The organism is Rhodococcus sp. DT1 (assembly GCF_049844875.1).
In the GTDB taxonomy this organism is placed as follows: domain Bacteria; phylum Actinomycetota; class Actinomycetes; order Mycobacteriales; family Mycobacteriaceae; genus Rhodococcus.
Genome location: NZ_JBNCLW010000004.1, coordinates 1 through 55,970 on the forward strand (window position 1 = coordinate 1; position 55,970 = coordinate 55,970).

Consider the following 55,970-nt stretch of genomic DNA (forward strand, 5'->3'; position numbering starts at 1 on the left):
GATCGCACCAAATAATTGGCACTGACATTCATCGGCACACTGTTGAGTTCTCAAAGAACACGCACACACCATCACTCACGAATTTCACAACTCGCTCGTTCCGGGGCAACTGTTCCAGCCTAGATCCCGCACCACACAGACGCAAATCCGTGCAGCTTCCGAACCCAGGGGCAGTACGAAACCTTACCAGAAGATTTCGAACCAGATATTCAGGCGCTCTCGTCCAACCTCGTTTTCCCAGTCCCTGTAGGTCCGGGTCGGTGTCCGTGTCGCTCTGACCTGGATTAAGTTACGCGAGCACCCCCACAAACACCAAATCGCCAGGTCAACGCCGATTTGCAGGGAAGAACCCGCCGGTCGGTGTGCCGGCGGCGCGCCGCGGCCCCCTATAGAGAGGGCGATCTGTAGAGAAGGTGTCCATCTATAGGGAGACAGGTACAGCACCTCCCCCGGATTCCGGGAGACAGCAGCAAGATGCCGAGCTCCGGGGCGTGATCCTGCGTCGGGTCACGGATGCCCCTACTACTCGAGTAACGTTCTCGCTTGAGTTGAGCGAGGAAGGGTGCCGTGACGTCGTCGGGGAACATGGTGGGGCTGTTCGCCGGAATCGGCGGCCTCGAGCTTGGGCTCGGGGAGAACGGGTGGAATACCGAACTCCTGTGTGAGGTCGACCCCGGTGCACAAGCGGTGCTGCGTGCCCGCTTCCCTGACGTTCCCCTCCATCCGGATGTCACCCAACTGCGTTCCTTGCCGCAGGGGACCGAACTGGTTGCGGCGGGCTTTCCCTGCCAGGACCTGTCCCAGGCCGGCCGTACCGCCGGCATCACCGGAACGAAGTCGAGCCTCGTGGACGAGGTGTTCCGTCTCGTCCGGCGCAAGAACGGGCCGCGCTGGCTCGTCATCGAGAATGTTCCGTTCATGCTCCAACTCAGCCGCGGTGCTGCGATGCGCCACATCACGGATGCGCTCGAAGACCTCGGGTACACGTGGGCCTACCGGGTGGTGGACGCTCGCGCCTTCGGCCTCCCCCAGCGCCGGCAGCGAGTGCTCATGGTGGCCTCCCGCACCGACGATCCGCGCGCCGTCCTGTTCGGGCAGGATGCCGGCATGCCGGTCGACGGGAACCCCGACCTGTTCCCGTGCGGCTTCTACTGGACGGAAGGTGTGCGCGGTTTGGGTTGGGCGGTCAACGCCGTGCCCACCCTCAAGGGCGGTTCGACTCTCGGTATCGCAAGTCCACCGGCAGTGCGATTGCCGTCCGGCGAGATCGTGACCCCGGGGCTGACCGATGCCGAACGACTCCAAGGATTCGACCCCGACTGGACCGCACCTGCCACGCAGGCGGTGGGTGTCCGGACCGGGCACCGCTGGCGCCTCGTCGGCAACGCCGTCAGTGTCCGGATGGCGACCTGGGTGGGACATCGGGTGAACAATCAGATCGACTACACCGCCGATCACGAAACTCCCCTCGAACCCGGCGATCCGTGGCCCACCGCGGCATGGGGTTCTCACCGCAAAGCATTCCGCGTGCACGAATCGCAGTGGCCCGTCCACGACCCCTACGAGGACCTCGGCGGATTCCTCGACGATTCGCGTCTGCTGTCGGCTCGCGCGACCGCCGGCTTCCTCCGGCGGGCACGGTCGGGCAGCCTCCGCTTTCTCCCGGGATTTCTCGACGACGTGGAGAACCACCTCGACCGCATGGGCGGCTTCCCGCAGGCCGCCGCGTAGGAGGTCGCGATGCCTCCGTCCGACGAACTCCGGCCCGCACGACCGCAGACGGACGCGCGTACCAGCGCACGGATGAGCAGGCAACGCCGTCGGGACACCGCTCCGGAAGTGGCGTTGCGACGCGAACTGCATCGCCGCGGTCTGCGCTTCTATGTGGACCGGGCGCCATTGCCCGGCGTGCGACGCCGAGCCGACCTGGTGTTTCCTCGCCGACGTGTCGCGGTGTACGTCGACGGCTGCTTCTGGCATCGGTGCCCACTGCACGCGACCGATCCGAAGAACAACGCCGAGTGGTGGGCCGACAAACTCGCAGGCAACGTCAAGCGTGACCGCGACACGGATTCTCGCCTGGCCGCTGCGGGGTGGACGGTGATCCGGGTGTGGGAGCACGAAGACCCGATCACGGCCGCCACGCGAGTCGCGGAGGCGCTCACACCCCCGCCGGAATCACCCGCCGGTTCTCCTCTGGACGACTCCGGCACAGATTGAGCAGTAATTCGGATGCGCGCGCGGGCACGACCGCGCTTCACTGGAGTCATGGTCGAGCAGAAACCACGGACCCAGCGAGGCACCCAGCCACTGTTCAACGATTCGATGACCGGCAAGTCGGACCTCGTTCTCGTCATCGCCTTCGCTGCGCTCGTCGCGACGACGTGGTGGCTCCTGCTCTGAACTCGTGCGCCGACACCGTCCGAGTCAGGCCTTGGTGAGTTCCGCGTACCGCGCGATGTGGTGGTCCGCGGTGCCGAACTCGTACTCGATCGCCGTCAACCGCTTGAAGTAGTGCCCGACCGCGAGTTCCTCGGTCATGCCCATTCCCCCGTGCAGCTGGACGGCGTTCTGCCCGATGAAGCGCGCGGCACGGCTGATGGTCGCCTTCGTGGCCGAGACGGACCGCGCACGGACGAGATCGTCCGCCTCGAGGTGCATGACGGCCAGGTACACGGCCGATATCGCCTGCTCGAGTTCCATGTACATGTCGACCATGCGGTGTTGCAATGCCTGGAAGCTGCCGATCGGGTGACCGAACTGCCGGCGTTGTTTCGTGTACTCGACGGTGTCGGCGAGCACCTTTCGCATGAGGCCGACCGCTTCTGCCGCCACCGCGGTGGTGGCTTCGTCGATCCCCCGGGACACCGACGGCCACGCGCCGCCCTCGTCACCGAGCAGCGCGTCCCCGGGGACACGCAGACCGGAGAAGGTGAGATCCGAGGCGCGGCGATCGTCGATGGTTCGATACGAGTGCATCTCCACTCCGGCCCGAGGGTTCGCGGGATCGAACTCGACGAGGAAGAGAGAGACCCCGGCGGTGTCGCGGCGGTCACCGGATGTGCGGGCGGTCACGAGTAGATGTGTTGCCAGCGGCGCGCTGGTGACGACGATCTTGGCACCGTCGATCACCCACTCGCCGCCGTCCCTGCGCGCGGTGGTCGTCACGTCGTGGAAGTCGTAGCCGCTCGTCGGTTCCGTTGCCGCGAACGCGGTGACCGCCTCCCCCGACGCAATCGCTTCGAGTACTGCGTGTGCCCGGGGCCCGCCGGCGCGATGGAGCATCCCGCCCCCGAGCACAACCGTGTCGACATAGGGCTCGACGACAAGGGCGTGCCCCAGAGCTTCGGCCACGACCATCAATTCCACCGGGCCACCGTTCATTCCTCCGACGTCTTCCGGGAGAGTGGCGCCGAGGATGCCAAGTTCTTCGGCCAGGGCCCGCCACACGTCGGGCTGCCACCCCGCGCCGGTGGTCGCTGCCGTGCGGCTCCGGGCCAGGTCGTACCGGTGTGCAAGAAACCCGGTGACCGAATCGCGGAGAAGCTCTTGCTCTTTGCTCAAACCGAAGTCCATCAGAGCCCCAATGCTGCTTTGGCGAGGATATTTCGCTGAATCTCGTTGCTACCGGCATAGATCGAGCCCGCGCGGTCGTTGAAATAGCGCAGCGGCGCTACCGCTTGCCAGTCGTCGCCACTGACGTAACCGTCGGCGGGCGGTTCGTAGTCGGCGATCGGGCCGCCGGGCGCAGTGACGTGCGGTTGGTACACGCGCCCCCGTGGGCCGGCGGCCTCGAGAGCCAACTGCGTCAGCGTCTGGCTGAGTTCGGTGCCGAGCACCTTGAGCATGGATGAGGCCGGGCCCGGGTCCTTGCCCGCGGACAGCGCTGCGAGGGTGCGGTATTCGAGGATCTCCAGTACGTCGGTACGAATACGGGCATCCGCGAGTCTGGCAGCGAATGCAGGATCGTCGACGAGCGCGCGACCGGCGGGGCCGGGTTGCCCCGTTGCCGCGACAGCGATGCGCTCGGCGAGGACCTGGAGTGCGGGTGCAGCAGCTGCTCCACCTCGCTCGAACACCAGCAAGTACTTCGCGACGGACCAGCCGTGGTCGATCTCGCCCAGGACGTTCTCCTTGGGGACCCGCACGCGGTCGAAGTACACCTGGTTCTGGACCTCTTCGCCGGAGGTCATCACCAGGGGCCGGATCTCGATGCCCGGGGAGGTCATATCGATGAGCAGGAAGGTGATGCCCTGCTGCTTTCGTTCGGTTCTGGTGGTGCGCACGAGCGCGAACATCCAGTTCGCCTCCGTCGCGTGTGTGGTCCAGATCTTGCTTCCGGTCACGACGAGATCGTCACCGTCGTGCACAGCCGCCATGCTCAGGGAGGCGAGGTCGGAACCGGCTTCGGGTTCCGAGTACCCCTGGCAGAAGAAGACGTCACCGGTGAGAATTCCGGGCAGGAAGAAGTCCTTCTGTGCCTGCGTGCCGTACGCGACGATCGCATGCGCAACCATCCGGATACCCATCGGCGACAAGGACGGGGCACCGGCGAGGATCGATTCGCGACCGAAGATGTAGTGCTGCGTCTGCGTCCAGTCGCATCCTCCGTGCTCCACCGGCCAGGCCGGCGCCGCCCATCCCCGCTCGTGAAGGATGCGCTGCCACTCCATGCTCGCCTCGTGGTCGGAGTACACGCTGGTGGCCAGCCTGCCGGCACGTCTCAGGTCGGGAGTGAGCTTCTCGTCGAGAAAGGCACGAACCTCGTCCCGGAAGGCCGCGTCGGCGTCGGACCACGCAAGTTCCATGTCTTCTCCCCCGCAGAGCGCGACCGCCAGCCGTCGGCTGATCGTGCGAATCGTCGTTAACTTCTCGGTGCCGTCCCGGAATCTACTGTCGTTCACACAGCCTCGTCAATACACCCTTTGGGCCGGTACCGGCGTCGTTTTGCTCCCCCACCGAACCCGACGAGCTCCGGGCGGGCAGTGCGCCAGGGGTGAGATGCCGGATTCACTCGCGGGCCTGTCGGCGCCGCACCGCACGTGACCAGTGGTGACTGCGGTCACAACATCCGGTAGAACAGTCTTCTGACAATGGAATAATTGCACTCTCCGATTGGATGATCATGACTCTTGCAGAGTGCCTGCGCACGGAGGTAGTCCGTTGAAGTTCTGGACCGGGACCGCATTCATGAAGACGACCGAAATGCCGGCGGTGGCGACCATGCTCGACCAGGCAGGGTTCCACGGCGTGCTGGTCTCGGACCACCTGATCTATCCGAAAGAGATGAAGACCGTCTACCCGGGGCACGAGAGCGGAAAGATGTTCTGGCACCCGGAGACGGACTGGCCCGACGCGTGGGTGCTCATCGGAGCCATGGCAGCCGTCACCGAGAACCTGCACTTCGGCAACAACGTCTACATCGCGCCGTCGCGCCCCCTTCTCGAGGTCGTGAAACAGGTGGGCACCGCAGCGGCTATCTCACACGGCCGCGTGTCCATCGGCCTCTCCGCCGGTTGGATGCGCGAGGAATTCGAGTTGCTGGGCCAGGACTTCGACAACCGCGGGCCGCGCCTCAACGAGATGATCGAGGCGCTGCGCGCGCTGTGGAAGGGCGGGTGGGTGTCCTTCAAGGGCGAGTACTACGACATCCCCGAGATGACGATCGAGCCGCACCCGCCCGCACCCGTACCGATCCTGTGCGGTGGAGAATCGACAGCCGCACTCAAGCGAGCCGCCCGCTACTGCGACGGCTGGGTCGGCACGGCGTACACCATCGACGACGCCGAGAAGTGGATCGAGCGGATCAACGGTTACCGGCGCGAATTCGGACGTGAGAACGAACCGTTCGACATCATCCTCGGTCTGCGCGACCAGCCGTCCACCGAGCTGTACAAGCGGGCCGAGAAGATCGGGATCACGGGGGTGATGTGCTCGCCGTGGGCCAACTGGGAAGCCACCCATTCCGGCGACCACGATCACCTCCTCGGGACCGCGGAGCGCTACCGCGAGCCCATCGAGCGATTCGCGGAGGAGATCATCGCGAAGCTGGTGTGACACGGCCCGCAATGCGAGAACACCCCGCCGGCAATGCCGGCGGGGTGTTCTTCTGCGTGCGCCCGAAGGGATTCGAACCCCTAACCTTCTGATCCGTAGTCAGATGCTCTATCCGTTGAGCTACGGGCGCAAGGTATTCAATTGTCGTCAGTGACGGTACACCAACTGGCGGAGGCGAGAGGATTTGAACCTCCGGTCCCCGGTAAGGGGGACAACTCATTAGCAGTGAGTCCCATTCGGCCGCTCTGGCACGCCTCCTCGGGGATTCGAAGCTCTCGAACCGCCGGGACGAAAGATTACACATGCACCGCACCGAAACGCAAAACGGCTGGTCAACGCAGGTGAGCGTCGAACCAATCGTAGATGCGGCGTCGCGCGTCGACGATCGCCGCTTCCGCGTGATCGGTCTCGGGATCGAGGGAGTCGTGCACGACCGGCGGCTCATCCGGCCGGTGGGCGAGCCCTTCGTAACTGACCACAAGCGCCGGTGCATCCGACCGGCCCGCAGCCTCACGCAAGGCTGCGACCTCCGAGGGCGGAGTCTTCGGGTCGTCGTCGCCGTACAGGCCGAGCCACGGCGCCCGGAGCGACCCGACGATGTCGACGAGCGATCGCGCACCGTGCTGCGTGGCCTGGACGATGCCGGGCGAGGCCACGCTCACGACGGCACCGACGGCCCGCTCCGCGGCGACATAGAGCGCGGCGGTGCCCGCATCGTCGAACCCGAGCACCCCGATCATGTCGGGGCTGATCCCTTGCCCGGCGATCCACCGGAAGGTCGCGTCCACGTTCGCGTAGAACTCGTCCCCGAACTGCTCGGCGTTCTCCGCACCACGAGCATCCTGTGTCGGCTCGGGCGCGACGACGAGCCACCGATCGTCGGCGAGCGTCTCGATGAAGTCGCGGAGGGCCCGCGGGAGTCCGTGGGAGCGGTGCAACACCACGATGCTCCCGCGCGGCCCCGAATCCGGACGAACCACTGTCAGCGGTACGTCCCCCGTACCACCGATCCGTGGCGCAGCATCATTGCTGGTTTCCGGCATGGTGTCCACGATGACACGCCCACCGGGTACCCGCACGGAATCGTCGGGAGCATAATCGGCTGGTGACCCCTCGGACCCGACCCGACCTCGCCTCGATCCCGGCCTACGTTCCCGGACGGACGTTTCCCGGCGCTGTGAAGCTCGCCAGCAACGAGACGACCGCCGGCCCGTTGCCCTCCGTGCGCGAGGCCATTCTCGAAGCCGCCGCCGATGTGAACCGGTATCCGGACAACGGCGCCACGGCGTTGCTCGCAGCGCTGTCGGAGCGGCTGCAGGTCCCCGTCGAGAACATCGCGGTCGGCTGCGGATCGGTGAGCCTGTGCCAGGAACTCGTGCAGGTCACCTGCGAGCCCGGCGACGAGGTGATCTTCCCGTGGCGATCGTTCGAGGCGTACCCGGTGGTCGTGGCGGTCGCGGCCGCAACCGCGGTCCCCGTGGCGAACACCCCGGAGCACGGCCACGAGCTGAAAGCGATGCTCGCGGCCATCACCGACCGGACCCGCCTGATCTTCATCTGCAATCCCAACAATCCGACCGGCTCGCTCCTCGGGAAGAAGGAACTCGAGCAGTTCCTCGACGAAGTCCCGTCCGACGTCGTCGTCGCACTCGACGAGGCGTACTTCGAGTATGTGCGGCCCGCCTCGGACGACGACTTCGCAGACGGTCTCGACCTGGCGAAGAACCGCCACAACGTGGTTGTACTGCGGACGTTCTCCAAGGCGTACGGACTTGCGGGCCTTCGGGTCGGGTACGCGGTCGCCGGCCCCGAACTCACCGCGGCCATGAGCAAGGTGCACACCCCGTTCTCGGTCAACACGATCGCGCAGAAGGCTGCCATCGCGTCGCTCGAGGCCGCCGACGAACTGCTCGCGCGCACCGAACATGTCGTCGCCGAGCGTCACCGCGTGCGCGATGCGCTGCTCGACGCCGGCTACGACGTGCCCGAGAGCGGTGCGAACTTCCTCTGGCTGCCTCTCGGCGACCGGTCTGCGGCCTTCGCCGAGGCGGCGGCAGAGGCAGGCGTGATCCTGCGGAACTTCACCGGTGACGGCACGCGCGTGACGATCGGCGACCCGCACGAGAACGATCGGTTCCTCGCCTTCGCGACAGGACCGGGGCGGGCACTCGCAGGGCTCGCCTGACCTGTGACGAGACCCAACCGTTATCCCTAGGTATCGGTGACGTGACCCTGCGCTGACACACTCGGGCGGTTGATACGGACCCGACTCGGAGGCGCTGCATGGATGGAGGCATGGCACGCCGTGCCCTGTCCGCCTGCGCACTCGCGGCAGTCGTGTGTGCAGGTACCGGTGTCGCACCCGCTGCTGCGGAACCCCCGAACGTGGTGCCGGTGCGCCTGATCGCCTTCGGCGATCTCCACGGCAACCTTCTGCCGCCGCAGGGACCGCGCAGTGAGGTCGTCAGGTCCGACGGAACCTCCGTCGCCGCAGGTGGGGTGGCGCATCTCGCGGCCTACGTGCGTCAGCTACGGGCACAAGCAGACCATTCGATGCTGTACGCCGTAGGCGACACGTGGGGGTCGTCCCCGCTCGAATCGGCGATGTTCCACGACGAGCCCACCATCGAGTTGCTGAACGATCTCGACGTCACGGCCGCCGCACTGGGCAATCACGAACTCGACCAGGGATACGCTGAGCTGACCCGTCTGCGTGACGGAGGCTGTCACCCCGACGACGGGTGCCGTTACGGCGAGACGTTCGAGGGTGCCCGCTTCCCCTTGCTCGCCGCGAATCTCACGACCGACGACGGGACGCCTGCCGCGCTGCCGTTCAGCATCAGCTATGTCGACGGAATCCCGGTCGGCACCATCGGCGTGCTTCCCAGCAACACGCCGGACTTCATCCGGTCCGACTCCATCGCGGGCCTTCGATTCGGCGACGAGATCGAAGCGGTGGACCGAACTGCCGACCTACTCGATTCGCTGGGGGTCCGCGCCGTCGTGCTGCTCTACAAGGGCGATATCGGCGCCGGTGGGCAGAACGACCCCTGCAATCCCGTCGACGGGCCGGCGAACGTCGTCGCCACCGCTGTGTCCCCGAAAGTCGATCTGATCGTCACCTCGGATGGTGACAAGCACTTCAACTGCACATATCCCGATCCGCTCGGCCGGCCACGGACCGTCGTGCAGGGCGCCTCGCACGGGCGCATCATCTCCGTCGCAGACCTCATGATCGACCGCGAAACCCGCGACGTACTGCGGGATCACACGCTGGCTTTCACCCAGGTCATCACCCACGACATCGAACCCGACCCACAGACCCAGCAGTTCGTCGAACGCGCAAGCGAAATGTCCGACGCGGTCGCCGGTCGCCGCGTGGGTTCCGCCTCGGCGGACATCACCCGAGAAGCGGGTCCCAGCGGCGAATCCGCCCTCGGCAACCTCGTTGCCGATGCCCAGCTCGCAGCAGCCCGATCAGTGGGAGCGCAAGTGGCACTGACGAATCCAGGCGGCCTTCGCAACGACCTCATCTGCGGAGAAAACGGAGTCGTCACGTACGGGCAAACGTATGCAGCACAGCCTTTCGGCAATCGCCTCCAAGTGCTCGAACTCTCCGGCTCCCAACTCGACGAACTTCTCGAGCAACAATTCCAGAAGACGGCGAACGGCAACGCCCTCGAATGGATTCTCGCGCCGTCACACAACTTTCGATACACGCTCGACCGGATCGCTCCTCCGGGCGATCGAATCCGGGACCTCACGATCGACGGGGAGCCGGTCGATCCCGAACAGCACTACCGCGTGGTGGTCAACGACTTCCTCGCGGAAGGTGGTGACGGCTTCGACGTCTTCACCCACGCCCGGCACCGAACCGGCGCCGGAGAGGAACTCGACGCTCTCAACGCCTATTTCGCGGCCCACGATCCCGTCGTCCCGCCCACAACAGACCGCATCCACATGCACTGAGCCGCGAACCTACAGTTGGAGAGCGGCTTTCAGCGTCGGCCACGCGGTCTTGATGTCGTCCTGCCAGTATGCCCACGAGTGGGTACCCCACGGCCGGTATACGACCTGCGCCGGAATATCGAGCTGCCGCAGGCGACGGTCGAAGGTCACCGTGCACGCCAACGTGCCGACTTCGAGCGGCGTACCGCCGGTCAACACTTCCTCACCCGAACCGAAGTCGTAGGGGCCTACGAGACCGTTGCCCGTACTGAGGAAGATTTCCTTGCCACGCAACCGCTCGGCGAGCAGGTACGAATCGTGTTCCTCCCAGACCGGGTCACCGGGAGGGCCCCACATGTTGTCCGGGTTCCCGCCCTTGTAGGCGACGGTTCCGCGCACCGAGTCGCGGGACGACTCACGCGAGGTATCGAAACATCCGCTCAGCGCCGCAACGCCTCGATACAGATCGGGGTGTCGCGTGATCAGGCTCATCGCCCCGGTCGCCCCCATCGACAATCCGGCGACCGCGTTGACCCCGTTGCCGTGGAACCGTGCATCGATGAGCTGCGGCAGTTCCTGCGTCAGAAACGTCTCCCACTTGTTGACGCCGAGCACCGGGTCGGGCTTCCGCCAATCCGTGTAATAACTAGCCGTGCCGCCGATCGGGAGCACGACGTTGACGTTCTTGTCGGCGACGAACTCCTCGATGTCGGTGCGCTGAGTCCACGTGCTCTCCCTGAACTCGGACTCCTCGCCCGCGCTGACCCCGTCGAGCAGGTACAACGTCGGTCGAGGGCCGTCCCCGGCGGGATGGAGCACCTGCACGCGGACCACGCGCTGCATCGCGGGCGAGAACACTTCGACGTCCGTCCGCTGTTCGGTGATGACCGTCGCCGTGCGCTCGATCGCCGCGACAGGCGCCGGCTGGGCGTGCGAGAGCGACGGAATTCCTACTATCGACATCGCGACCACACCGAGCGCGGTGATGAACCTTTTCAGCATCGAGCTCCCCGTCCCCCGACGACATGGATCCTGATCCCAACTCGGCCGCGCATGCGCGGTCAAGCTCACTGGTAGCGGCCCTAGTCCCCTTCACCGAGATCGTGACCGGTCCCGGGCAGCGCGCAGCGCCGGCGGCGCCGGCTGGTGCATCCATGTTTCCCCGGATCGCGTGCGGGGAAACCCCTGGAACATGACCGTACTCGTCGTAGCCGGGAGCAACCGAGGAGTGACTCACCAGGTCGCGCAAGTGATCGCCGAGTCGCTCGGTACACGCGATATCGAGGTCACGTTGGGCGGGAGCAGCGATCTCGACCGCGTGGCGGAGTTCGAGGCGATCATCATCGGCAGCGAAGCCGAGAGCGGGAAATGGCCCGCTGCCACCGGAGATCTGTGCCGCCGTTACGCGGACGCCTTGATTCAGCAGCAGGTGTGGTTGTTCTCCGCGCCCGTGGAGGAGAACAGCGCCATCCGCGGCGAGGTGGAAGTGCCCGAACTCCTGGCGGCTCTCGCCGCGCGCGACCACAAGTATTTTCCGACTTCCGACACCGACGAAGTCATGACGTGGACGTCGCTCATCGCGGACGAACTCGAAGGAAACAGCTGACACGTCCCCGGGACGACAAGTCCTTCGCCGGGTCGGAGAAGGACAACACCCGGGTGCCGATCTGGTGGCCCGCACGCTCGGTGTCACCTTCGCCCCGAGGCCCGATACGCCGGTCGTCAAGGTGGAGAGGCCGCCGGAGAAGGTGCAGTACGCCCCCGCGCAGCAGGCCACCTCGGACACGGCTCGATGCGTTGCGATAGACCGGGGAAAGTCGACGCTCAGGCGCGACCACCTCACTGATCGCGATGGACGTGTCCACGACGATGCCGAATGGAGCCCGCCGACAGCGGTTACACAAGACCGAACGTCGCGCGCGCCAACGCAGTCACCACAGCGGCGGCAATGATCACCACCAGCATCGGAGCCCGAAACCAGGCCAGCACCCCGGCAGCCCCTACCCCAAGCACCCGAGCCCAGCCGGCAAACCCTTGGTCTTGCAACAGTGCGGTCGTCGCCATGACACCTGTCAGCAGAAGGATCGCCGAATCATCGATGAGTTGTTTGGCACGTGGTGATTCGGTCAAGCTGGCAGGCAGCGCGGGCCCCACCCAGCGCAGGACATACGTTCCCGCGGCGAGAAAAGCAGCTGCAGCGCAGATTACCCACAGATCACGCATCCTCGGCCTCGGCTCGCTCCGCGTCGACGGCGGGATCGATGGGTCGGGGGCGCATCAGAGGGAGGGCTAGAACAGCCAGCACCGGGGCGATGCCTTCGGGAAGGACGAGGGCGGCACCGACCGCGATCACCGCGGCTGCAAGACAGCCGTAGCGAGTACGAGGATCGCGTATCCCCGACATGATCAAGGCAAGTATCACAGCGGGGAACATGGCATCGAGACCGATGATTGCGACGTCGAACATGCGGCCGATGGCGGATCCGAGCAGGGCGCCTACGGGCCAAGTGATCAGAATACCGAGCCCGGACCAAGTGTAAGCAAGGCGACGCGCGGCAGGGGTCTGCTGGGCGGCGGCGAACGCTACGGTTTCGTCATTCACTAGATGAATTCGCGCGTACCGCTTCCAGCCGGTGCCGAGTACATCGGTCGCGGCGAGGCCGTAGGGCAGGTGACGAGAATTCACGGCCAGGGCTGCGGCAGCAGCGATCCATGAATTCGCGCCGCCGGCGAGCAGGCCTACGAACAACATTTCCGAGGAAGCAGCGAGAACGAAAAATCCGACCACGGGAGCAAACCAGGTCGGCAGGCCGGCGTTCACCGACATCGCGCCGTACGCCACGCCGACGACAAAGACGGCGCTGGCGACCACCGCTGCTTCGTACAGCAGGCGACGCCGAGAATCGGCGATCGACTCTGGCACTCAGACTCCTTTCGGGGGCGCCATCCGATATCCGCGACCGTGCGGTTGCTGCGCTCGCAGCGAACCATAAGAGTCCGCATCGCGCGAGGGCATACGCGGTCCTGCGGTCCGAGGGACGCTTTATCGCTGACAGCCATGGTGAGGTTCAACTCTCGGTAGTGAGCAATTTGCATCGTCGGCACCAGCGCCAAGAGTAGGAACCCGTGGGCAATGGGGCACCGGACGGATCGTTAGCGGCTTCGACGGAATCAGCATGAATCCATTCCCGGTCTCCGGTCACCTCGGCGAACTGGTCGACCATCGGCTGAACTTCCTGTAGCCATCCGCTCACACCAAGATGTTCGCCTTCCGCGGTTACAAAATCGGCGGCGCTGTTGATCTGATGCGCCAACTCACCGAAAAGGCCGCCGCCTACTACCGCGACAACGGCACCGGTGTCATCCTGATTTCGGCCCTCATAATCGTGTTTCCCGTCGCGGAAAGTACCGGACGTGTCGATCCGCCTCAGTGTCCGATGAGAGCGCCCACTCGGCAATCGGTATCGACGATTTTTGCAATCGCCTTCGCTGACGAGATCGAGACTGCGACCGTGCACCGCGTTTGGATGACGTTCGGCTACTAGCCGATTCGACGTTCCGTGGGTTCACGCGGTGATCGCAACACCACTGATCAGAAGGGTTGCGCATGGTTGCCTATTCTCACCGGATGGTTCCTGAGATCTTTCAAACGTTCTGGGCGGGGATGGCCGCAGGCGAGTTCATCACGGACGCCACGGCAGCGGCCGGCACGTTCACGAAGCAGGGCACCAGATGGCTCGCCAGTTGCGGCGGAGTCCGTCCCCGCCGAGGTCGTAACCTCAAGGGTCGGTGCTTGACATTCGCGGAGCGCGAAGAGATCGCTATAGGTATCGCTGCAGCCATCCCCGGTACGGGGTGGCTGCCGGCGGCGGCCGGCTTTCCCCGGCCGCAGGGTCCTGCGCCGGCTGATGGGAACAGGGCGGCTTCTGCGGCGCACGTGGGTAGGTCGCAGAGTCCTTCTGCGACCGGCTCCGGCGCGCAGCGTCCTGGGCCGCCAGGTCACTCACCTCCGCATCGCTCACCTGGTCCCACGTGCGCCGCAGGAGCTGCTTCGTATCGGTGCGGGAGTATCGCGGGGACGGCAAACAGAATTGGGCACGCAGTGCTCGTTTCCGCCCCTGTTCCTGGTGGGCGCAAGGCTCCCGGAACGGGCGTCGAATGGGTATTTCGTATGCCCGGAATTCGGCTTATTCGCGTTAGTTTGGATTGGGTATGGAGATCACCGCTGCGGGAAGTTTTCACCGGGCGCAGGAGCCATTCTTGGCGGCCGTAGAGAATCGCGGGAACGGTGTGGCCGGGGTCGCCGGCCGCCGTGAGTGGCCACAAAAGCCCAGGTCAAGGGGTTGTGGCGGTTCTGCGGCGTCGCCGTGGTGTTCCTGCGGCGCCGTAGTGGCGTCTCGGCGGCCGGTGCGACAGAAACGCCATTGTGCGGATGGTGGCCGGACACTCTCCGGCGGCTTGCCGCCGTACAGCCTCCGCAGCCGGGTCGCTGATTGGCGGTTGCGCGGATAGTGCGCCGCCACTGTGCGTACATCAGACGCACTGTTGCCGTAGAACTGCCGCTCTACGGCCACTGTGTCACCGCAGTGACGCCGCACTGTGACCGAATGGGCGATACCGCCACACAACCGCCACCGTGAAGCCTCTGTGTGGCTAATCTGCGGCGTCTGTCTGTCCGTTGTACGTCCTGGCGTACCTAGTGCGGCTGGTGCGCGGATGGTGTGTAGCCGCTCAACGGCGTATCCGCCGCTATGTAGCGGCCCCTCCTTCGCCGCTGAGCAGCCGCAGTGCAGCCGTTCAGTGGCGGCTGTGCGGCGATACTGCGCCACCGTGACGCCGGCGGGCGTGATGGCGGAAGTACGGAAAGAGAACCCGCACCCTGCGTCGATTCAGAGTGCGGGTTCGGTGGCCGGGGACGGGTGTGTCAGACGTGCGGCCAGTCGACCGCGTGGAACTCGGCGGTGATGCGTGCCGTTTCCTGTTCGACGTCGGCGCGGTCGTCACACCCGAGGGCCTCGAGTCCGGCCTCGACGGCGTCCTCGAAGGAGGAGTAGGCGCCGATCGGGTTCCCGTCGTGCGCCCACCACGCACGGATGTAGCAGCCGTTCGGCGAGGGACTGAACCCGATAGCGCGGCCGTGCCGGCGGATGGTGGGGCTGTTGGCTGGGTACCCGTGACGCATGCGGTGATGTTCTCACGGCGTCGGGCTCACACTCGCGCGGATCAGTGCGCCCAGAACTCCTCGAGGAACTGCCGGCGCTCGTCTTGGGTGAATAGCACCCACAGCGGGGAGAGGTTGCGCATGTCGTTGCCTGTCTCGTCGTCCCGGGCGACCACGGCTCGGAACTCCTCGATGTCGTTGCCATCGCACGATCTCACCATGGGGTGCCGCGAGGCAATCTCCGACGCCGACCGCGCGAAGGTCGACGCGATCATCTACGAGGTGATCCACGGCGAGATCCGCAAGACCAACAGCTTCGGTGAGCCGACGGGTGATGCGTTCACGCTCCGTGAGCTGATCGTCACCTCCTCCAAGGAGGAGCTGACCTGGAAGGTCACCGAGCGCGGCGAGATCTCTCGCTGGGGCAACGACAAGACGGTCCTGTACATCGCCTACGTGGCGCGGAAGGAGGCTGCCGGCGCCATCGACCGTGAGCTGAAGGGTGCCGTCGCTGAGGCGGTGGCCGAGGTCAAAGCCGTGGTCAAGGAGTCGGTGTCCGCCGATCTCGCGGAGCGCATCGTCGAGGCCGTGCGGTAGCCGGTTCTCCTCCCTGTCTACCGGTGATGACAGCGACTCCTGGGTGCATCACAGCACTCAGGGGTCGCTCCTGCTTTCGGTCGCCGCTATCCGCGAATCACGATCTCGATGGCGCTCGTGTCCACGCCATAGGTTTTAGCGAGCCCGGCCTTGGCCTGCGCGATCGTGAGAGCCGCAGACGCCGCGGGTAGCGTTGCCGCCACAGCGGTTTCGCGTTCCACCCGTTGAAAGTCCACTCCGTCGAGACTGATCCCGAGGGCGTCGAGGTTGGCGTAGCGGACCGGATTTCGATCGCCGGCCCACACGTCGGCCTGGTCGATGCGGGCGTACTCGCTGAACTCGATCCTCCACCGCCCGTCGGTGTCCGTGGCCGGACTGATTCGAGAGATGCGACCGATCATGAATGCGCTGCCGTGGGGCTCGTTGCCGTCGGCGTAGTCCTCCGCGTTGTGCGCATTCTGCGTGCACACCAACCATTCGCACTTCTTGGCACGAGTGGGGTCGAGCACCCACGCCTGGGAGCCCCCTTCTCTGAGGATCTTGTCCAGGCTCTTGGCGGTGAACACGACGACAGTGTCTTCGATCTTGGTCATACCGACACCGTACCAAGTATCTACGAAGTATCAGGCTTTTATATTCGATCGTCGCGTGTGCAGGGGTGGGTCAGCTCGAGGGCTGCCAGTGCATGTCTCGCAGCCGAATGCACCGCCGGGGACCGGCGGCGGGAGCTGACGCGACCACGAAAACCTCTCTGACACAGAAGGACCCACGCGCCCCATGCTGCAGATCACGCTCGACCTCCACGCTGCGACCGATCTGGTCGACAACTCCGCCGAGTGGTTCCGCATGAGCACGAAGCCACCGCTCGACTACCTGATCAGATCCGTCGACAACGCTCTGCACCGCTACGTCGACGAGGTCCTGCGCGAGACGCACGGCGTCGGCCGCGGCCACTAGCAGGCGCTGCGCACCGCGCAGGATGACCCGAATCTGACCTTGGAGCAGTTCTCCGCGGAAGCCACAGCCTTCTACACCCCCAAGCCAGATCGACGACCTGCTCGCCTCGCTGACCGCCAGCGGTTGGCTACGCCTGGATCCGATCGAGCCGGGCACGACCGCCATGCAGACCACCGATGCGGGCCACGCACTGCTCGAGCAGGTGGGCCGCATGCAGGCCCGCACCGCACAGATCGCGTCCGAGGGAGCTCTCTCCGAGAACTACGAGACTGTCCTGCGGACGTTGGCCACAATGCTCGACAACCTCGATGCGGCAACACCGCCATCGGAGCCGGAGTCGACCACGGCCTGACCGGGCCGGTCGAGACCCGTGGGCGCGGCCGGGCCTGTCCGGTGGGGTTGGCGTGCTGACCTGCACCCCGGTGCCCTACGCAAGCCGGACGGCCGGTCGAAGTCTGCTTACGCTCGCCGATGGTCTCGGAATCACGTGATCCACCAGCGCTCCGGTGACGACACTGAGCTGGGCGAAAACAGAAGAACCCGCACCTGCCGGTGAAGGCAGAGTGCGGGTTCTGTCAGCGGGGCGAGGCAGCAGCCGGATGGTCGGGCTCTTCGCTACGTGAGGGGTACGAAACGTAGCGTCCAGGGTCCCCTGGTGTTCTCGATCTGGAGGGTCACCGGGCCCGTGGAGGCGTACGTGGTGACACCCGACGTCTCATTGGCGTTGATGAACGAGGACCCCTTCGTCCCGTCGCGATTCACCGGCTTCACGATCAGATGACCCGACGTGTTCGTGTACTGGACCATGTAACCACCTCGTTCGAGGTTGGCCGTCTGGACCGACTCGCCGGATCCACTGATCTCCACCGGCGCCGTGGGGGCAGGCACAGCGGTACTGCTGGACGCCGTCGACACAGCCCGCGGAAAGGTCGGCGTACCTTCCTCGGCCTCGGTCGAGGCCTGGCACGCCGTCGCCGCCAGGCAGACACCCACTGCCAACACGGCAGTGGTCACAACTTTTCTCACTCAATCCTCCTTGTTGCTGCAGAGGCTACAGCTGGGCGAACGTCAGCTCGTCGGTGGTGGGTTCTGTGGCCGGCTCGAGCGGTCGTAGAGGCCCTGCCGGCGGACTTGCTTGCTCCAGTTCGGAAGCGGGGTGACTCCGCGCTCCCGCATCATGGCCTTCACCGGCTCGTGCTCGCCGTAGACGTACGCCTTGGCGAGCCGGTCGTTGAAGGTGTCGGCCACCTGGGGGTCATGCTCGTCGACGGGTACGACCAGCGTCCGGCCGTGGCCGGTGAGCAGGCTGTTCGCGGCGAACAATGCGGTGCGCTTGTTGCCGTCCTCGAACGGCTGCGCCTTGGCGAGCTCCACGAACAGGTCCAGGGCGTTCTCTGCGACATCCCTACTGCGGGTCGCAGAGTCGATCAGCTGCGGCAGCCCCTCCTCGGTCAGTGCGGGCGGTGTGTGCCGGCCGTAGCGGGTTCCGACGCCGATCTGCTGGTCGTCGGTGCGCAGCTTGCCGGGGTGCAGTGCGCCGCTGCGGGTGATCTGCGCGTTGATCGCGCGCACGTAAGCAGCGTCGATCGGCTGCTCGTGTCGGTCGATGATGAACTGCGCGACGTCCCGGAGGTCCTCGAGCAGCGCCAGGTCGGCGCGGGAAGTGACACCGTCCAGGCTTCCTGAGCGCAGGAAGTTCGAGGTCGCGAGGCGCCCGGTGGCGAGGCCGTCAAACACACGTCCCGCGGAGAACACGACGCCGGCCAAGTCGGCGACGGTGATCATGGTTGGCAGCGCTCCTTCTCTGTGTAGTGGGTGATCGGTGGTGCGGCGGCGCAGTCAGTGTGCCCAGCCAGGTCAGACGATCGCGTAGCCGAGCTGATGGGCGGCCGTGGCGATCTGGCGGTCGAGCGCGGGATGGGCGAGCGGCAGCGACAGCGCCGGACGAGCAGGGAACGCGTCGGCGGCGCGTTCGACCAGGGCGACGCACACGCTGCCGGCGTAGCGGCCCCGGTAGATGATGCCGCCGAGACCGCTGTGCGCGCGGTGGATGGTGCGGGCCCAGTGCTGGCTGGGGCCGTGCGCAGCCGAGTCCAGGGCATGATTGCCGCCGACGCGGGTGGCCCACGCGCCGCCGCCGATCCCGGACACATCCAGCAGCTGCAGCGGCCGGGTGATCCGCAGCCGGTCAGGTACGGGTCGCCGTACCGGCGGTCGATGACCCGCGCCGACTGGAATGCCTCGGCCAGGGCGCCGCGCGGGCTGGAGACCCCGTACCAGATGCCGTAGTCGGGATGCTCACCTCGCGGGAGCGGATGGTGGTCGAACCGCAGGACCGGCCCGAACGTGCGCATGCTGTTCCACGGCAGGACGTGACCGCCGGCGGTGCGCTGCACCCGCCACAGCAGTTCGGCTGGCTGCCAGGTGATCAGTTCCTTGGGCCGGATTCCGGCATCACGAACCGCTGCCACCGCCGGCGGCGGTGGCAGGGTCACTGCGCCCATCTACGCCGATTCCCAGGTGGCGGCGCGGATCACGTCGGCGGCCTGCTCGATCTCGGTCGCGGTGCCCGCGCAGCCGGTCAGCCACGCCACGATCGACACCGGGCGTCCGTCCACGACCAGAGCCGGCTGCGGCGTGGTGAGCAGCGCCTGCACCGTGAGCGGGTGCAGCTCCTTGCCGAGCAGCGGCAAGATCTTCTCCAGGTGCGGTACCGCGCCGTCGGCGGTGAACTGGCCGGGTGGCAGCAGCCGGTTACGGCCCGAGTCGAACGCCCACAGGGTGCCGTCGGCCAGACGCTGGCGGATGCGGGCGGTGGTGACACCGAGGCGCTCCGCGGCGTCAGCGACCGACAGGGAACTCTGGACCAGGTCCTGCAGGCGGATGTCCCGATCCACGCGTGCCGCCATGGCGGCCGCAGGGTCGGTGACCAAACCGGCCTCGGCCAGCAGCGTGGCGTCGTGGTCGGACAGCGCCGGCCCGGCAGACGGGTCTGTCATTCCAGCCTGCGGTTCAGTTCGGCGGACACCGTGGCGACCCTCTTCGCTACCTCCGCAACCTGCCGCTTCCTCGAGCTCGCAGCGGCGATGACGGCATCGTGCACGAACGTTTTCAGCGACACGTTTTCGCGTTCGGCAGCCTCCCGCAGTTCCCTGTGCTCTTCGTCGGTGAACGTGATGTTCAGTGATGGCACGGCGGTGGTCCTTTCTCACCAGTCCCTCGCCAGGATGCCTCGTCGCTCAGCGGCCCGGCAACGGTGAAGCCGCATCGGCGGCGGGCCCCCGGCCTCAGATGATCAGTCGCCGAACCCGAAACCTCGGTTGCGCTGGCTGTTGGTGTTGCTGCCGAGCATCGAGTCAGCTCAGTAGCTCCTGATTTCTGCGCGATCACCGACGAGAATTTCGGTTCCCGCAGCGTCTCCGGCAAAAGGCCACCTCAGCGCGTATGTCGTCGAGTGCCGGGTAGATTGACCGGCCAACTGGCCACCTGACGAGCTTGAGTAGAGGACCAGGGCGCCGAACTGGTCTTATTCGCCGGAGTCGCTAAGCAGGGAAGCCTGTCCCGGTCGCTGCTCTTTCGGGATCAGCCCTTCACTGAGATTGCGTCGATGCTACCGCCGACAGCACCCCGATCGGCGCAGGTCTCCGCGTTGTCAAGCATCGACCGGGCCGCTCCCGACACGTTCGGCCAGCAGACCGTCGCGTTCACGGCGACGGCGCTGCCGCCGTGTCGTCGTGTTCAGGAACCGACGGTGATGCCTGGTGCGACCGAGTGGTCGATCTCCGCGGGAGCCTGGCTTGTGACTGATGCTCCGTCTGAGATCACCGCAGCCAGGTTGTCGATGTGCTCGTGGTCGGCGTCAGCCGGAAACATCCACTGGACGTCGCGACGGTCCGTGGTTATGCCGATGGTTGGGCGCACACCCGCATCGTGATTCGAGCGTGGGCGCACGTACCTAACCTCGTCCAGCGGATAGATCGAGCCGAGTTCGCCGTGCCGCAGAAGGGTTCTCGGGGTGGCGGTGACGATCCGGCGGTCAGTTACTGCCACGAAGGTGCTCGAAGCGAGCTTCTCGACCACTGCGCCGGCCTTGCCCGGAGCGAGTGCGTCCCAGGTGGCGTCAACTCGTTTAGCGAGGAGCGCTGGTATGACTCCAGTGAGGTTGTGAGCGCCAGTCTCGTAGGGGAACGCGACGCTGCGAAGCGTCTCGCCGTCCTCGAGGAACCACCGAAGGACATGAAGGTACGGTTCAAGATCAAGGTCGGAGGGCGCGCACAGAGTCTCTGGTACAGCAGGCATCTCGGCTGCCGGATGGAGCGTGTTGGCCAGTGGTTCGATGGCTTCGAGGAGCTGCTTGCACGTCAGTCGGGTTGCCTTCGCGTCTTTGCGCTTCTTCGTGAGCGGAGCCGTAGCTCGGCCGGGGAGCTCGGCGATGATCCGCAACTCGCGCACGAGTGATGCCGTGAGCAGCCTGATCTCATGGAGGGACTCTTCGATCTCGGCGGGTAGGTTCCGCGCGATCTGGTCGAAGAGCTGCGCTTCGCTCTCGTCGCTGACGCTTCGGGTTCGGGCGAGCGAAGCACGAATCGCCTGGTACTCGGCGCGTGTCTTCAGCGAACTGAGCAGCGCATACGTGTCGAAGACGATCGCTTCGGCGTTGGACTCGAGGTACTGGCGGCGCGCGCGTCCGTCCAGTTTCCGTATCTCCTGAACGTGTCCGACCACGTTCTTCCGATAGAGCTTCAACTCTTTGTGAATCCTGGGGCCGCTAGAAGCGATGGGCTCCCAGACAGAGTCCGTGATGGTATCGAGTTCGCGAGCCTCCTTGATCGCCTCGTCGACGGCCTCCGCGAGCCCTTCAAGTTCGGCCCACTGCTCGTTCCGGATAGTCTTGAGTACCTGTGCAGTGAGCGCGATGTTGGTGCGGACGAGACCCGAAATTTCACCGAGCTGCATCTGGAGCGCGATCATGGCCACGGCCGGGCCGATCGCTGCGGCGGCCGCGGCGGCCGTCATCGAAGCCGGAATGAAGCGTGCCTGCGCGACCACCTGACCATCCTTGAAGATCGCTCCGAGCAGTGCGCCGTCTTTTCCGGCCATCTGCCCGCCGCTCTTCAGCAGGGACAGCGTCGCATCGTTGACCCGGTAGAGACCCTGCGCACTTGCTACAGCCTCCGCAACGTTTCCCACTATCGCGCCCACGTTGCCGAGCGAACCCAGAGCAGTCGAGAGCTGTGTCCGATCAAATGATGGCACCAGATCGAGGCTGATGAGTTCGAGGCCTTCGGGGACTTCACCGAACACCACTGCGACACCGGGTGTCACCTCGACGAGGGTCATCGATGGTGCGACTTCCAGAGCATCCGAGCTGTTCTGCTCCACTTCATCAGGCCGCATGTCAACGCTTTCGTCTTCGCTGGCAACCTCTTCAGGCGCGCCGTCCATGCGTGCTCTCCTTCTCGTCGGCTAACGCGGTTTCGACTTCTTTCGACACCCCTAGCGCGAGTTCGCGATTCAAGATGTTGACCATCGCAGCACTCTAGCCCTGTCGCCCCACCTATCTGGCGGTGCGTGGACCGGTGTCCAGCGCGATTCTTCACGCACCCCGTAGCAGCAGCGCTCAGCTCGTCCCGCGATGATCGCCGCGCCGAGCGTGTCGCTGAGCAGATCGAGCGCTTCGAAGTGCGGGTCCGCCGGCGGCGGGCCAGCGGCTATCGTTGCCGCCCATATCAGTTCGCTGTCGCGTGTGTCGAGGCCAAGCGCGGCCGGGACAGCCAGCGTGAAGTCGCGCTGATGTGCATCGCTGCGATCAGGCGGCGGCGGTCCGAGCCGGTTCGCGAGCCACGCATGCCAGAGCAAACGCTCGGCGCGGTGCCTCAGAATACGTTCGGCCGCGACCATGTCGAGTCCTGCAGCGTCAGCCACATCGTCCAGTGATCGTGCTCCGGGACCCACAGTGCCCTTCTGTCGGGTAATCAGTCCGGCAACCAGCAGATCCGTCAGGATCGCGTAGCCGGTCGACCGGCTGATCTTGGCGGCCGCGAACGCCGCGTCCACGGTGCTCACCTGACCGCTGTGGATGAGGTGGTAGATGGTCCGGCCGCGCAACCCCAGCACGCTCCAGGCCTGGTGAACAGGCTCGACGCGGGCCCGCTCGATCGCGGCACTGTCAGGCGCTGAAGTTGCAGGCGTGGTCAGGGCGTACCGGTCGGGGAGCTGACCTGCACCGCGGGCGACACGCAGCACCGGTGACCCCGGAGTGTCTCGGAGCAGTCGCAGCGCCGCCCACACCGTGGACTCCGATATGAGCCCGGCCGCGTGCGACAGGCTCCGGCCGCCGATGGCTACCACCGGCACACCCTCGACGAGCTCGCCGGCCAGATCAGAGGTGTAGGCGAGGGCCTGCACGACGGCAAGCAGGATCGGTCGCTGGCGGGATCCGGGGAACTCCTGATCGATCCAGGTTTGTGCGGCGGCGAGCCAGCGGCGTCGGATCGGATCGCTGCGCGAAGAATCGGTCCCCCTGCACCCCCCTGTGTGCTTGTTCTCGTGCGTGGGATCACGGAATTGGGGGGCTACGCTCGCGGCCCAGGTCAGAGCCTTCGCAACGTCCCCCCGCAGGGATTTGGCAATTAGACGCGGGGCCACGTACCGGGCGTAGGCCTTGCGCAGGCCGGCGTAGTCGGCGGTCCCGAGCGCAGCCTCGATGTCGGCGGCGCTGGCGCCACGCAGCACGGCGCTGCTGATCACCGATTGCCTGGCCTCGGAGGGCGACGGCCAGCGGGAGGAGTCGGTGATCTTGCCGGTCCGCGCGAACGTGGCCACCGGCGTCGGTATGGCACTGGTCAGGCGGTAGCGGGGATGCAGGCGGCGGTCGTCGCCGACACCGACGAGACGCTCCTCGCAGGCCAGCGCAGCCTCCACGACCGCGACCGCAGTGCGAGGACGAGACTGGCGCGCATCGGCACCGCCGAGCAGAGCGACCAGGCGGGCGACAACACCGTGGTCGGATCGCAGGGTGAAGGCCTCGACTGCGGCTGCGAGGGGGCCGTCGAGGCGTCGGTGGCCGCCTTCGCGGCACAACGACCCGGGGACGCTGATACAGCCGTGCGAGTTACCGAGCATCGGAGACTTGTCGAAGGTCGGCAGGCGCTCCTCGAGCGCATCCAGCAGTTCTCGGAGGTCCTCGACTCGCAGTGGCGTGTCGGTGGACAGCGGTACGAGCACGTGCCGGCCACCGCTGGTGGATCGGTCGGTGACCGTGCGTCCGCCGCACTCGTGCAGCCACGCCAGGATCCGCTCGACATCGGCGTCGACCTGGGCGGCGCCGTGGCGCTTCGCGTCGAAGTCGAGCGCCAGCAGCACGGTGCGGCCGTGCTTGTTGTAGAGCGGCACGGCTGCCGGAGAACCGGGTAGTCGGCTCTTCAGGCCGGACGAGGTGGCGAACTTGCCGTCGTCGCTGGGCTCGGACAGGCGCATGGAGCGCCGCGCGGCCATCAGGGGGGGGAGGAATCGCCACACGACGTCGGGCGACGACTCGCCCCCACGTCCGTTAGATCTTGAACCTATGTCAGGGTGCGTTGTACCCTGAGACCTGTCTGGCAAGACAGTCCCTTCGGGGAAGTGCAACACCGAGAAGCAAGTTCGTACCTTGGTTCTCACTCAGAACTCAATCGAAAACCCTCGTCCCCGGTGCAACGGTGACGGGGGTTTTCTTTGTCGAGCTGAGCTGTGTTGCTGAGTGTGTGTCGAGGACGCGCGTGGTGGGTGGGGTCCCTGTTGTGGGGAGGCTCTGTTACCTCAGGCCGCAGTCACAGCCCCATTCGGCAGAGCCTTCTCATCGAGCTCACGAATCAGATCAGCGCGACCGGCGTAGCTCGCGAGAAGATCGGCGATGTACTGGCTCACAGAGCTCACGCCGGCGGCATGTCGTCGATCTTCGAGAATGCGGAAAACGTCGTTGGGAACGCGTGAAGTGATGATCGTGCGCGGGCCCTTGCTCGGTGTTGTCATTGGCGGCTCCCTTCAGCCATCCGACCAGGCTGCAACAGCAGGCTGCCATAGCGCTGCGACTCTGCGCAAGCGACATAAAGGCAGGTCAGAGCCACTATTTTCCTACCGACTAACTCGAAACATCGCCTTTCCCCAGGCAGATCCTGCCGCCGAATAACTAACTCGAATAACAGAATCTTGACCGCGAGCTTTTTCGGACGAACCCACCACCTACCCCAGCAGTTCAGCCAGTGCGTCCACTTCCGACGCGTCGGTGTGGGCGTAGGTCCGCAGCACGAGCGTCCCCCCGTCTGCGTGACCGAGCCACGCCGCAACCGCGGACGGTGTCGCTCCCGCGGCGATCAGCCGTGACGCCGCGGTATGGCGAGCGGCGTGGAGCCTGCGGTGGGGGACCCCGGCGTACCGCAGTGCCTCCTTCCACCAGTCGTCCAGAGTCCGCGGTGCCACTGGCCGCCCGTCCCAGTGCGTGAGCACGTGGAGATCTCGCTCCCCTACCCACGCGTCACCAGCGCGCTTTCTGGCGATCTGCTGTCGTTCCTGCGTGCCCCGCAGAACGGTCAGCACCAAGGCTGGCAGCTTCAGTGATCGCCGCGCACGGGCGGTCTTGCCGTTCCCCTGATCGATCGTGCGGCCTGTCACGCGCACTCGGGTCCGCACGGCCACCGTGATTCGGCCGGCATCCAAATCAATTGCGCTCCAACGCAGCCCCGCCAGCTCACCGCGCCGCAGCCCGATCAACGCAAGGTGCACCATCGGCGCATGAACCACGGCCATGTACTGGGGCGACCGTGGCCCGCCGACCAGGGGCAGATCCACCCTGGAGTGCACCTTCACCAACCGCGCAACCTCGTTCTCACCGAGTCGGTCGGACAAGTCCAGGGCGCCATCGTAGGCGTCGGCGTCGTCTTTCTTGCGTAGCGGCTTAATGTACTGGATTGGATTGTCGCTAAGCACCTTCCGCCGCTCCAGGTCTTTCCAGACAGCCTTGGTGCGCGCGAGCATCGGGTTGATCGAGGTTCGTTTCCACTTCCGCCCGCCTGGCCCGGTACCAGCAGCCAGGTCCTGCACGAGCTGCTCAACCTCGCTGTCGCCGATCGTCCGCACATCGCGACTTTCGAACCGGTCGACCAGTGGCGCCAGCGCCGCCGTGTAGGCCGCGAGCGTGGTCGGGTTGATCCGCTGCGCCGCGAGCCAGCGCTCGACCGCCTGAGCCACCGTGACGACACCCGCCTCGTCGGCCGCAGCCTGAGCGGTTTCCTTCTTGAGCGTGTCCTGCAACTCGTCGAGAAACTCCCCCGCCGCCTTCGAGGTCTCGAATCTTCTGCGCAGCTGACGTCTCGCGCCGTCTGGGCCGGCCACCCGCACCCGGACCTGATACCGGATGTCCCCGCTCGGCAGCTCGACTTTCTGAACGCCATTTCGCAACGCCACGCTCGCGATACTAACGATCGCGTGTCATGGCTGTGTCACATCGGAACGTTGCTGGATCTTCCGACGTCAGGGGCGGTTTCTCAAAACCGCCCCTGACCTTGGCGGAAGCGGGGGGATTCGAACCCCCGGTGGGTTTTATGCCACGCTCGCTTTCAAGGCGAGTGCATTCGGCCGCTCTGCCACGCTTCCGTCGCAAATCCTAACCGCATCCGCGCCCTAGTGGTCGGCGAGGGCTTCGTCGATCCGGCCGAAGATCTGCGCGAGTGCTTTGACCTGGCTCTTGGAGAGCCGGTCGATGAGGTTGTTGCGGACGGCGCGGACGTGGGTGGGGGCCGCTTCGGCGAGCCGCCGACGTCCTTCATCGGTGACCGATGCGAGAACCCCGCGACCGTCCTCGGGGCACGACCCGCGCACGACCAGGTTCTGTTCCTCCATGCGGCGGATCTGATGGGTGAGACGGCTGCGCGACGAAAGGACACCGTCGGCGAGTTCGCTCATACGCAGCGAGCCGTGCTCCGACTCGGACAGCAGGACCAGGATCCGGTACTCCGCCAGCGACAATCCGTGTCGCTCCTGCAGGTTTCGGTTGAGCACATCCATCAGGCGGGCGTTGCCGTCCACATAGTTGCGCCAGGCGGTCTGCTCTTCCGCGGTCAACCAGTTCGGCTCGTCCTGTTCGCTCGTCACCCGGAAAGTCTAAGGCGGACTCGGGCGCGAAGGTTCTCCCGGCGAAGCGACATGCGCGCCGAGATGGGATAACCACACCGCGGGCCGCACACGCTAGCGTCGGGGTCATGCACGCAATCGTCGTTACCGAACCCGGTGGTCCCGAAGTTCTCCGGTGGGCAGAGTGTCCCGATCCCACGGTCGGCCCCGGACAGGTCCTCCTCGATGTCGCAGCGACCGCCGTCAATCGCGCGGACCTTCTGCAGCGCCGCGGGCTCTACCCCCCGCCGCCCGGAGCCAGCGAAATCCTCGGACTCGAATGTTCCGGCGTCATCGCCGAACTCGGTGAAGGCGTCAGTGGCTGGAACATCGGTGATCGTGTGTGTGCGCTCCTGACCGGCGGTGGTTACGCCGAGCAGGTCGTGGTGCCCTCCGCCCAGTTGTTGCCCGTGCCGGAAGGAATGGACATCGCCGTGGCTGCGTCGCTCCCGGAGATCGCCTGCACGGTGTGGTCGAACGTGGTGATGACCGCGGGACTCGAACGCGGCGACGTGCTGCTAGTCCACGGTGGCGGCGGGGGTATCGGCACGCACGCGATCCAGGTGGGTAAGGCGCTCGGTGCCAAGGTCGCGGTCACCGCGTCGGCCGGCAAGCTCGAGCGGTGCCGGGAACTCGGCGCCGATCTGGCAATCGACTACCGCAGCCAGGATTTCGTGGCCGAAGTGCGCAACGCGTTCGGTGGCGCGGACGTGGTGCTCGACAACATGGGTGCGGCCTATCTGTCCCGCAACATCGACGTGCTCGCGCCGGACGGACGACTCGTCGTCATCGGCATGCAGGGTGGCACCAAGGGCGAGATGAACTTCGGCAAGCTCCTCGCCAAGCGCGGACACGTGATCGCGACGGGCCTGCGCGGCCGTCCGGACACCGGCAAATCGGGTAAGAGTGCGATCGTCGCGGCGGTGCGTGAACACCTGTGGCCGCTGATCGAGGAGGCGAAGGTGCAGCCGGTGGTGCACGCCGAGTTGCCCATCACGGAAGCCGCGCGGGCGCACGAGATGCTCGACAGTCCCGACACTGTCGGCAAGGTGGTGCTGCGGGTCGCCCGGACCTGACCGGTCAGAGGTTGCGTAGCTCGCGGACGAGCTGGTCGATGTCGAAGCTGGTGGTGTACGGGGCGAGACCGATGCTCACGGCACCGCCTTCGTCGCTCACTCCCAGGGAGTCGAGCAGCCGGCTCGTTCCGCGGGTGCTCGCCACCGTCTCGATTCGCCGGTCGGCCAGGTGTGCGGCGACCTTCTCCGCAGGTATGCCTTCCACGGTGAAGCTCAAGGTAGGCACCCGGCTGGGCGCCTTGCCCAGCACCATGACACCGGTGAGACTGTCGAGCTGCCTGAGCAGCCGGTCGAACAAGCCGTCCTGATAGTCCTGCATCGAGCTGATCGACGTCTCCAGGCGGTTCCGGCGGCTGCCGGATGCCGAGTCGTCCAGCGAGGCGAGGAAGTCGATGGACGCGGGCAGCCCGGCCAGCAGGCCGAACTGGTGTCCGCCGACCTCGAGTCGCTCGGGCCCGCGGGCATGCGGATCGAGCGACATTGCGGGCACGCGATCGAGGTGAGAGGGATCGCGGAAGACGAGGGCGCCGATTTGTGGTCCGCCCCATGCTGCGGCATCGATGCTGAGAATGTCCGCTCCCAGATCTTCCATGTCGATGTGGGCGTACGGGGCCGCCGCGGCCGCGTCGACGACCATGAGCCCGCCGACATCGTGGATAAGGTCCGCGACGACGCGCACATCGGGTGCCGAGCCGACGATCGACGACGCCGCCGTCAGTGCGACCAGCCGGGTCGTGGGCGTGATGAGTTCCTCGTACTGCCAGGTGGGCAGATCGCAGGTGTCGATCTCGATCTCGGCCCAGCGCACCTGGGCGCCGTACCGGCTCGCGACACGCAACCACGGTGCGATGTTGGCTTCGTCGTCGAGGCGGGAGAGCACCATTCCGGTGCCCAGGCCGAGCCGGGAGCTGAGCGCTTCCGCGAGCCACGCCAAGAGCACCGAATGGCTCGGGCCCAGCACCACACCTGCGGGATCGCCGCCCACGAGGTCGGCAACGGCCACGCGTGCGGCCTCGAGGATCGCGGCGCTGCGGCGGGACGACGAGTGCCGCCCGACAGCCGAGGACGACGCGTTCCGGAAGGCCGTCGACACCATGCGCGACACCGCGTCCGGGATCTGCATTCCCGCGCGCGGATCGAGGTGAACCCAGCCGTCGCCGAGCGAGGGGATGAGCCCCCGGATCCGGGCAACGTCGTAAGCCATGGCTGACACTCTAAAACCCTGTGTCAATTGTGGTCGTCGGCGCCGGGGTATAGCGGACTCGCGCGCCCGGAATCCTGCCCCGGCTCACCGGAGCGCTCCCTCGCGGCCGCGAACTTTTCCCGCCGGGAAAGGGCGTGCCCGCGACGGTTGTCGGCGTGAGGGGACAGAATGGAGCCATGACGAATCCGGACAGCGACCAGGTTCTTGTGATCGGCCCCGACGGCCAGCCCGTCCGCGTCCCTCGGCGGGAAGCCGACCGGGCGGCGACCGGCGCAGAGAAGGACCGCGGGAACGACGCGGAAGGAAACGGCGAGAGCCTCGCCGACATGGTCGAACAGCCGGCCAAGGTCATGCGGATCGGCACGATGATCAAGCAGCTTCTGGAAGAGGTCAGGGCGGCACCTCTCGACGACGCCAGCCGTACCCGGCTCAAGGAGATCCACCGGTCCTCGATCAGCGAGCTCGAACAGGGGCTCGCGCCGGAACTGCGTGACGAACTCGAACGCCTCGCGTTGCCCTTCACCGATGACTCCGTGCCCTCCGATGCCGAGCTCCGCATCGCCCAGGCCCAGCTGGTGGGCTGGCTGGAAGGGTTGTTCCACGGCATCCAGACGGCGTTGTTCGCCCAGCAGATGGCTGCCCGCGCACAACTCGAGCAGATGCGGCAGGGCGCGCTTCCACCCGGGCTGGGCGGAACGGTCTCCCGCGGCGGCGAGCAGCCGGGTCACGGCCCCGGGCACCCCGGCACCGGGCAGTACCTGTAGGTGCGCGGGGTACCCTCGGTACCCGTGTCAGCCTCTGGAGCCACATCGTGACCCGTGTCAGCATCGAAACGCGCGACGCGTGCGTCGACTTCCCGATCTTCGACGCCAAGACGCGGTCGCTGAAGAAGGCGTTCCTCGGTAAAGCGGGCGGTTCGATCGGCCGGAACAACTCGGACGTCGTAGTGGTCGAGGCCCTGCGCGACATCACGATGTCGCTGAAGGAAGGCGACCGCGTCGGACTCGTCGGCCACAACGGTGCCGGCAAGTCCACGCTGTTGCGCCTGCTGTCCGGCATCTACGAGCCCACCCGCGGATTCGCGCAGGTCAACGGCCGGGTGGCGCCCGTGTTCGACCTCGGTGTCGGCATGGACCCGGAGATCTCCGGCTACGAGAACATCATCATCCGCGGCATGTTCCTGGGCATGAGCCGCAAGAAGATGCTCCAGAAGGTCGACGAGATCGCCGACTTCACCGAGCTCGGCGACTACCTCAACATGCCGCTGCGGACGTACTCCACGGGTATGCGCGTGCGCGTCGCACTCGGCGTGGTCACCAGCATCGATCCGGAGATCCTGCTGCTCGACGAAGGCATCGGCGCAGTCGATGCGGAATTCATGAAGAAGGCCCGGGTCCGGTTGCAGGACCTCGTCGCGCGGTCGGGCATCCTCGTCTTCGCGAGCCACTCGAACGAGTTCCTGGCGCAACTGTGCGACCAGGCGATGTGGATCGACCACGGGCAGATCCGTGAACGCGGCGACATCGAGCACGTCGTGCGGGCGTACGAAGGCGACGAGGCCGGCGACCACGTACGCACGGTTCTGCACGACCTCGAACTCGAACGTGAACGCAGCGCCCTGCGCAACGGCTCCGACGCGACGGCCACGTCAGGCACCAAGAGTGTCTGACGAACGCATCATCGGGGTCGTCGTCACCCATCGGCGCCGCGAACTGCTCGCCGAGTCGCTGAAGGTTCTGTCCACCCAGACCCGCCCGCTCGACCATCTCGTCGTGGTCGACAACGCCGATGAGGACGCCGTGCGCGAACTCGTCGAAGGGGCCGACGTGCCCACGACCTATCTGGGCTCCCAGCACAACCTCGGCGGTGCGGGCGGTTTTGCGCTGGGCATTCTGTACGCACTCTCGCTCGGGGCCGACCGGGTGTGGCTCGCGGACGACGACGGTCGCCCCGAAGGACCCGAGGTACTCGCGACACTCCTCGAGTGCGCGCAACGCAACGGCCTGGCCGAAGTGTCGCCGGTGGTGTGCGACATCGCCGAACCCGATCGCCTGGCGTTCCCGTTGCGTCGCGGGGTCGTATGGCGGCGCTGGCGTCACGAACTCGGCGACGAAGATCTGCTTCCCGGTATCGCGTCGCTGTTCAACGGCGCGCTGTTCACCGCCGCCGCGATCGACGCCGTGGGCGTTCCCGATCTGCGGCTGTTCGTACGCGGCGACGAGGTGGAGGTGCACCGGCGTCTCGTGCGCTCCGGCCTGCCGTTCGGCACCTGCCTACAGACCGCGTACCTGCATCCCGACGGAGCCGACGAATTCAAGCCGATCCTCGGTGGCCGGATGCACACCCAGTATCCCGACAACGAGACCAAGCGGTACTTCACCTACCGCAACAGAGGTTACCTGCTGTCACAGCCCGGACTCCGGAAGCTGTTGCCGCAGGAGTGGATTCGTTTCGGGTGGTACTTCCTGGTGACGCGCCGCGACCCGGCGGGCCTGCGTGAGTGGGTGCGGTTGCGCAAGCTGGGGCGCGAAGAGAAGTTCGAGCGCCCCACCCAGTAATCCTCCCCCGCAAGGGATCCCGCAATTCCGCTCACAGACGGTGACAGCAAGACCTACACTCACCCCCACCGTCTCTGGGAGCCTGCGATGACATCTCGTCTCGACTCACCGTCAACACTCTGCGAAGCTTTTCAATCCACCGCCGCCGCGTATCCCGACCACGTCGCGCTGCGAACTCCGGACGATTCCGTTCACTACACGTGGCGGGAGTACTCGGAGAAGGTTCGTGCCCTGGCCGCCGGTCTCGCCGGTCTCGGCGTCCGGCACGGCGACACGGTCGGCATCATGCTGACGAACCGCCCCGAATTCCATCTCGTCGACACCGCCGCCTTCCATCTCGGCGCGGTACCTTTCTCGATCTACAACTCGCTGACCGCCGAGCAGATCACCTACGTGCTCGGTAACGCCGGCAACCGGGTGATGATCTGCGAGGAGCAGTTCGTTCCCGTGCTGCAACAGGCGATCGGCGACACGAAGGTCGAGCACCTGGTGTGTATAGACGCGAAGCCCGACGGCACCCTCTCCCTCGAGGACGTCGAGGCCGCCGCCGACGAGTCGTTCGACTTCGAGGCCGCATGGAAGGCCGTTCAGCCCTCCGACCTGCTCACGCTCATCTACACCTCGGGCACCACCGGGCCGCCGAAGGGCGTGGAACTCACCCACGCCAACCTTCTCGCCGAACTCGCTGCCACCACGACTTTCCTGCCCACCGGACCCGACGACCGCATCGTGTCGTACCTGCCCGACGCGCACATCGCGAACCGCTGGGGCTCGCACTACTCGAGCATCTACAGCGGCATGCAGATCACCACGCTCGACGACCTCAAGAAGGCCATCGCGGTGCTGCCGAGCGTGCGACCGACGCTGTTCGGTGCGGTCCCGCAGGTCTGGTACAAGGTGAAGGCAGCAATCGACAAGACCCTCGCCGAAGAATCCAGCCCGGTGAAGAAGAGGCTCGCGTTCTGGGCGATCGAGGTGGGGCGGAAGGTCGCTCGATTGCAGTCCGAGGGCAAGCCTGTGCCGAAGGCCCTCGAGTTGCAGCACGCGCTCGCCGACAAACTGGTGCTGTCGGCCGTACGCAAGAAACTCGGTCTCGACCAGGTACGCGCTGCTGTGACGGGCGCCGCCGCGATCTCACCCGAAGTACTCGAGTTCGTGCTGGCGCTCGGCATCCCGTGTTCCGAAGTGTGGGGTATGTCGGAGACATCCTGCGTGGTGACCATGAACCGGCCCGGAAAAATCCGGATCGGCACCGTCGGCCAAGCCGTCCCCGGCGTCGAGATCAAGACCGCCGACGACGGAGAGCTCCTTGTCCGCGGCCCGCTCATCATGCGGGGATACCGCAACGACCCGGTCAAGACCGCGGAAGCCGTCGATCCCGACGGCTGGCTGCACACCGGCGACATCGCTCGGATCGACGAAGACGGTTACGTGACGCTCATCGACCGCAAGAAGGAACTCATCGTCAACGCGGCGGGCAAGAACATGTCCCCCACCAATATCGAAGGCGCGCTGCGGGCCGCGTGCCCGATGCTCGGCGGCGCCGTCGTCATCGGCAACGATCGGCCGTACATCGTCGCGCTGCTCGCCCTCGATCCCGACGCACTCCCCCTCTTCGCGGAGCAGCACGGGCTCAGCGGGTCGCACGAAGAACTCGCGCAGCACCCCGCCGTCCTCGCCGAGATCGAGCAGTCGGTGAAAGAGGCGAACACCAAACTGTCGCGTGTCGAGCAGATCAAGAAGTACACCGTGCTGTCGACGGTGTGGGAGCCGTCGGGCGACGAACTGACGCCCACGATGAAGCTCAAGCGCAAGCCGATCGACGCCAAATATGCGGCGGAGATCGACGCGCTGTACGTGACCGCGTGACGTGATCGGCGCGGTGGACGGGGATCGACGCGTGTAGTTTCGCGCGCTGATCCCCGTTCAGCGCGTGGATTCCATCTGAAGGTCAGACTGCCTCGTCGGCCGGGGCACTCGCGATGCGGTCGAGGGCGGCCCGGGCGAGCCACGTGTTGTGGTGGTCGTCCGATTCCATCCCCTCGAGTTGGTCCGCCAGCCGGCGAATCGGGCGGCCGCTTCCGGAGAGTTCTTCGAATGCACCGAGAGACGAGTCGTCGAACAGGTCCACCACCACGACGACGGCGTCCGATGCGTCGGACTCGTCGGGAAGGAAGCGCACGGCGGAAAGAGCTTTTTTCACGGCGCCGAGCGACGTACCTGCTTCGTCCTCGAGTGCCGAGCGCGAGACGGCGACGGACGCGAGGCAGGTCACCGATCCGTCGGCGCCCCTTGTCGGTTTGTCGAGCCGGAGGACTTCGGTCGATCCGATAGCCAGCGAGAACAGCGGCGCGGCGCCGCCGGAACCGGGAAGGCAACTCACCGTCCATCGCTCGACCTCGCCGGCTGCCGCATCCTCGAACGCGGTGTCCAGGTAATAGGCGAGCAGGTCGAGGGACATCTCGTACAGGTCCTCGTCGCGCCGAAGCTCCTCGAAGTTCTGTTTCGATGCTGCCGGGTTCGTTGCCATCATTCTCCTGCTCGTACGAAACGATCCGTGTCGAGCCTACGAGTTCCCCACGTCGTGAGGCACGGCACGCTCGCGCCGGCAGGAGACCCGAACGACGAATCCGGCCCACACATGGTCGGGGCGGATTTCCGCGCGGGTAGGCTCGGGCCTTGTGTCTGCACCCACCCATGTCGACGAACCGCTGGGAAAGTCTTCTCGGACGTTCCGGCGCGCGTTCCAGGATCTGCGCGACGGCTTCAACCATCGTGAGTTGTGGCTGCTGCTCGGCTGGCAGGACATCAAGCAGCGCTACCGCCGGTCCGTCCTCGGGCCGTTCTGGATCACCATCGCGACCGGCGTCTCGACGATCGCGATGGGTCTGCTGTACGGCACACTGTTCAACCTCGACATCGCGGAGTTCCTGCCGTACGTCGCGCTCGGCTTCATCATCTGGAACCTGATCCAGGGGTCGATCATCGAGGGTGCGGACGTCTTCATGTCCAACGAGGGGCTGATCAAGCAGCTCCCGACCCCGCTGAGCGTGCACGTCTACCGCCTCGTGTGGCGTCAGATGATCTTGTTCGCGCACAACATCGTGATTTACATCGGGATTTTCATCGTCTTCCCGCAGCACCTGAGCTGGACCGCGCTTGCGGCCATCCCGGCCCTCGCACTGATCGCGATCAACGCGGTATGGATCTCGCTCGTCTTCGGCATCCTCTCCACCCGCTACCGCGACATCGCACCACTGCTCGGCAGCCTCGTGCAGTTGCTGTTCTTCATGACGCCGATCATCTGGACGGAGAAATCCCTCGCGGGCACCGGCAACGAAGACCGGGCGCGGATCGCGGAGATCAACCCGCTGTACCACTTCCTCGACATCGTGCGGACGCCTCTCCTCGGCGGCGACCAGCAGCTCTACCACTGGGTGATCGTGCTGATCATCACGGTGCTCGGGTGGGGACTCGCCCTGGTCACCATGCGCAACTACCGGTCGCGCGTCGCCTACTGGGTCTGAGCCGGCTCGAGTTCGATGAGCTGCAACCGGTTGACGAATTCCTGGTCGGTGATCGTGAACCCGGCTTCGGAGAGCGCCCGGTACGTCTCGGTGTCGGTGAACCGGTAGCGGTCGAACCGCCACCACACGTCGTTCGGATGCCACACCGTGAACGGCGTGCCGCGGTCCCGGTCCGCGATCACCCACAACCTCGTGCATTGCGCGGCTGCCCGATCGGCCAGCACCGGGGGCGCTACGTCGGACGACCACAAGCTCACCCGATCGGCAGCGGTCTCATCCAGCCCCACGTCCACGAGATCCTCGAACGCTTCGGGGCGAGCGTCGGCGACCGCCCGCGGTGACGTCGGCTGCCACGACACCTTCGGCTCGAACGCCACGCAGTCGCCCGGCCGGGACACCTCCTCCAGCCGATCCGCGACCACGCTGTAGTCCATGCCGCCCGCCTTGCCGAACGGCTGTCGTTGCGTCAGGTAGGCGGGTGCCACCGCGAGCGCCACCGCGACGAGCACTGCGAGCAGCGACCACCATCGCGTCGCGGCGCGGCTGACCGCCCACCCCAAAAACAGCGTCACCGCCGGCACCGTGAAGGCGAGATACCGGTCCAGGTACATGTTGCTCGCCAACACCGAATACGCCAGCAACAGCGCCATGGGCACGAGAAAGCCCGGCAGCGCGAGCCACAGCAATGTCCGCTCGCCCGGTTCGACGCCCCGCACTGCTGCGACGACCGTCCCCACCAGCGCGACGGTCCAGCACACCAGCACCGCCCACGGCGCCGCCGGGAACCACTGCTCGACGAGGATCGTGCTGATGACCGTCTCGTCGAGCTCCGGGATCCACGACACCTGCCGCACCTGCGAATAAGCCAGCACGAGGAAGGGCAGCGACAGCGCGACTCCCGCGGTGGCGGCGAGCACGAAACCGGCCCGGTCGCGTCGACGAGAGTCGAGGCCGCGCGTGAGCGCCCACATCGTCACCGCGTGTGCGACCAGGAGAGTCGCGGTATAGACGAAGAACATCGTCGCGAGTGCCGCCACGATCGCGTACAGCACCCACCAGCGTGCCCGGTGGGTCCGCAGCGCCAGCACGAGGACCAGCGACAACACTGCCGCGCAGCCGACGGCGAACGCGTAGGAGCGGGCTTCGGTGGCCGCCCACGTCACCCGCGGAAGGAACGCGAACAGCACCCCGGCCGCCACCGCGGCACGCCGTCCCGCCAGCATCTGCGCGGTCGCGGTGACGGCTGCGGCCCCGACACCGAGGGCAAGCACGCCGGGCAGCCGCGCGGTGAATTCACCGGTGCCCACGAGCGCGAACCAACCGTGCATCAGGATGTAGTACAGGCCGTGGACCGCGTCCCAATCGGCGAGCAGCTCGAGCAGATCGCCGAAGGGCCGATCAGCGGCCGAGATCGTTGCTGCCTCGTCCCACCAGAACGACGGAACCCAGGAAAAAGCGGCGCCGACGAGCACGGTCACTCCCCCGAACAGCAGAGGGAGCGGCCAAGCCCTCATCGGTCAGTCGTCGATGCCGTACAGCCGCGCCCAGTTCTCGCGGCTCGTGAGCTTCGGCATCGCTTCCTGCCACACCGTCTTCATCCGGGGAGCTTCCTTGCGGAGCTGCCAGCACACCTTCGCGGCCCGCTTGGTGAGATCCATCGCCGTGTCCTTGTCGCGGCGACGCACCCGCACCGCGTTCTGCGACGCGTCGGTGACCACGGCGCCGTCGAACAGCGAGACGTGCCACCAGTCCGCGTAATCCGCGGGAACGGTGACGGGACGACGGTCCACCTTGCCCGCGAGCTGCTGCACCGCGCGCTTGAGGAGCACGAGCCCCTCACGCTTCTTGTCCGGCTCGAAGTCCCACACCGACATCTGCGTATGCGGATCGGATTCCTTGCCCACCTGCGACGCGGGCAGCGGCTTGGTCTCCGGGTAGCGGTCGCGCAGTTCGCGCAGTTCCTTCAGGACCGACTGACCACCGTCGTACAGGAAATCGGGGCCGGCGAGGAAGTCCTCCGCCGCCTTGATGAACGTGGCGGCCAGACCGTACTGCATCGAAACGATGAGTTCGCCGATCTTGCGGAACAGGTACTTGGAGATGTCGGGTCCGTCGAAACGCCCGTAGATCGCCGAGACGACGAGACCGTTGCGGATGCTGAAGTAGCGCGCCCAGTCGTCGTAGTCCTTGAGGTAGAAGTCGGCGTGCCACACGCCCGCGTTCGGCAGCGTGACCGTGGGGTGCCCGGCGAAACGCGCGCGGATGCCGTACTCGATGTCGTCCCACTGGAAGAACAGCGGAATCGGCAGCCCGCAGTCGGCGATGATCTCGGCGGGAAGCAGACACGTCCACCAGCCGTTCCAGCCGGCGTCGAAGCGAGGATCCTGCTTCTTCTTGATCAGGTCGACGCCCATCTTGGCGCCCGGGGTCAGCTCACCGGCTTTGATCTCGTCGAGCACCTCGCGCTCGGCGCTGACGTGGAGGACCTGGGGGTTGCTCAGGGACAGCATCTGGGCACCGACGATCGTCGGTTGCACCGTCATGTTCGCGAACGCGTTCAGGCGCAGCACCGACTCCGGCTCGCACAGGATGTCGTCGTCCATGACGATGACGTTGGCGTGCGCCGAGTTGGGTGACCCGGTGATCTCGTACATGCCTCGGGAGAAACCGCCGGCGCCGCCGAGATTGGGCTGGGTCAGGTAGATGAGCTTGTCGCCGAGTTTCTCGGCGACCTCACCGAACGCGGGACGCGACCGCACCTGGTCGGTGCCCTGGTCCACGATGCACACCGCGTCGATGTCGGCCATCGCCCCGTCGTCGGAGGCGAGAGTGCCCACGGTCACGGTGCAGTCGTCCGCGCGATTGAACGTGCAGATCACGACCGCGGCCGGACGCAGGTGCTCGGGCGCCGCAACCGTCCAGCGGGCGTCGGAGACGAGCAGTGAGCCGTTGCTGGCCTCGGCGGCGAACCAGATCGCGCCGCCGTCGACGAAGCGCTCGATCGGCACCTCGAGGTCGAGTTCTCCCGATCCGGACACCGTCTCGACCGAGACGATCCGTTCACGGCCCTTGGCGTCGGAGGCGTGGACGACGAATCGTGCGCTACCCGAGCAGCCGTACGTCAGTTGCAGGTTCACCGTCTTCACGTCGGTCCAGCGCTGCCAGAAACTGGCGGGGAACCTGCCGAAATACGTGTTGGTGTGGGCGCTCGCGCCGTCGGCCAGCTGGAGACCGTAACGGTCGGCCGCGGCGTCACCCTTTGTGACGACGTACATCTTTCCGGGCACCCGAGGCGACAGCGACGCAAAGACGCCGCGCTGCGCAATCAACCGATCCCGTCGTACGGGTTCGGTGAGGGCGCTGTCCAGTGCGTCCGCGTTGCTGTCGATCGCTGTCGTGTCGCCGGCAGTTGCCTGCTCCATCGAGCTACTCCCCGCTGTGGTCGATCCTGTTACGGATGCGACAGTAGCAGCGCAAATAGCTGTCTCTACGGCATGCGGGCGGAGGTAGCGCGTTTCGTCGTGATCACACTGTTTGCCGGAATATGCAAGAACCGCAGGTCGCTCAACCGCCGAGGATTCGTTCGCTGCGTTCGTACGCGGCTTCGGTGGCGGTTTTCTGTGGCATCCACCACGTCTCGTGGCTGCGGTACCACTCGATCGTCGCCGCCAGGCCCGAGCGGAAATCGCGGTACTGCGGCTCCCACCCCAACTCCGTGCGCAACCGCGTCGCATCGATCGCATAGCGCAGGTCGTGCCCCGGCCGGTCGGTGACGAAATCGAACGCCTCCGGGTCCATGCCGCACAGTTCTAGCACGGTCTCGACGACCGTGCGGTTGTCGGTTTCGCCGTCCGCCCCGATCAGATACGTCTCCCCGATCCGGCCCTTGTCGATGACCGTCCACACCGCACTGTTGTGGTCGTCGACGTGAATCCAGTCGCGCACGTTGGCACCGCTGCCGTACAGCTTCGGCCGCACCCCGGTCAGGACATTGGTGATCTGCCGCGGAATGAACTTCTCCACATGCTGATACGGCCCGTAGTTGTTCGAGCAGTTCGAGATCGTCGCCCGCAAGCCGAACGAGCGCACCCACGCGCGCACCAGCAGGTCGGAGCCGGCCTTGGTCGACGAATACGGGCTCGACGGGTTGTAGGGGGTTGCCTCGGTGAACTTCGCCGGGTCGTCGAGCGCGAGATCGCCGTAGACCTCGTCGGTGGAGATGTGGTGATAACGCACGTCGTATCGGCGCACGGCTTCGAGCAGCGTGAACGTGCCGACGAGGTTGGTGTGCACGAACGGGGTCGGGTCGGCCAGCGAGTTGTCGTTGTGCGACTCGGCGGCGAAGTGCACCACCAGGTCGGCGTTCGCGACGAGACGGTCGACGAGTTCGGGATCGGCGATGTCGCCGTGCACGAAGGTGATCTTCCCGGCGACGGGGTCGAGTGACGCCCGGTTGCCGGCGTAGGTGAGTTTGTCCAGGACCGTCACGTCGACGTCCGGGCGGTCGGCGACAGTCCGGTGGACGAAGTTCGCGCCGATGAATCCGGCGCCGCCGGTGACGAGCAGCCTCATGACGCCAAACCCTACCGACATCTGCCTGGCATCTCCGCGGACGTGGAACACTTGCCCGCATGCGCGGAATCATCCTGGCCGGCGGGACCGGTTCGCGACTGCATCCCATCACCTTGGGCATCAGCAAGCAGCTCACGCCCGTCTACGACAAGCCGATGATCTATTACCCCCTCTCGACGCTGATGCTGGCGGGCATCCGGGAGATCCTCGTCATCACCACTCCGCACGACCTCGACCAGTTCCGGCGACTGCTCGGCGACGGGTCGCGGTTCGGGATCGAGCTGACCTACGCCGTGCAGGAACACCCGGACGGTCTGGCACAGGCCTTCGTGCTCGGTGCCGATCACATCGGTACCGAATCGGTGGCATTGGTTCTGGGGGACAACATTTTCTACGGCCCCGGCCTGGGCAGCCAGCTCATCCGGTTCGCCGACATCGACGGAGGCGCGGTGTTCGCCTACCGGGTGTCCGATCCCTCCGCCTACGGGGTGATCGAGTTCGATTCCGCGGGTCGCGCGCTGTCGCTCGAGGAGAAACCCGTCGACCCGAAGTCGCCGTACGCGGTGCCGGGACTGTACTTCTACGACAACGACGTCGTCGAGATCGCGCGCGGGCTGAGACCGTCCGCGCGCGGGGAATACGAGATCACCGACGTCAACCGCACGTATCTCGAGGCCGGGAAGTTGCAGGTCGAGGTGCTGCCGCGCGGTACGGCGTGGCTCGACACCGGCACGTTCGATTCGCTGCTCGACGCGTCGAACTACGTTCGCACGATCGAACAACGGCAGGGTCTGAAGATCGGCGCTCCCGAAGAAGTGGCGTGGCGGCGCGGATTCGTCACCGACGACGAATTACGTGCCCTGGCCGAGCCCTTGGCGAAATCCGGGTACGGGAGATATCTGCTCGACCTGCTGGAACGAGGAAGGGATTTCTAGGGGATGCAGTATCGCGAACTGAAGATCGCCGGGGCGTGGGAAATCACGCCGGCCACATTCGGTGACGAACGGGGACTGTTCCTCGAATGGTTCAAGCAGTCCACCTTCCGTGAGGCGACCGGGCGGTCGCTGGAGTTGGCGCAGGCGAACTGCTCGGTCTCGGCGGCCGGGGTGTTGAGGGGTATCCACTACGCGGATGTGCCACCGGGACAAGCGAAGTACGTCACGTGCGTGTCGGGTTCGGTGCTCGATGTCGTGGTGGACCTGCGTGTCGGGTCGCCGACATTCGGGCAGTGGGATTCGGTACTGCTCGACACGACCGACCGTCGGGCGATCTTCCTGTCCGAGGGATTGGGACACGGTTTTCTTGCCCTGGAAGACAACTCGACCGTGGTGTACCTGTGCTCGACGCCGTACACCCCGGAGCGGGAGCACGAGGTGCATCCGCTCGACTCGGAGATCGGTATCGACTGGCCGGCCGTGGGCAGGGACGGCGCCCCGCTCGAGTACGAGTTGTCGGCCAAGGACCGCGCCGCCCCCACGCTTGCCGACGCACGGTCGGCCGGGCTGCTTCCCGAGTTCTGAAAACCTGGGTGGGACAGTGCCCGGCTAGCGGGCACTGTCCGACCAAAGACGAGGAGTACGGGAACCTCCCGCCGGCACGCCGCGTCGAACGAGACATGAACCGCACAGAGATCCACGCCGTCATGGCCCAACAGGACGGCGTGATCACCCGCACCCAGGCACTCCGATGCGGCATGAGTTCGACGTCGGTGAGCCGGACCGTCGCGACAGGTGAATGGGTCACCCTCGTACCCGGCGTCTACCTGCGTTCCGACCGCGAGCGCACCGCGGGCGTCGAACTGCGTGCGGCGGTGTACGGAGCCGGAGCCGAGGCGGTCGCGTGGGGCCCGAGCGCCGCGTGGTGGCACGGACTGCTCGATCACCCACCCGCCCGCCACTACGTGACCGTCCCCCACCACCGGATACGGTCGTGCACGCGATCGACCCGCGTGCGACGACGGGACCTGCACTGGAAGGACACCGTGGTGGTCCGGAGCCTGCCTGTGACTGCGTTGCCGCTCACCGTGCTCGAAGCCGCAACCGAGATGCCGAGCGGGTCGGTGCTCATGGATCGCGCGTTGCAGCGGCACACGTCGCTCGACGTTCTCCAGCGGGTCCACCGCAGAAACTCCGGGCGGCACGGCGCTCGCGCCGCGTCACGCCTGCTGTGCTCGGCAGGCGACGGCGGGCATTCGGAAGCCGAGCGCATCCTGCATCGGCTCCTGCGCGACGCGGGTCTGACGGGCTGGCGCGCGCACGCGTGGAGCTGCGGGTTCGAGATCGACGTGGTCTTCGAGGCGGAGCGCGTCGCCATCGAAGTGGACGGGTGGGCATGGCACCGCGACGCGCATCGTCAGCGCCGGGATGCCGAGCGGCAGAACGTTCTGGTCAATGCCGGGTGGCACGTCCTGCGTTTCACCTGGCACACGCTGGTCGAGGACCCGGACGGGGTTATCCGGCAGATACGGGCGGCCCTGGATCGCCGCCGCTGAAACCTTGGTCGGAAAGTGCCCGCTCAGCGGGCAACATCTCACCCGAGTTCACCGGATGCGGAAGATCACCAGCCGCTGCACCCCGAAGTTGATGACGGTCGCGGTGCCCTGCGCGACGACGAACGCGAACGGCGTGACCCACCACTGGTCGCCCAGCGAGTCGTTGAGCACCCCGTTGATGCCGACCTGCGCGGCGAACGTCACGGCGTACAGCGCCACGACGGCGGCGAAGCGCACCTTGCTCGGTTCGGCCTTGAACGTCCACCTGCGGTTGATGAGGTACGCGGTGGTGGTGCCGGCGACGAACGACAGCGCCTTCGCGCCGTCGCGAGTGACACCGAGCGCCATGAGCAGCACGTAGAGGCCGTAGTCGACGATCGCCGACAGACCGCCGGTCAGCACGAACCGCACGAGTTGCGTCTTGAGACCCAGCGCATCGTCGGCCGTGGAATCGGTCAGCGGCAGTTCCGGAGCGAGCGGCGCGTGATGTTCCGGCAACGGCTGCACGTGGTCATGGAATTCGGGCACGCAGACGAGGGTAACGCCCCGGACCGAAGCGACAGTTGACCTCGAGTCCGGTCGAGGTTGCACCCTCGGATACATGAGCATCGCGCTGAACCACACCATCGTCCACGCGACCGACCCGAAGGGATCTGCCGTCCTCCTCTCGGAGATCCTCGGTGTCGCATCGCCGACCCCATACGGACCGTTCGTCGTTGTGCAGGTGGACAACGACGTCTCCCTGGACTTCATGGCCGACGCACACCCCGTCCGATCGCAGCACTACGCCTTCCTTGTCGGGGAACAGGAGTTCGACGAGATCCTCGGCCGCATCCGGGCACGCGACCTGGAGTATTGGGCCGATCCCGTGCATCGACGCAGCAGGGAGATCAACACCCGCGACGGGGGCCGCGGCGTCTACTGGTCGGATCCCGACGGTCACAACCTGGAGATCCTCACAAAGCCGTACGGGGGGTAACCCTGCTCTTGCAGTGCCGTGCGGTCACGCGGGTAGCCTTTGTCCTGATGTCCACGACAGCTGCAGAGCAGGCGAGTGAGCCTCTCCCCACCCAGACCCGCACCCTGACCGGCTGGGGGCGCACCGCGCCGACCACCGCAGAGGTGCTCACCACACCCGATGTCGAACTGATCGCGCAGGCAGTCGCGCGAGTCGCGGAAGACAACGAGTCCAAGCCGGCGCATCTGCGCCGTGGCGTCATCGCGCGCGGTCTCGGCCGCTCGTACGGCGACCCGGCCCAGAACGCGGGCGGGCTCGTCATCGACATGACGGCACTGAACAAGATCCACAGCATCGACCGCGATTCGCGGCGTGTCGTGGTGGACGGCGGTGTCGACCTCGACCAGCTGATGCGGGCGGCTCTGCCGTTCGGCCTGTGGGTACCGGTCCTGCCGGGAACGCGCCAGGTCACCGTCGGTGGCGCCATCGGCTCCGACATCCACGGCAAGAACCACCACAGCGCGGGCAGCTTCGGCAACCATGTGCGTTCCCTCGAACTGCTCACCGCCGACGGGCAGGTCCGCACCTGCACCCCCACCGGCCGCAACTCCAAGTTGTTCTGGGCGACCGTCGGCGGCATGGGCCTGACCGGCATCATCCTTCGCGCGACCATCGAGATGACGCCGACCGAGACGGCGTACTTCATCGCCGACAGTGCGCGCACCGAGAGCCTCGACGAGACCATCGCGCTGCACAGCGACGGTTCGGAGGAGAATTACGACTACTCGAGCGCGTGGTTCGACGCGATCTCCGCGCCGCCCAAGCTCGGGCGCGCCGCGGTGTCGCGCGGTTCCCTCGCCACGCTCGACCAGTTGCCGAAGAAGTTGCAGAAGGATCCGCTGCGCTTCTCGGGGTCGACGCTGCTGACGTTCCCCGACGTCTTCCCGAACGGTCTGGCGAACAAGTTCGACTTCTCGATCGTCGGCGAGCTGTACTACCGCAAGACCAAGAACGCGACCGGCCAGATCCAGAATCTGACGCAGTTCTACCACCCGCTCGACCTGTTCGGTGAGTGGAACCGGGCGTACGGATCCAAGGGATTCCTGCAGTACCAGTTCGTGGTGCCGCCCGAGGCCGTCGAGGAATTCAAGAAGATCATCCGCGACATCCAGAAATCGGGGCACTACTCGTTCCTCAACGTGTTCAAGCTTTTCGGTGAGGGCAACAAGGCGCCGCTGAGCTTCCCCATGAAGGGGTGGAACGTCTGCGTGGACTTCCCGATCAAGGACGGCCTCAACGAGTTCGTTCGCGAACTCGACAAGCGGGTCCTCGAATTCGGCGGTCGCCTCTACACCGCGAAGGATTCGCGCACGTCTGCCGAGACGTTCCACGCGATGTACCCGCGCATCGACGAGTGGCTCAAGGTGCGCCGCTCGGTCGACCCCACCAATGTCTTCGCTTCCGATATGTCCAGAAGGTTGGAACTGCACTGATGATCAACGCCGTGGGTAACCCCCAGACCCTGCTGCTGCTCGGTGGCACCTCCGAGATCGGCCTGGCGATTGTCGAGGAGTACCTGCGCAAGGCTCCCGCCCGCGTGATCCTCGCGGCGCTGCCCGGCGACTCCCGCCGCGAAGACGCCGTGAGCCAGGCGAAAGCCGCCGGCGCCACATCGGTCGAGCTCATCGACTTCGATGCGCTCGACACCGCCGGCCACCCCGCGGTCATCGACCGGGCATGGAGTGGCGGCGACGTCGACGTGGCGATCGTCGCGTTCGGCCTCGACGCCGACGCCGAGACGCTCTGGCAGGACCAGCGCAAAGCCGTGCAGGTCGTGGGTGTCAACTACACCGCCGCCGTCTCGGTGGGCGTGCTGATCGGCCAGAAGATGAAGGCCCAGGGCTTCGGGCGCATCATCGCGATGTCGTCGGTGGCCGGTGAACGCGTCAAGCGCGCGAACTTCGTCTACGGCTCCACGAAGGCCGGACTCGACGGCTTCTACCTCGGCCTCGGCGAAGCGCTGGCGAAGTTCGGGCCCCGCGTCACGGTGGTGCGCCCCGGTCAGGTGCGCACCCAGTTCAGCGCTCACGTCGACGAGGCACCGCTGACCGTGAACAAGGAGGACGTCGCGAAGCTTGCGGTCGCCGCGTCCGACAAGGGCAAGGAGATCGTCTGGGCACCGGGCACCTTCCGGTTCGTGATGATGGTGCTGCGTCACGTCCCGCGCGCGATCTTCCGCAAGCTGCCGATCTAGGAGTCGTAGGAGGAGCACCGGAACCCGCACCCGCCGGTATGTCCGCGCGCGTTCACTAAGCTCGGCAATCGTGACCGACGCGCCCGTGAGCTCCCCCGCCCTCCCCGTCGCTCCGTTCCGTCGGATCGCGGCCACCGCAGGCGCAATGGTCGCCGCGGTGGTCGTGGCGGTGCTCGTGTCGTCGGTCGGGTTGTTCGCCTTCGGCCGGGTGCAGTGGCCGGCGTTCAACTCGTCGAACGTCACCCAGGCGGTGACGACTGTGATGCAGGTCGCGGCGCTGGCAGCACTGGGCCTGTCGATCTTCCTGCTGCGCCGCCGCAAGTTCGTGCGGGGCGCGCGGGTCCTGTCCTGGGCGGCACTGTCCGGCCTGGTCACCGCGACGCTCGGCATGCCGCTCGCCGCGACCCGCCTGTATCTGCACGGGATCTCCGTCGACCAGGAGTTCCGCACCGAGTTCCTGACGCGCCTCACCGACAGTCCGGCCCTGCGCGACATGACGTACGCAGACCTGCCGCCGTTCTACCCCGCGGGGTGGTTCTGGATCGGCGGACGGGTGGCGAACGTTCTCGGCATGGACGGCTGGGAGGCATTCAAGCCGTACGCGATCGCGTCGATCGCCGTCGCGGCGGTGCTCGCTCTGGTCCTGTGGTCCGAACTCGTCCGCTCCGACCTGGCCGTGCTCGCGGCGACGGCCACGACCGCCATCGTGCTGGCCTACGGATCTCCGGAGCCGTACGGCGCGGTGATCGCGCTGCTGCTCCCGCCCGCTCTCGTTCTCGCGTGGGGCGCCTTGTCGCCGGTACGCAGCCCCAGCGACGGCGGAGACCGCGGACACGGCCGGCAGGGATGGGGCGCGGCCATCGGAACAGGCGTGTTCCTCGGTGTCGCGGCCACGTTCTACACGCTCTATCTGGGGCTCGCGGCGTTCGCGGTAACGGTGATGGCGGTCTCCGCCGCAATCCTGGCGCGACGCTCCGGAGGGTCGTGGCGTGCCGCCCTTCCCGTGCTGACGAAGTTCGCCGCGATCGCCGCCATCGCGATGCTGATCGCGCTGATCGTGTGGGCACCGTTCCTCGCCGAGGTCCTCGGCGGCAACTCCCCGTCCGGTTCGGGCACCGCGACGCACTATCTGCCCGAGGCCGGCGCGCGCCTGCCGCTGCCGATGTTCCACGCCTCCCTGGTCGGGTTGCTGTGCCTGCTCGGCACCGTGTGGCTGATCGGCAGAGCCACGTCGTCGCGGCGGGCGCAGGCCCTCGGGCTCGGTGTGGTCGCCGTCTACCTCTGGTACCTCGCGTCGATGGCGTTCACCGTCCTGGGCAACACCTTGCTGGCGTTCCGGCTCGAGGTGATCCTGCTGGTGCTGCTCGGAGCCGCGGGTGCGTTCGCGTTCGTCGACTTCTCCCGCTGGATCAGCTTGGCCACCAGCGACAATCCGCGGGTACGCAGGGTCCTGGTCGCGGTGGGCGCTCTGGGTGCGCTGGCCTTCGCGCAGAACATCCCGCAGGTACTGACGAACGAGATCAACCTCGCCTACAGCGACACCGACGGCAACGGTGAGCGTGCCGAACAACGACCGCCGGGCGCGGCGTCGTACTTCGGGGAGGTCGACGACGTGCTCACCTCCCAGCTCGGGCCGGAACGCAGCGACTGGGTCGTTCTCACCGCCGACACCTCGTTCCTTGCCTACTACCCGTATTTCGGCTTCCAGGCTCTGACGTCGCACTACGCGAATCCGCTGGCGGACTTCGCGGGTCGCGCCGCCGCGATCGAGAGCTGGACCGAACTCGGGTCCGCCGACGAACTGATCGCCGCCTGGGACGAGCTGCCGTGGCGAGCCCCCGACGCCATCGTGTTCCGGCAGAGCGCCGAGGGCTACACACTGCGCCTGGCCGAGGACGTGTATCCGAACGACCCGAACGTGCGACGCTACACGGTGACCTTCCCCGAGGAGCTCTTCGACGACCCGCGATTCACGGTCACCGAGGTCGGTCCGTTCGTGGTGGTCACGCGCGCCGCAGGGGCATAACGGCCCGGACGCCGGCGTCGCGCAGGTACAGGCCTCCCCAGACGAAGATCCCGACGTAGATCGGGAACAGGGTGGTGCTGAGGATCGGCTGTTCGGTGAGCATGTTGCTCGTGACCGCGCCGCCGAGGTACCCGGTGATCAGCACTGCTCCCAGCATCGACGTGATCGGCACGACGTACAGCACCAGGCTTACGAGCAGGACGGCCCCGATGACCCTGTTCAGGCTCGGGTCGAAGCCGAGTTCGGCCATTGCGTCCTTCACCTGCGACGTGTTCATGAGGTGGATGACCGAGTCGAAGAGCAGGAACAGCACTACCAGTGCGGTGACGACCAGCCCGGCGATGCGAGCGGGCTTCGACACAACGGCGTAGTCGGTGCGCTGAACAGATTGCGAGGTGGTGGTCATGAGAGTCTCCCGAGATCGAGGCGGTGACACATATCGGTTGTGTGCCTACATCGACCTGCCCCGGGCCGGGAATTCATCGCTACGGGAGACGCGACGCCAGAAGTTCTGCGAGATGTGTGCCGCGGCGTGAGGTGAGATCGCCGATCTGGGTGCGACACGAGTACCCGTCGGCGAGGACGACGGTGTCGGCCGACGCGGCCTCGACAGCCGGGAGAAGCTGAGCGCCCGCCACCGCGACGGAGACGTCGTAGTGCCCGCGTTCGACGCCGAAGTTCCCCGCGAGGCCGCAACATCCGCCGAGCCGCTGCACCTGCGCGCCTGCGGTTTGCAGCAGCGCGGCGTCGGCGCCCCACCCCATGACAGCGTGATGGTGACAGTGCGGCTGGGCGACGACCGTGGTGCCGTCGAGTGACGGCGGCGTCCAGTCCCCGAGGAATTCGGCGAGCGTGGAGGTACTGTCGGCGACGATCCGGGCCGGTTCGGAGCCGAGCATCTCGACTGCATCCGAGCGCAACACCGCGGTGCACGACGGTTCGATCCCGACGATCGGCGTTCCGATACGAAACAACTCGGAAATGGTGCGTCCCAATATTTTTCGAGCAGTTCCGAGCTGACCGGTGGTGATCCACGTCAAGGCGCAGCACTGCTGCTCCTCGGTGAGCAGCACGCGGTGCCCGGCAGCTTCGAGTACCCGCACCGCGGCCACGCCGACTTCGGGGGTGAAGTACTCGGTGAAGGTGTCGACGAACAGCACCACCGGGCGCCCGCTCCGGGACCGCTGCGCAGCGGTGTCGGCGAACCAGCGACGAAACGTGCGGGGGGCGAAGGCGGGGACTGTGCGGCGCCGGTCCATGCCCGCGAGCGTGAGTCCCGTTGCGGCGACTCCCGGTATCCGCGTGAGGTTGTTGACCAGCCGGGGTGCGCGGGATGCGAGGGCCGCCCAGCGCGGTAGCCGGCCGAGACTGTAGTGCGCGACAGGACGGAGCCTGCCCCGGTAGGTCTGATGCAGCACTTCGGATTTCCACGTGGCCATGTCCACGCCGGTGGGGCAGTCCGACAGACAGCCCTTGCACGACAGGCACAGATCGAGAGCGTCGTGCACTTCCTTCGACCGCCACGAGTCGGTGACGAGCGTGCCGTTGAGCATCTCCTGCAGCGCCCTGGCCCGTCCGCGGGTGGAATCCTTCTCCTCGCGGGTTGCCTGGTAGGACGGGCACATCACGCCGCCGACAGCGGTGGTGTCGGCGCGGCACTTGCCGACACCGGTACAGCGGTGGACCGCCTGCGTGAGGTTCCCGCCGTCGTCCGAATACCGGAAACCCAAATCGACATCCACTTTTCGCGCGGCGGGCACTCGTAGATCGAGGTCGACGGGGCGCGGGTCGACGAGCACTCCGGGATTGAGGACGTTGTCGGGGTCGAACACCGACTTCACGGCGCCGAACAGTCGGATCGCAGCCGGGGAGTACATCAGTGGGAGCAGTTCGCTGCGGGCCCGGCCGTCACCGTGCTCGCCCGACATCGACCCGCCGTAGTCGGCGACGAGGCGGCCCGCCGCGAAGAGGAACTCACGGAACAGGCCGGGGACCTCGAGCGGCACATCGAGGCGGATGTGAATGCATCCGTCGGCGAAATGCCCGTAGGGATAGCCGGTGATGCCGTAACTGTCCGTCAGTTCCTGGAAGTCGCGCAGATAGGCCCCGATGCGCTCCGGCGGTACGGCGGCGTCCTCCCATCCCGCGTGCGCGGGCAGACCCTGCGGGCTCCGCGCGGACAGCCCCGATCCGTCCTCCCGGATCCGCCACAGCGCGTCCGCCCGCACCTGATCGTCCACCTGCAGCGTGTCCACCGCCCCCGATGCCGTCGCCAGTCCCCGCGCGCGCTCACGGACCTCGTCGGGATCGTCGCCGGCCAACTCGACGAACAACCATGCGGCGCCGCGCGGCAACGGCGGCACCGCCTGCGGTCCACGACGGGAACGGACGACGTCGACGATCCGCGAGTCGAGTCCTTCGCACGCCGTCGGCCGGAAACACAGCAACGTGTGGGCCGCATTACCGGCAGCAACGATGTCCGGATACCCGAGCACCACCATCGTGCGTACGCGCGGATCCTCGACCAGGCGGAGCGTCGCCTCGGTGGTGATGCCGAGCGTGCCCTCGCTGCCGATCAGCAGGCCGCGCACGTCGAACCGGTTCTCGGGCAGCAGACATTCGAGCGCATAGCCCGACACCTGGCGGCCGAATCGGCCGAACTCGGTGCGGACCGTGGCGAGGTCACGGGCCACGATCTCGCGCAGAGGTTCGAGGATTCCGTCGGTGCCGGGCAGCGACAGCGGGTGCCCGCTTCCGGTGAGGACCTCGAGCGCCACCACATTGTCGGAGGTTCGGCCGTACCCGAGTGCGCGGGCACCACACGCGTTGTTGCCGATCATCCCGCCGACGGTGCAGCGGTTGTGGGTGGACGGATCGGGGCCGAACCGGAGTCCGTACGGCGCGGCGGCCCGTTGCACGTCGGTCTGCACGACACCCGGTTGCACGCGGGCCGTACGCGCGTCCGGATCGATCTCGAGCACCCGCCCGAGATGGCGGGAGAAATCGAGCACCACACCCGGCCCGACGGCGTTGCCCGCAAGCGAGGTGCCGGCGCCGCGCGACGTGAGGGGCACGCCCTCCCGGCGGCACACGTCGAGAACGGCCGCAACCTCGTCGACCGATCGTGGACGGACCACGGCCTGTGGCGGCACGCGATACAGCGAGGCATCGGACGAATACATGGCGCGGGCGGCGGTGTCGTCACAGACCTCGGCGATCCCGGCCGCCCGCAGCGCGCGTCCGATCGGCGTCGCTGTGTCCATGGTGTCCGATGCTAGTGGGGGTCGGTGGCGCACCGGACGGGGTCGGAAGAACCCGCCACGCCGACCGCACCTTCCGGTGTCGCGGCGACCACAGCGGCACCCTCGCATAGCATCGGGCCTTGTGCCTGCCGAAACCCGAGCGCCCGAAAACGCCCCTTCACCCGATCCGACGACGCAGTTCCGCACCGCGCGCGTAGTCGCGATCGTGACGGGTCTGCTCGCTTTCGTCCTGGCGCTGAGTGTCCCGTTCCTCCCGGTCCGGCAGGAAGCGACCAGCCTCGCCTGGCCCCAGAACAACTCGCTCGACAACCTCGAGGCGCCGCTGGTCTCGTACACCCCGCTGTCGCTGCGCGTGAGTGTTCCGTGTTCGGCAGCAGAGTCGCTCGGGGAAGACGGCGGGACGCTCGTGTCGACCGTTCCCCCCGGCGCGCCCGACGCGACCGACACCGCGCTCGTCATCAGGGCCGTCCCGGGCACGGACGGCAACCCCGGTGCGATCGAAGCGGTGCTGCGCAACTCGGTGCTGGTGTCCACTCCGCTCGACACACCGTGCACCGCCGTCACGGTCGCATCGAATGCGGAACTGACCGCCGCCGAGGTCGTGGGCGCGGACCCGCGGCTCGCCGTCGAGGTGGAGGGCGATTCCCGGCCCCAGATGGTCGGCGTGTTCAGCGACCTGAACGGATCTGCCGCGGCACTGACCTCCGGTGCGGACACCGAGAGGCTATCGGTGCGCGCCGACCTCGACACCCGGTTCACGTCGACACCCACGCTGATCAAGTTGGCCGCGATGATCCTGTGCGTCCTCTCGACGGTGATTTCTCTCGTCGCGCTGCATCGCCTCGACAGCGTGGATCGTCGCCGCGCCCGCCGCTTCTTCCCCTCCCACTGGTGGCGGTTCACGATCGCCGACGGCGTGGTCGTCGGGACACTGCTCCTGTGGCACGTCATCGGTGCCAACACCTCGGACGACGGTTACATCCTCAACATGGCCCGGGTATCGGGCGACGCCGGCTACATGTCGAACTATTTCCGGTGGTTCGGTGTCCCCGAAGCGCCCTTCGGGTGGTTCTACGACGTCCTGGTGCTGATGTCGCAGGTGTCGACGGCCAGTATGTGGATGCGGCTGCCCGCGCTCGTCGCGGCGATCCTGTGCTGGATGGTCATCAGCCGGGAAGTCATCCCCCGGCTCGGCACCGCGGTCCGGCACAGCAAGGTGGCGCTGTGGACCGCCGGGCTGGTGTTCCTCGCCTTCTGGCTCCCGTACAACAACGGCCTGCGTCCCGAACCGATCATCGCGGTCGGCGCCCTGCTGACGTGGTGCTCCATCGAACGCGCGATCGCGACCGGCCGCATGCTCCCTGCCGCGATCGCGGTCCTCATCGCCGCATTCTCGCTCGCGGCCGGACCCACCGGCGTCATCTGCGTCGCGGCACTCATCGCGGGCGCCCGCCCCCTCGTGAAAGCCCTCGTGGCGCGCCGCCCCCTCGTGGGATGGGCGCCGCTCGCCCCGCTCCTCGCGTCGGGCACCGTCGTACTCGTCGTGGTGTTCGCCGATCAGACTCTCGCGTCGGTGCTCGAAGCCACCCGCGTGCGCTCCGCGGTCGGGCCGAACGTGCCCTGGTTCGACGAACGGCTGCGCTGGGACGCGCTGCTGACGGTGTCGCCGGACGGCTCGGTCGCCCGCCGATTCGGCGTGTTCGTGATGCTGCTGTGCCTGGTCGTGTGCGTCATGCTGATTCTCCGCAAGGGCCGCATCCCCGGGACCGCGATCGGACCCTCCCGGCGCATCCTCGGCATCGTCTTCGCGTCCCTGCTCCTCATGATGCTCACCCCGACCAAGTGGACGCATCACTTCGGTGTCTACGCCGGGCTCGCGGGATCGATCGCCGCGCTCGCCGCAGTCGGCGTCGGGGCGGTGGGCATCCGGTCCGCCCGCAACCGGGCCCTCTTCACCGCGGGCGTGCTGTTCGTCCTGGCGATGGCGTTCACCGGATCCAACGGCTGGTGGTACGTCTCGAGCTTCGGTGTTCCCTGGTGGGACAAGCCGCCGTCGATCTCCGGGTACGCGTTCTCCACCGCACTGCTCGGCCTCACCGTGGTCGCGCTGATCGTGGCCGCATGGTTCCACCTGCGTGAACCGTTCGTCGCGCCACGACCCGAACGCAACGGACGAATGAAGGCACTCGCCTCCGCGCCGCTCACTCTCGTGGCCGCAGGAGTGGTGCTGTTCGAGGTCCTGTCGTTGATCAAGGGCGCGGTGGCGCAGTATCCGGCGTACTCGATCGCGCAGTCCAATCTGTCCGCCCTGCGCGGCGACAGTTGCGCCCTGGCCAACGACGTTCTCGTCGAGTCCGACCCGAACGCGACGATGCTCTCGCCGCTCGACGGATCGGTCGCCGACGCACTCGGTGCCGGGACGTCGACCGGATTCACACCCGACGGTGTCGCTTTCGACCTCACCGCCGACGCCGAGACCTCCACGACAGGTGGCGCGAACACCGTCGACTCCGAAGTCGGTGGCACCACCACCTCGACGGGTGCGGGCACCGGCGGTGGACGAACCGGCAACCAGGGCGTCAACGGCAGCACCGTCCGCCTGCCGTTCGGGCTCGACCCCGCTACCACGCCGATCCTGGGCAGTTACCGGACCGGGGTGCAGCAGGCCGCCGCGCTCGAGTCCGGCTGGTACGTCCTTCCCGAACGCACCGAGGACACCCCGCTGCTCGTCGTCACGGCGGCCGGCCGGGTCCACTACGTCGACCCCGACGGTGTGATCACCCCCGGACAGGACGTGCAACTCGAGTTCGGTGCCACCTCGGGTGGCGAAGTGTCGCCGGTCGGCCGGGTCTCCCCCATCGACATCGGCCCGTCACCGTCGTGGCGCAACCTGCGTGTGCCCACCGACGCCATCCCTGCCGACGCGGACGTCGTCCGGATCGTCGTCGACGACGGCAACCTGGCTCCGGACCAGTGGGTCGCGGTCACACCGCCGCGCATGCCGCGCCTCGACACGCTGAACGAGGTCGTCGGTTCGCAGGCTCCGGTTCTCATCGACTGGTCGGTGGGCTTGGCCTTCCCGTGCCAGCGGCCCTTCGGCCACCGCAACGGCATCGCCGAGGTCCCGGAGTTCCGCATCCTTCCCGACCGGGTGGGTGCCGATGCGACGAACGGCTGGCAGGACGACATCGGCGGCGGCCCGCTCGGCTGGATACCGCAGCTCCTGGCCGCCGAGACCATCCCCACCTACCTGAACCACGACTGGGATCGCGACTGGGGTTCGCTCGAGCGGTACCGCCCGATCGACCCCGACGCGACGGGTGCGGTGATCGACACCGAGGAGGTCACGCGGTCCGGTGTGTGGAATCCGGGACGTGTCCGTGACGGGGTGCCTGTCCTGCTGGAATGAGGGCGTGTGCCGTCACACGTGGGCTGCCGATACCATCGGAACCCGTGCCCGACGACGTGACGACCGCCCCCGCTCCCAGCGAGACCCCGCTCAGGTCCGTCGGCGAGGATCTTCGTACGCAGTACCGGACCGCACGACTCGTCGCCGCTGTCGCGGGACTGCTCGGCATCGTCCTTGCCGTAGCGACGCCGTTCCTGCCGGTGCGCGTCACGGAAGCGACCGTGACGTGGCCCCAGAACGGCTCGGTCACCGACATCGAACTGCCGTTGATGTCGCAGGTACCGCTCAGTTTCGAGGCGACTATCCCGTGCGTCGCGGTCGGTGAGCTTCCCGACTCGGGCGGGATGCTGCTCGCGACCGCACCCGCGAACGGTCAGGACGCCGCGCTCAACGCGATGTTCGTGCGTGTCGGCGAGGAGAACGTCGATGTGCTCGACCGCAACGTCGTGGTGGCGACGGCACCGCGCAGCGAGGTGGAGTCGAGTTCGTGCACCGAGATCCGTTTGTTCTCGGACGCCGACCGGACGACCGCCGAATTCGTCGGGCTCTCCGACGAGAACGGTCTCCCGCGCGCCGGGGAACTCGGTGGAGACCTGCGGCCGCTGGTCGTGGGCGTCTTCAGTGACCTGACCACCGCGGTGCCCGGACTCGAGGTGACCGTGGACGTGGATTCGCGCTTCACGTCGTCGCCGACCCTCGTCAAGTCGCTGGCCATGATCCTCGCGGTCCTGTCGACCGCACTCGCGCTCGCCGCGCTCGCGAAGCTGGACGGCACCGACGGACGCGGGCACCGCCGTTTCCTGCCCGCACGCTGGTGGAAGTTCAGCGGCGTCGACATCGTCGTGATCGGCACGCTCATCGGCTGGCACTTCTTCGGCGCGAACACCTCCGACGACGGTTACCTCCTGTCGATGGCCCGGGCGTCGGAGCACTCCGGCTACATGGCGAACTACTTCCGGTGGTTCGGTGTGCCCGAAGCGCCGTTCGGCTGGTACTACGACGTGCTGGCGGCGTTCGCGAAGATCTCCACGGCGAGCCCGTGGATGCGACTGCCGGCACTGCTCGCCGCCATCGTCTGCTGGATGGTCATCAGCCGGGAGGTCGTGCCCCGGCTCGGGCGCGCCGTCCGGGAGAACCGGATCGCCCTGTGGACCGGCGGACTGGTGTTCCTCGCCTTCTGGCTCCCCTACAACAACGGCCTGCGTCCCGAACCGATCGTCGCCCTCGGAGCGTTGCTGACGTGGTGCTCGATCGAGCGCGCGATCGCCACCGGTCGCCTGTTGCCGGCCGCGACAGCCGTCATCATCGGCGCCTTCACGCTGGCGGCCGCCCCGACCGGCCTGATGTGTATCGCCGCGCTGATCGCGGGCCTGCGGCCCATGACGCGCATCGTGGTTCGCCGTCACCGTGAGGTCGGCACGCTGCCGTTGCTCGCTCCGATCGGCGCAGCCGGTGTGCTCGTCCTCGTGGTGGTCTTCTCGGACCAGACCCTCGCGGCGGTCCTCGAGGCCACCCGTGTGCGCACGATCATCGGCCCCAACGAGGAGTGGTGGAACGACTTCCTCCGCTACTACTACCTGATGGTGCAGACCGTCGACGGGTCGCTGGCGCGCCGTTTCGCGTTCCTGGTCATGCTGCTGTGCCTGTTCACGACGATGCTCGTGCTGCTGCGTCGCCGGAAAATCCCCGGCATCGCCATGAGCCCGTCGTGGCGCCTGCTCGGCATCGTCTTCGGAACGATGTTCTTCATGATGTTCAACCCC

The 55,970-nt window shown here is 66.7% G+C and carries 51 protein-coding genes, 3 tRNA genes and 2 pseudogenes (1 of these 56 running past the window's edge); 27 read left to right on the top strand and 29 right to left on the bottom strand.

Annotated features, from left to right (window positions below; translation table 11 throughout):
- The first annotated feature begins 585 nt into the window (after window positions 1-585).
- The 3 genes from ACLQ3J_RS10645 to ACLQ3J_RS10655 are packed head-to-tail and all read left to right on the top strand — an operon-like array spanning window position 586 to window position 2,403.
- The gene (locus tag ACLQ3J_RS10645) at window positions 586-1,731 is read left to right on the top strand and encodes a DNA cytosine methyltransferase (RefSeq protein ID WP_169621050.1); all 1,146 of its coding nucleotides are present in this window, start codon (window positions 586-588) and stop codon (window positions 1,729-1,731) included.
- A 9-nt stretch (window positions 1,732-1,740) separates the two neighbouring features.
- Complete coding sequence (locus tag ACLQ3J_RS10650) at window positions 1,741-2,220, top strand: very short patch repair endonuclease (protein WP_378528628.1); 480 nt, start codon at window positions 1,741-1,743, stop codon at window positions 2,218-2,220.
- A gap of 48 nt (window positions 2,221-2,268) precedes the next feature.
- Window positions 2,269-2,403, top strand: coding sequence for a hypothetical protein (locus ACLQ3J_RS10655; protein WP_425903179.1), 135 nt, complete (start codon window positions 2,269-2,271; stop codon window positions 2,401-2,403).
- Between the two features lie 24 nt (window positions 2,404-2,427).
- Here the strand turns inward: ACLQ3J_RS10655 and ACLQ3J_RS10660 are convergent, their stop codons facing one another.
- Together ACLQ3J_RS10660 and ACLQ3J_RS10665 are read right to left on the bottom strand one after the other, a co-directional pair.
- Window positions 2,428-3,576 (bottom strand): acyl-CoA dehydrogenase family protein, encoded by a 1,149-nt coding sequence (locus ACLQ3J_RS10660; protein WP_425903181.1) that lies wholly within the window; start codon window positions 3,574-3,576, stop codon window positions 2,428-2,430.
- Entirely contained in the window at window positions 3,576-4,808 is a 1,233-nt protein-coding gene (locus ACLQ3J_RS10665; RefSeq protein WP_425903183.1) for an acyl-CoA dehydrogenase family protein, read from the bottom strand. Before ACLQ3J_RS10665 ends, ACLQ3J_RS10660 begins: the two co-directional genes overlap by 1 nt.
- Before the next feature lie 355 nt (window positions 4,809-5,163).
- Between ACLQ3J_RS10665 and ACLQ3J_RS10670 the strand changes: the two genes are divergently transcribed.
- On the top strand, window positions 5,164-6,057 hold the full coding sequence (locus ACLQ3J_RS10670; protein ID WP_425903184.1) for a TIGR03619 family F420-dependent LLM class oxidoreductase: 894 nt from the start codon (window positions 5,164-5,166) through the stop codon (window positions 6,055-6,057).
- Window positions 6,058-6,114: 57 nt separating this feature from the next.
- Here the strand turns inward: ACLQ3J_RS10670 and ACLQ3J_RS10675 are convergent.
- The 3 genes from ACLQ3J_RS10675 to ACLQ3J_RS10685 form a co-directional block, all read right to left on the bottom strand.
- Window positions 6,115-6,187, bottom strand: a tRNA-Arg gene (locus ACLQ3J_RS10675).
- Between the two features lie 36 nt (window positions 6,188-6,223).
- A tRNA-Ser gene (locus ACLQ3J_RS10680) sits at window positions 6,224-6,315 on the bottom strand.
- Window positions 6,316-6,389: 74 nt separating this feature from the next.
- A complete protein-coding gene (locus tag ACLQ3J_RS10685; RefSeq protein WP_378528625.1) occupies window positions 6,390-7,100 on the bottom strand; it encodes a dienelactone hydrolase family protein in 711 nt (236 codons plus the stop codon).
- A gap of 62 nt (window positions 7,101-7,162) precedes the next feature.
- Between ACLQ3J_RS10685 and hisC the strand changes: the two genes are divergently transcribed.
- Together hisC and ACLQ3J_RS10695 are read left to right on the top strand one after the other, a co-directional pair.
- Window positions 7,163-8,242, top strand: a complete 1,080-nt coding sequence (gene hisC / locus ACLQ3J_RS10690; RefSeq protein WP_296551684.1) for a histidinol-phosphate transaminase — start codon at window positions 7,163-7,165, stop codon at window positions 8,240-8,242.
- Window positions 8,243-8,352: 110 nt separating this feature from the next.
- Window positions 8,353-10,026 (top strand): bifunctional metallophosphatase/5'-nucleotidase, encoded by a 1,674-nt coding sequence (locus ACLQ3J_RS10695; protein ID WP_378528623.1) that lies wholly within the window; start codon window positions 8,353-8,355, stop codon window positions 10,024-10,026.
- Between the two features lie 9 nt (window positions 10,027-10,035).
- On the opposite strand, the gene ACLQ3J_RS10700 is transcribed toward ACLQ3J_RS10695, so the two are convergent.
- Complete coding sequence (locus tag ACLQ3J_RS10700) at window positions 10,036-11,007, bottom strand: alpha/beta hydrolase (protein WP_425903187.1); 972 nt, start codon at window positions 11,005-11,007, stop codon at window positions 10,036-10,038.
- 190 nt (window positions 11,008-11,197) lie between these two features.
- On the opposite strand from ACLQ3J_RS10700, the gene ACLQ3J_RS10705 reads away from it, so the two are divergent.
- The gene (locus tag ACLQ3J_RS10705) at window positions 11,198-11,611 is read left to right on the top strand and encodes a flavodoxin domain-containing protein (protein ID WP_378528621.1); all 414 of its coding nucleotides are present in this window, start codon (window positions 11,198-11,200) and stop codon (window positions 11,609-11,611) included.
- A 290-nt stretch (window positions 11,612-11,901) separates the two neighbouring features.
- On the opposite strand, the gene ACLQ3J_RS10710 is transcribed toward ACLQ3J_RS10705, so the two are convergent.
- Together ACLQ3J_RS10710 and ACLQ3J_RS10715 are read right to left on the bottom strand one after the other, a co-directional pair.
- Window positions 11,902-12,228, bottom strand: a complete 327-nt coding sequence (locus ACLQ3J_RS10710; protein ID WP_422424040.1) for an AzlD domain-containing protein — start codon at window positions 12,226-12,228, stop codon at window positions 11,902-11,904.
- Window positions 12,221-12,877: an AzlC family ABC transporter permease gene (locus ACLQ3J_RS10715; RefSeq protein WP_425903189.1), complete on the bottom strand. Its 657-nt coding sequence runs from the start codon at window positions 12,875-12,877 to the stop codon at window positions 12,221-12,223. Before ACLQ3J_RS10715 ends, ACLQ3J_RS10710 begins: the two co-directional genes overlap by 8 nt.
- Before the next feature lie 388 nt (window positions 12,878-13,265).
- Here ACLQ3J_RS10715 and ACLQ3J_RS10720 point away from each other — a divergent pair, with 388 nt between their 5' ends.
- Together ACLQ3J_RS10720 and ACLQ3J_RS10725 are read left to right on the top strand one after the other, a co-directional pair.
- Window positions 13,266-13,550: a hypothetical protein gene (locus tag ACLQ3J_RS10720; protein ID WP_422424042.1), complete on the top strand. Its 285-nt coding sequence runs from the start codon at window positions 13,266-13,268 to the stop codon at window positions 13,548-13,550.
- A 62-nt stretch (window positions 13,551-13,612) separates the two neighbouring features.
- A pseudogene (locus tag ACLQ3J_RS10725) lies at window positions 13,613-13,843 on the top strand (IS30 family transposase); the annotation flags it as partial.
- A 1,086-nt stretch (window positions 13,844-14,929) separates the two neighbouring features.
- Here the strand turns inward: ACLQ3J_RS10725 and ACLQ3J_RS10730 are convergent.
- Entirely contained in the window at window positions 14,930-15,187 is a 258-nt protein-coding gene (locus ACLQ3J_RS10730; protein ID WP_425903190.1) for a hypothetical protein, read from the bottom strand.
- Between the two features lie 171 nt (window positions 15,188-15,358).
- Between ACLQ3J_RS10730 and ACLQ3J_RS10735 the strand changes: the two genes are divergently transcribed.
- Complete coding sequence (locus ACLQ3J_RS10735) at window positions 15,359-15,763, top strand: hypothetical protein (protein WP_425903192.1); 405 nt, start codon at window positions 15,359-15,361, stop codon at window positions 15,761-15,763.
- An 86-nt stretch (window positions 15,764-15,849) separates the two neighbouring features.
- On the opposite strand, the gene ACLQ3J_RS10740 is transcribed toward ACLQ3J_RS10735, so the two are convergent.
- Complete coding sequence (locus ACLQ3J_RS10740) at window positions 15,850-16,356, bottom strand: hypothetical protein (RefSeq protein ID WP_425903193.1); 507 nt, start codon at window positions 16,354-16,356, stop codon at window positions 15,850-15,852.
- Between the two features lie 184 nt (window positions 16,357-16,540).
- Here ACLQ3J_RS10740 and ACLQ3J_RS10745 point away from each other — a divergent pair, with 184 nt between their 5' ends.
- A complete protein-coding gene (locus tag ACLQ3J_RS10745) occupies window positions 16,541-16,720 on the top strand; it encodes a hypothetical protein (protein ID WP_425903195.1) in 180 nt (59 codons plus the stop codon).
- Window positions 16,721-16,883: 163 nt separating this feature from the next.
- The gene (locus ACLQ3J_RS10750) at window positions 16,884-17,072 is read left to right on the top strand and encodes a hypothetical protein (RefSeq protein ID WP_425903196.1); all 189 of its coding nucleotides are present in this window, start codon (window positions 16,884-16,886) and stop codon (window positions 17,070-17,072) included.
- A gap of 263 nt (window positions 17,073-17,335) precedes the next feature.
- Here ACLQ3J_RS10750 and ACLQ3J_RS10755 read toward each other — a convergent pair whose 3' ends face one another.
- From ACLQ3J_RS10755 to ACLQ3J_RS10805, 11 genes and pseudogenes are all read right to left on the bottom strand, one after another.
- Window positions 17,336-17,746, bottom strand: a complete 411-nt coding sequence (locus ACLQ3J_RS10755; RefSeq protein WP_425903198.1) for a hypothetical protein — start codon at window positions 17,744-17,746, stop codon at window positions 17,336-17,338.
- 42 nt (window positions 17,747-17,788) lie between these two features.
- Window positions 17,789-18,505 (bottom strand): Fic family protein, encoded by a 717-nt coding sequence (locus ACLQ3J_RS10760; protein WP_425903199.1) that lies wholly within the window; start codon window positions 18,503-18,505, stop codon window positions 17,789-17,791.
- A gap of 72 nt (window positions 18,506-18,577) precedes the next feature.
- Window positions 18,578-19,224: pseudogene (locus ACLQ3J_RS10765) on the bottom strand (RES family NAD+ phosphorylase).
- A complete protein-coding gene (locus ACLQ3J_RS10770) occupies window positions 19,225-19,719 on the bottom strand; it encodes a hypothetical protein (RefSeq protein ID WP_425903201.1) in 495 nt (164 codons plus the stop codon).
- Window positions 19,716-19,913, bottom strand: coding sequence for an antitoxin Phd (locus ACLQ3J_RS10775; protein WP_425903202.1), 198 nt, complete (start codon window positions 19,911-19,913; stop codon window positions 19,716-19,718). Before ACLQ3J_RS10775 ends, ACLQ3J_RS10770 begins: the two co-directional genes overlap by 4 nt.
- 545 nt (window positions 19,914-20,458) lie before the next feature.
- A complete protein-coding gene (locus tag ACLQ3J_RS10780; RefSeq protein WP_425903204.1) occupies window positions 20,459-22,165 on the bottom strand; it encodes a hypothetical protein in 1,707 nt (568 codons plus the stop codon).
- 69 nt (window positions 22,166-22,234) lie between these two features.
- Window positions 22,235-24,199 carry a hypothetical protein gene (locus tag ACLQ3J_RS10785; protein WP_425903206.1) on the bottom strand — a complete coding sequence of 655 codons (1,965 nt, stop codon included), beginning with the start codon at window positions 24,197-24,199 and terminating at the stop codon, window positions 22,235-22,237.
- Between the two features lie 321 nt (window positions 24,200-24,520).
- Complete coding sequence (locus tag ACLQ3J_RS10790; protein ID WP_107986266.1) at window positions 24,521-24,733, bottom strand: toxin-antitoxin system; 213 nt, start codon at window positions 24,731-24,733, stop codon at window positions 24,521-24,523.
- A 210-nt stretch (window positions 24,734-24,943) separates the two neighbouring features.
- Complete coding sequence (locus tag ACLQ3J_RS10795; RefSeq protein WP_425903208.1) at window positions 24,944-26,164, bottom strand: tyrosine-type recombinase/integrase; 1,221 nt, start codon at window positions 26,162-26,164, stop codon at window positions 24,944-24,946.
- Between the two features lie 99 nt (window positions 26,165-26,263).
- Window positions 26,264-26,353: transfer RNA gene (locus ACLQ3J_RS10800), tRNA-Ser, on the bottom strand.
- A 27-nt stretch (window positions 26,354-26,380) separates the two neighbouring features.
- Entirely contained in the window at window positions 26,381-26,851 is a 471-nt protein-coding gene (locus ACLQ3J_RS10805; protein WP_296550030.1) for a MarR family winged helix-turn-helix transcriptional regulator, read from the bottom strand.
- 107 nt (window positions 26,852-26,958) lie between these two features.
- Here ACLQ3J_RS10805 and ACLQ3J_RS10810 point away from each other — a divergent pair, with 107 nt between their 5' ends.
- Entirely contained in the window at window positions 26,959-27,945 is a 987-nt protein-coding gene (locus tag ACLQ3J_RS10810) for an NAD(P)H-quinone oxidoreductase (protein ID WP_296550032.1), read from the top strand.
- A 4-nt stretch (window positions 27,946-27,949) separates the two neighbouring features.
- Here the strand turns inward: ACLQ3J_RS10810 and ACLQ3J_RS10815 are convergent, their stop codons facing one another.
- Window positions 27,950-29,149, bottom strand: coding sequence for a cysteine desulfurase-like protein (locus tag ACLQ3J_RS10815; RefSeq protein ID WP_169620753.1), 1,200 nt, complete (start codon window positions 29,147-29,149; stop codon window positions 27,950-27,952).
- Window positions 29,150-29,325: 176 nt separating this feature from the next.
- Here ACLQ3J_RS10815 and ACLQ3J_RS10820 point away from each other — a divergent pair, with 176 nt between their 5' ends.
- The 4 genes from ACLQ3J_RS10820 (at window position 29,326) to ACLQ3J_RS10835 (ending at window position 33,576) form a co-directional block, all read left to right on the top strand.
- A complete protein-coding gene (locus ACLQ3J_RS10820; protein WP_169620754.1) occupies window positions 29,326-29,913 on the top strand; it encodes a bacterial proteasome activator family protein in 588 nt (195 codons plus the stop codon).
- Between the two features lie 44 nt (window positions 29,914-29,957).
- Complete coding sequence (locus ACLQ3J_RS10825; RefSeq protein ID WP_425903520.1) at window positions 29,958-30,818, top strand: ABC transporter ATP-binding protein; 861 nt, start codon at window positions 29,958-29,960, stop codon at window positions 30,816-30,818.
- The gene (locus tag ACLQ3J_RS10830; protein WP_425903210.1) at window positions 30,811-31,707 is read left to right on the top strand and encodes a glycosyltransferase; all 897 of its coding nucleotides are present in this window, start codon (window positions 30,811-30,813) and stop codon (window positions 31,705-31,707) included. Before ACLQ3J_RS10825 ends, ACLQ3J_RS10830 begins: the two co-directional genes overlap by 8 nt.
- Before the next feature lie 87 nt (window positions 31,708-31,794).
- Window positions 31,795-33,576 carry an AMP-dependent synthetase/ligase gene (locus ACLQ3J_RS10835; protein ID WP_425903211.1) on the top strand — a complete coding sequence of 594 codons (1,782 nt, stop codon included), beginning with the start codon at window positions 31,795-31,797 and terminating at the stop codon, window positions 33,574-33,576.
- Between the two features lie 82 nt (window positions 33,577-33,658).
- On the opposite strand, the gene ACLQ3J_RS10840 is transcribed toward ACLQ3J_RS10835, so the two are convergent.
- On the bottom strand, window positions 33,659-34,237 hold the full coding sequence (locus tag ACLQ3J_RS10840; protein ID WP_425903213.1) for a hypothetical protein: 579 nt from the start codon (window positions 34,235-34,237) through the stop codon (window positions 33,659-33,661).
- Between the two features lie 151 nt (window positions 34,238-34,388).
- Here ACLQ3J_RS10840 and ACLQ3J_RS10845 point away from each other — a divergent pair, with 151 nt between their 5' ends.
- Entirely contained in the window at window positions 34,389-35,234 is an 846-nt protein-coding gene (locus ACLQ3J_RS10845) for a galactan export ABC transporter permease subunit Wzm/RfbD (RefSeq protein ID WP_169620758.1), read from the top strand.
- On the opposite strand, the gene ACLQ3J_RS10850 is transcribed toward ACLQ3J_RS10845, so the two are convergent.
- From ACLQ3J_RS10850 to rfbB, 3 genes are all read right to left on the bottom strand, one after another.
- Entirely contained in the window at window positions 35,222-36,748 is a 1,527-nt protein-coding gene (locus ACLQ3J_RS10850; RefSeq protein WP_425903215.1) for a glycosyltransferase family 39 protein, read from the bottom strand. The two genes, ACLQ3J_RS10845 and ACLQ3J_RS10850, sit on opposite strands and share 13 nt — an antisense overlap.
- 3 nt (window positions 36,749-36,751) lie before the next feature.
- Window positions 36,752-38,656: a glycosyltransferase gene (locus ACLQ3J_RS10855; RefSeq protein WP_425903217.1), complete on the bottom strand. Its 1,905-nt coding sequence runs from the start codon at window positions 38,654-38,656 to the stop codon at window positions 36,752-36,754.
- A gap of 142 nt (window positions 38,657-38,798) precedes the next feature.
- On the bottom strand, window positions 38,799-39,806 hold the full coding sequence (gene rfbB, locus ACLQ3J_RS10860) for a dTDP-glucose 4,6-dehydratase (protein ID WP_169620761.1): 1,008 nt from the start codon (window positions 39,804-39,806) through the stop codon (window positions 38,799-38,801).
- A gap of 59 nt (window positions 39,807-39,865) precedes the next feature.
- On the opposite strand from rfbB, the gene rfbA reads away from it, so the two are divergent.
- The 3 genes from rfbA (at window position 39,866) to ACLQ3J_RS10875 (ending at window position 42,297) form a co-directional block, all read left to right on the top strand.
- Window positions 39,866-40,741 (top strand): glucose-1-phosphate thymidylyltransferase RfbA, encoded by an 876-nt coding sequence (gene rfbA, locus ACLQ3J_RS10865; protein WP_296550617.1) that lies wholly within the window; start codon window positions 39,866-39,868, stop codon window positions 40,739-40,741.
- 3 nt (window positions 40,742-40,744) lie between these two features.
- A complete protein-coding gene (gene rfbC / locus ACLQ3J_RS10870; protein ID WP_425903220.1) occupies window positions 40,745-41,326 on the top strand; it encodes a dTDP-4-dehydrorhamnose 3,5-epimerase in 582 nt (193 codons plus the stop codon).
- A 95-nt stretch (window positions 41,327-41,421) separates the two neighbouring features.
- Window positions 41,422-42,297 (top strand): DUF559 domain-containing protein, encoded by an 876-nt coding sequence (locus ACLQ3J_RS10875; protein ID WP_425903221.1) that lies wholly within the window; start codon window positions 41,422-41,424, stop codon window positions 42,295-42,297.
- 48 nt (window positions 42,298-42,345) lie between these two features.
- On the opposite strand, the gene ACLQ3J_RS10880 is transcribed toward ACLQ3J_RS10875, so the two are convergent.
- On the bottom strand, window positions 42,346-42,900 hold the full coding sequence (locus tag ACLQ3J_RS10880; protein WP_425903521.1) for a GtrA family protein: 555 nt from the start codon (window positions 42,898-42,900) through the stop codon (window positions 42,346-42,348).
- Between ACLQ3J_RS10880 and ACLQ3J_RS10885 the strand changes: the two genes are divergently transcribed.
- The 4 genes from ACLQ3J_RS10885 to ACLQ3J_RS10900 all read left to right on the top strand — a co-directional run bounded on the left by ACLQ3J_RS10885 (window position 42,899) and on the right by ACLQ3J_RS10900 (window position 47,535).
- Entirely contained in the window at window positions 42,899-43,276 is a 378-nt protein-coding gene (locus tag ACLQ3J_RS10885; protein ID WP_425903222.1) for a VOC family protein, read from the top strand. The two genes, ACLQ3J_RS10880 and ACLQ3J_RS10885, sit on opposite strands and share 2 nt — an antisense overlap.
- A gap of 47 nt (window positions 43,277-43,323) precedes the next feature.
- Entirely contained in the window at window positions 43,324-44,748 is a 1,425-nt protein-coding gene (locus tag ACLQ3J_RS10890; protein WP_169620766.1) for an FAD-binding oxidoreductase, read from the top strand.
- Window positions 44,748-45,509, top strand: a complete 762-nt coding sequence (locus tag ACLQ3J_RS10895) for a decaprenylphospho-beta-D-erythro-pentofuranosid-2-ulose 2-reductase (protein ID WP_296550622.1) — start codon at window positions 44,748-44,750, stop codon at window positions 45,507-45,509. Before ACLQ3J_RS10890 ends, ACLQ3J_RS10895 begins: the two co-directional genes overlap by 1 nt.
- A 145-nt stretch (window positions 45,510-45,654) precedes the next feature.
- Window positions 45,655-47,535: a galactan 5-O-arabinofuranosyltransferase gene (locus tag ACLQ3J_RS10900; RefSeq protein WP_425903522.1), complete on the top strand. Its 1,881-nt coding sequence runs from the start codon at window positions 45,655-45,657 to the stop codon at window positions 47,533-47,535.
- Here the strand turns inward: ACLQ3J_RS10900 and ACLQ3J_RS10905 are convergent.
- Both ACLQ3J_RS10905 and ACLQ3J_RS10910 read right to left on the bottom strand, forming a co-directional pair.
- Window positions 47,513-47,941: a DoxX family protein gene (locus ACLQ3J_RS10905; RefSeq protein ID WP_425903223.1), complete on the bottom strand. Its 429-nt coding sequence runs from the start codon at window positions 47,939-47,941 to the stop codon at window positions 47,513-47,515. The genes ACLQ3J_RS10900 and ACLQ3J_RS10905 overlap by 23 nt on opposite strands.
- 79 nt (window positions 47,942-48,020) lie before the next feature.
- Complete coding sequence (locus ACLQ3J_RS10910) at window positions 48,021-50,798, bottom strand: FAD-binding and (Fe-S)-binding domain-containing protein (RefSeq protein ID WP_425903225.1); 2,778 nt, start codon at window positions 50,796-50,798, stop codon at window positions 48,021-48,023.
- 121 nt (window positions 50,799-50,919) lie between these two features.
- Here ACLQ3J_RS10910 and ACLQ3J_RS10915 point away from each other — a divergent pair, with 121 nt between their 5' ends.
- The gene (locus ACLQ3J_RS10915) at window positions 50,920-54,207 is read left to right on the top strand and encodes an arabinosyltransferase domain-containing protein (protein WP_425903226.1); all 3,288 of its coding nucleotides are present in this window, start codon (window positions 50,920-50,922) and stop codon (window positions 54,205-54,207) included.
- A gap of 44 nt (window positions 54,208-54,251) precedes the next feature.
- Window positions 54,252-55,970 carry the 5' portion of an arabinosyltransferase domain-containing protein gene (locus ACLQ3J_RS10920; RefSeq protein WP_425903228.1) on the top strand. 1,590 nt of this gene lie beyond the right edge of the window, so only the first 1,719 of its 3,309 coding nucleotides appear in the window; it begins with the start codon at window positions 54,252-54,254; the stop codon falls past the right edge of the window.

What these genes read in the sequence shown, in the direction of transcription:
- ACLQ3J_RS10645 (WP_169621050.1), top strand. Translation starts at nt 586, where the DNA reads ATGGTGGGGCTGTTCGCCGGAATCGGCGGCCTCGAGCTTGGGCTCGGG.
- ACLQ3J_RS10650 (WP_378528628.1), top strand. Translation starts at nt 1,741, where the DNA reads ATGCCTCCGTCCGACGAACTCCGGCCCGCACGACCGCAGACGGACGCG.
- ACLQ3J_RS10655 (WP_425903179.1), top strand. Translation starts at nt 2,269, where the DNA reads ATGGTCGAGCAGAAACCACGGACCCAGCGAGGCACCCAGCCACTGTTC.
- ACLQ3J_RS10660 (WP_425903181.1), bottom strand. Translation starts at nt 3,576, where the DNA reads ATGGACTTCGGTTTGAGCAAAGAGCAAGAGCTTCTCCGCGATTCGGTC.
- ACLQ3J_RS10665 (WP_425903183.1), bottom strand. Translation starts at nt 4,808, where the DNA reads ATGGAACTTGCGTGGTCCGACGCCGACGCGGCCTTCCGGGACGAGGTT.
- ACLQ3J_RS10685 (WP_378528625.1), bottom strand. Translation starts at nt 7,100, where the DNA reads ATGCCGGAAACCAGCAATGATGCTGCGCCACGGATCGGTGGTACGGGG.
- ACLQ3J_RS10695 (WP_378528623.1), top strand. Translation starts at nt 8,353, where the DNA reads ATGGCACGCCGTGCCCTGTCCGCCTGCGCACTCGCGGCAGTCGTGTGT.
- ACLQ3J_RS10700 (WP_425903187.1), bottom strand. Translation starts at nt 11,007, where the DNA reads ATGCTGAAAAGGTTCATCACCGCGCTCGGTGTGGTCGCGATGTCGATA.
- ACLQ3J_RS10705 (WP_378528621.1), top strand. Translation starts at nt 11,198, where the DNA reads ATGACCGTACTCGTCGTAGCCGGGAGCAACCGAGGAGTGACTCACCAG.
- ACLQ3J_RS10710 (WP_422424040.1), bottom strand. Translation starts at nt 12,228, where the DNA reads ATGCGTGATCTGTGGGTAATCTGCGCTGCAGCTGCTTTTCTCGCCGCG.
- ACLQ3J_RS10720 (WP_422424042.1), top strand. Translation starts at nt 13,266, where the DNA reads ATGTTCGCCTTCCGCGGTTACAAAATCGGCGGCGCTGTTGATCTGATG.
- ACLQ3J_RS10730 (WP_425903190.1), bottom strand. Translation starts at nt 15,187, where the DNA reads ATGCGTCACGGGTACCCAGCCAACAGCCCCACCATCCGCCGGCACGGC.
- ACLQ3J_RS10735 (WP_425903192.1), top strand. Translation starts at nt 15,359, where the DNA reads ATGTCGTTGCCATCGCACGATCTCACCATGGGGTGCCGCGAGGCAATC.
- ACLQ3J_RS10740 (WP_425903193.1), bottom strand. Translation starts at nt 16,356, where the DNA reads ATGACCAAGATCGAAGACACTGTCGTCGTGTTCACCGCCAAGAGCCTG.
- ACLQ3J_RS10745 (WP_425903195.1), top strand. Translation starts at nt 16,541, where the DNA reads ATGCTGCAGATCACGCTCGACCTCCACGCTGCGACCGATCTGGTCGAC.
- ACLQ3J_RS10750 (WP_425903196.1), top strand. Translation starts at nt 16,884, where the DNA reads ATGCAGACCACCGATGCGGGCCACGCACTGCTCGAGCAGGTGGGCCGC.
- ACLQ3J_RS10760 (WP_425903199.1), bottom strand. Translation starts at nt 18,505, where the DNA reads ATGATCACCGTCGCCGACTTGGCCGGCGTCGTGTTCTCCGCGGGACGT.
- ACLQ3J_RS10770 (WP_425903201.1), bottom strand. Translation starts at nt 19,719, where the DNA reads ATGACAGACCCGTCTGCCGGGCCGGCGCTGTCCGACCACGACGCCACG.
- ACLQ3J_RS10780 (WP_425903204.1), bottom strand. Translation starts at nt 22,165, where the DNA reads ATGGACGGCGCGCCTGAAGAGGTTGCCAGCGAAGACGAAAGCGTTGAC.
- ACLQ3J_RS10785 (WP_425903206.1), bottom strand. Translation starts at nt 24,199, where the DNA reads ATGCGCCTGTCCGAGCCCAGCGACGACGGCAAGTTCGCCACCTCGTCC.
- ACLQ3J_RS10790 (WP_107986266.1), bottom strand. Translation starts at nt 24,733, where the DNA reads ATGACAACACCGAGCAAGGGCCCGCGCACGATCATCACTTCACGCGTT.
- ACLQ3J_RS10810 (WP_296550032.1), top strand. Translation starts at nt 26,959, where the DNA reads ATGCACGCAATCGTCGTTACCGAACCCGGTGGTCCCGAAGTTCTCCGG.
- ACLQ3J_RS10815 (WP_169620753.1), bottom strand. Translation starts at nt 29,149, where the DNA reads ATGGCTTACGACGTTGCCCGGATCCGGGGGCTCATCCCCTCGCTCGGC.
- ACLQ3J_RS10820 (WP_169620754.1), top strand. Translation starts at nt 29,326, where the DNA reads ATGACGAATCCGGACAGCGACCAGGTTCTTGTGATCGGCCCCGACGGC.
- ACLQ3J_RS10835 (WP_425903211.1), top strand. Translation starts at nt 31,795, where the DNA reads ATGACATCTCGTCTCGACTCACCGTCAACACTCTGCGAAGCTTTTCAA.
- ACLQ3J_RS10840 (WP_425903213.1), bottom strand. Translation starts at nt 34,237, where the DNA reads ATGGCAACGAACCCGGCAGCATCGAAACAGAACTTCGAGGAGCTTCGG.
- ACLQ3J_RS10850 (WP_425903215.1), bottom strand. Translation starts at nt 36,748, where the DNA reads ATGAGGGCTTGGCCGCTCCCTCTGCTGTTCGGGGGAGTGACCGTGCTC.
- ACLQ3J_RS10855 (WP_425903217.1), bottom strand. Translation starts at nt 38,656, where the DNA reads ATGGAGCAGGCAACTGCCGGCGACACGACAGCGATCGACAGCAACGCG.
- rfbB (WP_169620761.1), bottom strand. Translation starts at nt 39,806, where the DNA reads ATGAGGCTGCTCGTCACCGGCGGCGCCGGATTCATCGGCGCGAACTTC.
- rfbA (WP_296550617.1), top strand. Translation starts at nt 39,866, where the DNA reads ATGCGCGGAATCATCCTGGCCGGCGGGACCGGTTCGCGACTGCATCCC.
- rfbC (WP_425903220.1), top strand. Translation starts at nt 40,745, where the DNA reads ATGCAGTATCGCGAACTGAAGATCGCCGGGGCGTGGGAAATCACGCCG.
- ACLQ3J_RS10875 (WP_425903221.1), top strand. Translation starts at nt 41,422, where the DNA reads ATGAACCGCACAGAGATCCACGCCGTCATGGCCCAACAGGACGGCGTG.
- ACLQ3J_RS10885 (WP_425903222.1), top strand. Translation starts at nt 42,899, where the DNA reads ATGAGCATCGCGCTGAACCACACCATCGTCCACGCGACCGACCCGAAG.
- ACLQ3J_RS10880 (WP_425903521.1), bottom strand. Translation starts at nt 42,900, where the DNA reads ATGTATCCGAGGGTGCAACCTCGACCGGACTCGAGGTCAACTGTCGCT.
- ACLQ3J_RS10890 (WP_169620766.1), top strand. Translation starts at nt 43,324, where the DNA reads ATGTCCACGACAGCTGCAGAGCAGGCGAGTGAGCCTCTCCCCACCCAG.
- ACLQ3J_RS10895 (WP_296550622.1), top strand. Translation starts at nt 44,748, where the DNA reads ATGATCAACGCCGTGGGTAACCCCCAGACCCTGCTGCTGCTCGGTGGC.
- ACLQ3J_RS10900 (WP_425903522.1), top strand. Translation starts at nt 45,655, where the DNA reads ATGGTCGCCGCGGTGGTCGTGGCGGTGCTCGTGTCGTCGGTCGGGTTG.
- ACLQ3J_RS10905 (WP_425903223.1), bottom strand. Translation starts at nt 47,941, where the DNA reads ATGACCACCACCTCGCAATCTGTTCAGCGCACCGACTACGCCGTTGTG.
- ACLQ3J_RS10910 (WP_425903225.1), bottom strand. Translation starts at nt 50,798, where the DNA reads ATGGACACAGCGACGCCGATCGGACGCGCGCTGCGGGCGGCCGGGATC.